Origin of the sequence: Halorientalis persicus, from assembly GCF_900110215.1 — an archaeon.
In the GTDB taxonomy this organism is placed as follows: domain Archaea; phylum Halobacteriota; class Halobacteria; order Halobacteriales; family Haloarculaceae; genus Halorientalis; species Halorientalis persica.
On sequence record NZ_FOCX01000011.1, the window covers coordinates 55,976 to 109,142 of the forward strand.

At 67.1% G+C, this 53,167-nt stretch carries 61 protein-coding genes, 1 tRNA gene and 1 other RNA gene (2 of these 63 cut by a window edge); 36 read left to right on the plus strand and 27 right to left on the minus strand.

Features of this window, described 5'->3' with window-relative positions; all coding sequences use genetic code 11:
- Positions 1 to 347, plus strand: the 3' portion of a protein-coding gene (locus BMX17_RS25175; RefSeq protein WP_139203509.1) for a hypothetical protein. The gene continues 103 nt to the left of window position 1, outside the view; only the last 347 of its 450 coding nucleotides appear in the window; its start codon lies beyond the left edge, outside the window; the stop codon is at positions 345 to 347.
- A gap of 215 nt (positions 348 to 562) precedes the next feature.
- Positions 563 to 991 carry a DUF5807 family protein gene (locus BMX17_RS12890; protein WP_092660680.1) on the plus strand — a complete coding sequence of 143 codons (429 nt, stop codon included), beginning with the start codon at positions 563 to 565 and terminating at the stop codon, positions 989 to 991.
- A gap of 304 nt (positions 992 to 1,295) precedes the next feature.
- Here the strand turns inward: BMX17_RS12890 and BMX17_RS12895 are convergent, their stop codons facing one another.
- Both BMX17_RS12895 and BMX17_RS12900 read right to left on the minus strand, forming a co-directional pair.
- Positions 1,296 to 2,396: a DHH family phosphoesterase gene (locus tag BMX17_RS12895; protein ID WP_092660682.1), complete on the minus strand. Its 1,101-nt coding sequence runs from the start codon at positions 2,394 to 2,396 to the stop codon at positions 1,296 to 1,298.
- 44 nt (positions 2,397 to 2,440) lie between these two features.
- Positions 2,441 to 2,896: a universal stress protein gene (locus BMX17_RS12900; protein WP_092660684.1), complete on the minus strand. Its 456-nt coding sequence runs from the start codon at positions 2,894 to 2,896 to the stop codon at positions 2,441 to 2,443.
- A gap of 95 nt (positions 2,897 to 2,991) precedes the next feature.
- Between BMX17_RS12900 and BMX17_RS12905 the strand changes: the two genes are divergently transcribed.
- The 4 genes from BMX17_RS12905 (at position 2,992) to BMX17_RS12920 (ending at position 9,256) form a co-directional block, all read left to right on the plus strand.
- Positions 2,992 to 3,441 carry a universal stress protein gene (locus tag BMX17_RS12905; RefSeq protein ID WP_092660686.1) on the plus strand — a complete coding sequence of 150 codons (450 nt, stop codon included), beginning with the start codon at positions 2,992 to 2,994 and terminating at the stop codon, positions 3,439 to 3,441.
- A 346-nt stretch (positions 3,442 to 3,787) separates the two neighbouring features.
- Complete coding sequence (locus BMX17_RS12910) at positions 3,788 to 4,321, plus strand: hypothetical protein (RefSeq protein ID WP_092660688.1); 534 nt, start codon at positions 3,788 to 3,790, stop codon at positions 4,319 to 4,321.
- Between the two features lie 138 nt (positions 4,322 to 4,459).
- Positions 4,460 to 5,941: a TrbL/VirB6 family protein gene (locus tag BMX17_RS12915; RefSeq protein ID WP_092660690.1), complete on the plus strand. Its 1,482-nt coding sequence runs from the start codon at positions 4,460 to 4,462 to the stop codon at positions 5,939 to 5,941.
- A 6-nt stretch (positions 5,942 to 5,947) separates the two neighbouring features.
- Positions 5,948 to 9,256 (plus strand): VirB4 family type IV secretion system protein, encoded by a 3,309-nt coding sequence (locus BMX17_RS12920; RefSeq protein ID WP_092660692.1) that lies wholly within the window; start codon positions 5,948 to 5,950, stop codon positions 9,254 to 9,256.
- Here the strand turns inward: BMX17_RS12920 and BMX17_RS12925 are convergent.
- Positions 9,248 to 9,772 (minus strand): GNAT family N-acetyltransferase, encoded by a 525-nt coding sequence (locus BMX17_RS12925; RefSeq protein ID WP_092660694.1) that lies wholly within the window; start codon positions 9,770 to 9,772, stop codon positions 9,248 to 9,250. The genes BMX17_RS12920 and BMX17_RS12925 overlap by 9 nt on opposite strands.
- Positions 9,769 to 10,137 (minus strand): universal stress protein, encoded by a 369-nt coding sequence (locus BMX17_RS12930; protein WP_092660696.1) that lies wholly within the window; start codon positions 10,135 to 10,137, stop codon positions 9,769 to 9,771. Before BMX17_RS12930 ends, BMX17_RS12925 begins: the two co-directional genes overlap by 4 nt.
- A gap of 321 nt (positions 10,138 to 10,458) precedes the next feature.
- Between BMX17_RS12930 and BMX17_RS12935 the strand changes: the two genes are divergently transcribed.
- Positions 10,459 to 11,073, plus strand: a complete 615-nt coding sequence (locus BMX17_RS12935; protein ID WP_449272159.1) for a DUF5806 family protein — start codon at positions 10,459 to 10,461, stop codon at positions 11,071 to 11,073.
- A gap of 52 nt (positions 11,074 to 11,125) precedes the next feature.
- Positions 11,126 to 11,644, plus strand: coding sequence for a hypothetical protein (locus BMX17_RS12940; protein WP_139203510.1), 519 nt, complete (start codon positions 11,126 to 11,128; stop codon positions 11,642 to 11,644).
- Here BMX17_RS12940 and BMX17_RS12945 read toward each other — a convergent pair.
- Positions 11,641 to 12,528, minus strand: a complete 888-nt coding sequence (locus tag BMX17_RS12945) for an AAC(3) family N-acetyltransferase (protein WP_092660702.1) — start codon at positions 12,526 to 12,528, stop codon at positions 11,641 to 11,643. The genes BMX17_RS12940 and BMX17_RS12945 overlap by 4 nt on opposite strands.
- A gap of 88 nt (positions 12,529 to 12,616) precedes the next feature.
- Positions 12,617 to 14,026 (minus strand): dihydroorotase, encoded by a 1,410-nt coding sequence (locus BMX17_RS12950; RefSeq protein ID WP_092660704.1) that lies wholly within the window; start codon positions 14,024 to 14,026, stop codon positions 12,617 to 12,619.
- Positions 14,027 to 14,187: 161 nt separating this feature from the next.
- On the opposite strand from BMX17_RS12950, the gene BMX17_RS12955 reads away from it, so the two are divergent.
- The gene (locus tag BMX17_RS12955) at positions 14,188 to 15,072 is read left to right on the plus strand and encodes a CPBP family intramembrane glutamic endopeptidase (RefSeq protein ID WP_092660706.1); all 885 of its coding nucleotides are present in this window, start codon (positions 14,188 to 14,190) and stop codon (positions 15,070 to 15,072) included.
- On the opposite strand, the gene BMX17_RS12960 is transcribed toward BMX17_RS12955, so the two are convergent.
- Positions 15,073 to 15,786: a lipoyl protein ligase domain-containing protein gene (locus tag BMX17_RS12960; protein WP_092660708.1), complete on the minus strand. Its 714-nt coding sequence runs from the start codon at positions 15,784 to 15,786 to the stop codon at positions 15,073 to 15,075.
- Positions 15,787 to 15,869: 83 nt separating this feature from the next.
- Between BMX17_RS12960 and BMX17_RS12965 the strand changes: the two genes are divergently transcribed.
- Both BMX17_RS12965 and BMX17_RS12970 read left to right on the plus strand, forming a co-directional pair.
- Positions 15,870 to 16,793, plus strand: a complete 924-nt coding sequence (locus BMX17_RS12965; protein ID WP_092660710.1) for a DUF8155 domain-containing protein — start codon at positions 15,870 to 15,872, stop codon at positions 16,791 to 16,793.
- A 68-nt stretch (positions 16,794 to 16,861) separates the two neighbouring features.
- Positions 16,862 to 17,305, plus strand: coding sequence for a PaaI family thioesterase (locus tag BMX17_RS12970; protein ID WP_092660712.1), 444 nt, complete (start codon positions 16,862 to 16,864; stop codon positions 17,303 to 17,305).
- On the opposite strand, the gene BMX17_RS12975 is transcribed toward BMX17_RS12970, so the two are convergent.
- Positions 17,302 to 17,874 (minus strand): cysteine hydrolase family protein, encoded by a 573-nt coding sequence (locus BMX17_RS12975; RefSeq protein ID WP_092660714.1) that lies wholly within the window; start codon positions 17,872 to 17,874, stop codon positions 17,302 to 17,304. The genes BMX17_RS12970 and BMX17_RS12975 overlap by 4 nt on opposite strands.
- 79 nt (positions 17,875 to 17,953) lie before the next feature.
- On the opposite strand from BMX17_RS12975, the gene BMX17_RS12980 reads away from it, so the two are divergent.
- From BMX17_RS12980 to BMX17_RS12990, 3 genes are read left to right on the plus strand one after another with little or no spacing between them, the layout of a single operon-like run.
- Positions 17,954 to 19,495 carry an Hvo_1808 family surface protein gene (locus BMX17_RS12980; protein ID WP_092660716.1) on the plus strand — a complete coding sequence of 514 codons (1,542 nt, stop codon included), beginning with the start codon at positions 17,954 to 17,956 and terminating at the stop codon, positions 19,493 to 19,495.
- Positions 19,492 to 20,808 (plus strand): Hvo_1808 family surface protein, encoded by a 1,317-nt coding sequence (locus BMX17_RS12985; RefSeq protein WP_092660718.1) that lies wholly within the window; start codon positions 19,492 to 19,494, stop codon positions 20,806 to 20,808. The genes BMX17_RS12980 and BMX17_RS12985 overlap by 4 nt, the downstream gene beginning before the upstream one ends.
- A gap of 31 nt (positions 20,809 to 20,839) precedes the next feature.
- Positions 20,840 to 21,988, plus strand: a complete 1,149-nt coding sequence (locus BMX17_RS12990) for a nicotinate phosphoribosyltransferase (RefSeq protein ID WP_092660720.1) — start codon at positions 20,840 to 20,842, stop codon at positions 21,986 to 21,988.
- Here the strand turns inward: BMX17_RS12990 and BMX17_RS12995 are convergent.
- Together BMX17_RS12995 and BMX17_RS13000 are read right to left on the minus strand one after the other, a co-directional pair.
- On the minus strand, positions 21,982 to 22,401 hold the full coding sequence (locus BMX17_RS12995; protein ID WP_092660722.1) for a CBS domain-containing protein: 420 nt from the start codon (positions 22,399 to 22,401) through the stop codon (positions 21,982 to 21,984). The genes BMX17_RS12990 and BMX17_RS12995 overlap by 7 nt on opposite strands.
- Positions 22,402 to 22,482: 81 nt before the next feature.
- Entirely contained in the window at positions 22,483 to 23,088 is a 606-nt protein-coding gene (locus tag BMX17_RS13000) for a TIGR00296 family protein (RefSeq protein ID WP_092660724.1), read from the minus strand.
- Between the two features lie 123 nt (positions 23,089 to 23,211).
- Between BMX17_RS13000 and rnpB the strand changes: the two genes are divergently transcribed.
- Positions 23,212 to 23,642: RNase P RNA component (rnpB, locus tag BMX17_RS13005), an RNA gene on the plus strand.
- Positions 23,643 to 23,721: 79 nt separating this feature from the next.
- Entirely contained in the window at positions 23,722 to 24,711 is a 990-nt protein-coding gene (locus BMX17_RS13010; RefSeq protein WP_092660726.1) for a hypothetical protein, read from the plus strand.
- Here BMX17_RS13010 and BMX17_RS13015 read toward each other — a convergent pair.
- The 7 genes from BMX17_RS13015 to BMX17_RS13045 form a co-directional block, all read right to left on the minus strand.
- The gene (locus tag BMX17_RS13015; RefSeq protein ID WP_092660728.1) at positions 24,708 to 25,142 is read right to left on the minus strand and encodes a dCTP deaminase/dUTPase family protein; all 435 of its coding nucleotides are present in this window, start codon (positions 25,140 to 25,142) and stop codon (positions 24,708 to 24,710) included. The genes BMX17_RS13010 and BMX17_RS13015 overlap by 4 nt on opposite strands.
- 42 nt (positions 25,143 to 25,184) lie before the next feature.
- Positions 25,185 to 25,751 (minus strand): sensor histidine kinase, encoded by a 567-nt coding sequence (locus tag BMX17_RS13020; protein ID WP_092660731.1) that lies wholly within the window; start codon positions 25,749 to 25,751, stop codon positions 25,185 to 25,187.
- 108 nt (positions 25,752 to 25,859) lie between these two features.
- On the minus strand, positions 25,860 to 26,954 hold the full coding sequence (locus tag BMX17_RS13025; protein WP_092660733.1) for an aminopeptidase: 1,095 nt from the start codon (positions 26,952 to 26,954) through the stop codon (positions 25,860 to 25,862).
- Between the two features lie 48 nt (positions 26,955 to 27,002).
- Positions 27,003 to 27,524, minus strand: a complete 522-nt coding sequence (locus BMX17_RS13030) for a GNAT family N-acetyltransferase (RefSeq protein WP_092660735.1) — start codon at positions 27,522 to 27,524, stop codon at positions 27,003 to 27,005.
- A 57-nt stretch (positions 27,525 to 27,581) separates the two neighbouring features.
- The gene (locus tag BMX17_RS13035) at positions 27,582 to 30,224 is read right to left on the minus strand and encodes a valine--tRNA ligase (protein WP_092660737.1); all 2,643 of its coding nucleotides are present in this window, start codon (positions 30,222 to 30,224) and stop codon (positions 27,582 to 27,584) included.
- A gap of 137 nt (positions 30,225 to 30,361) precedes the next feature.
- Positions 30,362 to 30,853 carry a hypothetical protein gene (locus tag BMX17_RS13040; protein WP_092660739.1) on the minus strand — a complete coding sequence of 164 codons (492 nt, stop codon included), beginning with the start codon at positions 30,851 to 30,853 and terminating at the stop codon, positions 30,362 to 30,364.
- Complete coding sequence (locus BMX17_RS13045) at positions 30,853 to 31,326, minus strand: OB-like fold-containing membrane protein (protein ID WP_092660741.1); 474 nt, start codon at positions 31,324 to 31,326, stop codon at positions 30,853 to 30,855. The genes BMX17_RS13040 and BMX17_RS13045 overlap by 1 nt, the downstream gene beginning before the upstream one ends.
- A gap of 97 nt (positions 31,327 to 31,423) precedes the next feature.
- Here BMX17_RS13045 and gnd point away from each other — a divergent pair, with 97 nt between their 5' ends.
- From gnd to BMX17_RS13060, 3 genes are all read left to right on the plus strand, one after another.
- Complete coding sequence (gnd, locus tag BMX17_RS13050; protein ID WP_092660743.1) at positions 31,424 to 32,335, plus strand: phosphogluconate dehydrogenase (NAD(+)-dependent, decarboxylating); 912 nt, start codon at positions 31,424 to 31,426, stop codon at positions 32,333 to 32,335.
- Between the two features lie 83 nt (positions 32,336 to 32,418).
- Positions 32,419 to 33,000 (plus strand): 2Fe-2S iron-sulfur cluster-binding protein, encoded by a 582-nt coding sequence (locus BMX17_RS13055; protein ID WP_092660745.1) that lies wholly within the window; start codon positions 32,419 to 32,421, stop codon positions 32,998 to 33,000.
- 50 nt (positions 33,001 to 33,050) lie between these two features.
- Positions 33,051 to 33,123 (plus strand) — tRNA-Arg (locus BMX17_RS13060).
- A 315-nt stretch (positions 33,124 to 33,438) separates the two neighbouring features.
- Here the strand turns inward: BMX17_RS13060 and BMX17_RS13065 are convergent.
- Positions 33,439 to 34,710 carry a saccharopine dehydrogenase family protein gene (locus tag BMX17_RS13065; protein WP_092660747.1) on the minus strand — a complete coding sequence of 424 codons (1,272 nt, stop codon included), beginning with the start codon at positions 34,708 to 34,710 and terminating at the stop codon, positions 33,439 to 33,441.
- Between the two features lie 213 nt (positions 34,711 to 34,923).
- On the opposite strand from BMX17_RS13065, the gene BMX17_RS13070 reads away from it, so the two are divergent.
- Positions 34,924 to 35,262 (plus strand): hypothetical protein, encoded by a 339-nt coding sequence (locus BMX17_RS13070; RefSeq protein ID WP_092660749.1) that lies wholly within the window; start codon positions 34,924 to 34,926, stop codon positions 35,260 to 35,262.
- A gap of 126 nt (positions 35,263 to 35,388) precedes the next feature.
- Positions 35,389 to 35,685 (plus strand): hypothetical protein, encoded by a 297-nt coding sequence (locus tag BMX17_RS13075; RefSeq protein ID WP_092660751.1) that lies wholly within the window; start codon positions 35,389 to 35,391, stop codon positions 35,683 to 35,685.
- Here the strand turns inward: BMX17_RS13075 and BMX17_RS13080 are convergent.
- Complete coding sequence (locus BMX17_RS13080; protein WP_092660753.1) at positions 35,682 to 36,005, minus strand: rhodanese-like domain-containing protein; 324 nt, start codon at positions 36,003 to 36,005, stop codon at positions 35,682 to 35,684. The two genes, BMX17_RS13075 and BMX17_RS13080, sit on opposite strands and share 4 nt — an antisense overlap.
- Positions 36,006 to 36,110: 105 nt before the next feature.
- Here BMX17_RS13080 and BMX17_RS13085 point away from each other — a divergent pair, with 105 nt between their 5' ends.
- Entirely contained in the window at positions 36,111 to 36,290 is a 180-nt protein-coding gene (locus tag BMX17_RS13085) for an HVO_0416 family zinc finger protein (protein WP_092660755.1), read from the plus strand.
- Between the two features lie 129 nt (positions 36,291 to 36,419).
- On the opposite strand, the gene BMX17_RS13090 is transcribed toward BMX17_RS13085, so the two are convergent.
- Positions 36,420 to 36,893: a helix-turn-helix domain-containing protein gene (locus BMX17_RS13090; RefSeq protein ID WP_211611335.1), complete on the minus strand. Its 474-nt coding sequence runs from the start codon at positions 36,891 to 36,893 to the stop codon at positions 36,420 to 36,422.
- 232 nt (positions 36,894 to 37,125) lie between these two features.
- On the opposite strand from BMX17_RS13090, the gene BMX17_RS13095 reads away from it, so the two are divergent.
- The 3 genes from BMX17_RS13095 to BMX17_RS13105 all read left to right on the plus strand — a co-directional run bounded on the left by BMX17_RS13095 (position 37,126) and on the right by BMX17_RS13105 (position 39,804).
- Positions 37,126 to 37,479, plus strand: a complete 354-nt coding sequence (locus BMX17_RS13095; RefSeq protein ID WP_092660760.1) for an ArsR/SmtB family transcription factor — start codon at positions 37,126 to 37,128, stop codon at positions 37,477 to 37,479.
- Positions 37,480 to 37,574: 95 nt separating this feature from the next.
- Complete coding sequence (locus BMX17_RS13100; RefSeq protein ID WP_092660762.1) at positions 37,575 to 37,877, plus strand: DUF7521 family protein; 303 nt, start codon at positions 37,575 to 37,577, stop codon at positions 37,875 to 37,877.
- Positions 37,878 to 37,962: 85 nt separating this feature from the next.
- Positions 37,963 to 39,804 (plus strand): UvrD-helicase domain-containing protein, encoded by a 1,842-nt coding sequence (locus BMX17_RS13105; RefSeq protein ID WP_092660764.1) that lies wholly within the window; start codon positions 37,963 to 37,965, stop codon positions 39,802 to 39,804.
- On the opposite strand, the gene BMX17_RS13110 is transcribed toward BMX17_RS13105, so the two are convergent.
- Positions 39,805 to 40,050 carry a DUF7533 family protein gene (locus BMX17_RS13110; protein WP_092660766.1) on the minus strand — a complete coding sequence of 82 codons (246 nt, stop codon included), beginning with the start codon at positions 40,048 to 40,050 and terminating at the stop codon, positions 39,805 to 39,807. It lies immediately after the preceding gene.
- Between the two features lie 89 nt (positions 40,051 to 40,139).
- Between BMX17_RS13110 and BMX17_RS13115 the strand changes: the two genes are divergently transcribed.
- Positions 40,140 to 40,523, plus strand: a complete 384-nt coding sequence (locus tag BMX17_RS13115) for a hypothetical protein (RefSeq protein ID WP_092660768.1) — start codon at positions 40,140 to 40,142, stop codon at positions 40,521 to 40,523.
- Positions 40,524 to 40,557: 34 nt separating this feature from the next.
- Positions 40,558 to 41,190 (plus strand): riboflavin synthase, encoded by a 633-nt coding sequence (locus tag BMX17_RS13120; protein ID WP_092660770.1) that lies wholly within the window; start codon positions 40,558 to 40,560, stop codon positions 41,188 to 41,190.
- On the opposite strand, the gene BMX17_RS13125 is transcribed toward BMX17_RS13120, so the two are convergent.
- The 4 genes from BMX17_RS13125 to BMX17_RS13140 form a co-directional block, all read right to left on the minus strand.
- Positions 41,187 to 42,200 carry a PrsW family intramembrane metalloprotease gene (locus BMX17_RS13125; RefSeq protein WP_092660772.1) on the minus strand — a complete coding sequence of 338 codons (1,014 nt, stop codon included), beginning with the start codon at positions 42,198 to 42,200 and terminating at the stop codon, positions 41,187 to 41,189. The two genes, BMX17_RS13120 and BMX17_RS13125, sit on opposite strands and share 4 nt — an antisense overlap.
- Positions 42,201 to 42,243: 43 nt before the next feature.
- A complete protein-coding gene (locus tag BMX17_RS13130; protein WP_092660774.1) occupies positions 42,244 to 43,146 on the minus strand; it encodes an ABC transporter permease in 903 nt (300 codons plus the stop codon).
- Positions 43,143 to 44,186, minus strand: coding sequence for an ABC transporter ATP-binding protein (locus BMX17_RS13135; RefSeq protein ID WP_092660776.1), 1,044 nt, complete (start codon positions 44,184 to 44,186; stop codon positions 43,143 to 43,145). Before BMX17_RS13135 ends, BMX17_RS13130 begins: the two co-directional genes overlap by 4 nt.
- Positions 44,187 to 44,253: 67 nt before the next feature.
- Positions 44,254 to 44,940, minus strand: a complete 687-nt coding sequence (locus BMX17_RS13140) for a helix-turn-helix domain-containing protein (RefSeq protein WP_092660884.1) — start codon at positions 44,938 to 44,940, stop codon at positions 44,254 to 44,256.
- A gap of 143 nt (positions 44,941 to 45,083) precedes the next feature.
- Between BMX17_RS13140 and BMX17_RS27305 the strand changes: the two genes are divergently transcribed.
- The 4 genes from BMX17_RS27305 (at position 45,084) to hisE (ending at position 46,812) form a co-directional block, all read left to right on the plus strand.
- Complete coding sequence (locus BMX17_RS27305) at positions 45,084 to 45,209, plus strand: hypothetical protein (RefSeq protein ID WP_280141396.1); 126 nt, start codon at positions 45,084 to 45,086, stop codon at positions 45,207 to 45,209.
- 191 nt (positions 45,210 to 45,400) lie between these two features.
- Positions 45,401 to 45,985 (plus strand): pyridoxal 5'-phosphate synthase glutaminase subunit PdxT, encoded by a 585-nt coding sequence (gene pdxT / locus BMX17_RS13145; protein WP_092660778.1) that lies wholly within the window; start codon positions 45,401 to 45,403, stop codon positions 45,983 to 45,985.
- A 64-nt stretch (positions 45,986 to 46,049) separates the two neighbouring features.
- Positions 46,050 to 46,496 (plus strand): bifunctional nuclease family protein, encoded by a 447-nt coding sequence (locus BMX17_RS13150; RefSeq protein WP_092660780.1) that lies wholly within the window; start codon positions 46,050 to 46,052, stop codon positions 46,494 to 46,496.
- A gap of 22 nt (positions 46,497 to 46,518) precedes the next feature.
- Positions 46,519 to 46,812: a phosphoribosyl-ATP diphosphatase gene (gene hisE, locus BMX17_RS13155; RefSeq protein ID WP_092660782.1), complete on the plus strand. Its 294-nt coding sequence runs from the start codon at positions 46,519 to 46,521 to the stop codon at positions 46,810 to 46,812.
- 44 nt (positions 46,813 to 46,856) lie between these two features.
- Here hisE and BMX17_RS13160 read toward each other — a convergent pair whose 3' ends face one another.
- The gene (locus BMX17_RS13160; RefSeq protein ID WP_092660784.1) at positions 46,857 to 48,278 is read right to left on the minus strand and encodes a hybrid sensor histidine kinase/response regulator; all 1,422 of its coding nucleotides are present in this window, start codon (positions 48,276 to 48,278) and stop codon (positions 46,857 to 46,859) included.
- Between the two features lie 181 nt (positions 48,279 to 48,459).
- On the opposite strand from BMX17_RS13160, the gene BMX17_RS13165 reads away from it, so the two are divergent.
- Positions 48,460 to 49,422, plus strand: a complete 963-nt coding sequence (locus tag BMX17_RS13165; protein ID WP_092660786.1) for an NOG1 family protein — start codon at positions 48,460 to 48,462, stop codon at positions 49,420 to 49,422.
- Between the two features lies 1 nt (position 49,423).
- Here the strand turns inward: BMX17_RS13165 and BMX17_RS13170 are convergent, their stop codons facing one another.
- A complete protein-coding gene (locus tag BMX17_RS13170; protein ID WP_092660788.1) occupies positions 49,424 to 50,719 on the minus strand; it encodes a TIGR00341 family protein in 1,296 nt (431 codons plus the stop codon).
- A 110-nt stretch (positions 50,720 to 50,829) separates the two neighbouring features.
- On the opposite strand from BMX17_RS13170, the gene engB reads away from it, so the two are divergent.
- From engB to BMX17_RS13190, 4 genes are all read left to right on the plus strand, one after another.
- Complete coding sequence (gene engB / locus BMX17_RS13175) at positions 50,830 to 51,447, plus strand: GTP-binding protein EngB (RefSeq protein WP_092660790.1); 618 nt, start codon at positions 50,830 to 50,832, stop codon at positions 51,445 to 51,447.
- A gap of 336 nt (positions 51,448 to 51,783) precedes the next feature.
- Positions 51,784 to 52,257 carry a ribosomal protein S18-alanine N-acetyltransferase gene (rimI, locus tag BMX17_RS13180; protein ID WP_092660792.1) on the plus strand — a complete coding sequence of 158 codons (474 nt, stop codon included), beginning with the start codon at positions 51,784 to 51,786 and terminating at the stop codon, positions 52,255 to 52,257.
- A gap of 31 nt (positions 52,258 to 52,288) precedes the next feature.
- Entirely contained in the window at positions 52,289 to 52,801 is a 513-nt protein-coding gene (locus BMX17_RS13185) for a DUF5810 domain-containing protein (protein ID WP_092660794.1), read from the plus strand.
- A gap of 24 nt (positions 52,802 to 52,825) precedes the next feature.
- Positions 52,826 to 53,167: the 5' portion of a DUF5809 family protein gene (locus BMX17_RS13190; RefSeq protein ID WP_092660796.1), read on the plus strand. 84 nt of this gene lie beyond the right edge of the window; the window shows 342 of its 426 coding nt (coding positions 1-342); its start codon is at positions 52,826 to 52,828; its stop codon lies off the right edge, out of view.

A 53,167-nucleotide genomic window follows, 5' to 3' on the forward strand; every position in this document is an offset into this window, starting at 1 on the left:
GGAGCATAGACTTTCCCGATGGACCGAAAGAGCGCCCGGAGCGTCCTTCACCAGTCTCCGAAACGGCTGCCCGAGAGTACGTGAAACGCCACGAGTATCGCTACGTCTATAATTCACTGTGGATGGGCAAGCATACTGATGTGGTCGTCGACTGTCGTGTCGATAGTGTCGAACAACGACAGTGGGGGTACGAGGCCGTCGTCACGTGTACAGGATACGCGGAATCCCGAGCGAATGGGACGGTGACGCCTGCCCATGCTGACTGGTTCACACAGTCGTACCGGTACAGGGTAAGCGAGAACACGACACAGCGGCTGGACGCAGAGAACCGAGATCCCGTTCCCTGACTATTACCTGCCCTGCTGGTTGTTCCAACAGCTGACTCACGGGACTGCGGGACACGGAACGTCCTCGTGAAGGGTTCTATGGGGTTCCATTCATCACACAATCCGGTCTTTCCCGGCCGATTCGCTCGTGAGTACGAAGCGGGCGATTGAACAACATCGTGAAATTACCTGCCTCCCTTCGCGTTGCTTTAGTGTCCACGCGCGCGAGGGCGGGCATGGACGAGAAACGCGAGCAGTTCCTCGCGGGCGAGCGCCCCGACGACGTACTGCTGTACTTCGACGAGCGTGCCGTCGAGGGGATGGATCGCCTCGCGAAGGTCGGCGAGAGCGTCGATGGCGGTGTGGTGCTGGTGCTTCCGGGCGAGGAGGGTCGCTCGGCTTTCCAGCGTGCGGTCGGCGTCGATCCGATGACGCTGGCCCAGTCGGCGATGGGATCGGAGAGCGAGATCGACCGCGGTTGTACCGGCGGTGTCTGTCCCGACAGCGAGCAGGATGGCGACCACTTCGCCCGTTTCGTCTTCGCCTTCGCCGAGGAACAGAACGAGGACGTGGGCGGCCTCTACGCCGAGGGCGACGTGATCCACGCCTACGCGCGGTGTGACTGCGACACGACCTACTCCGAGAAGTGGGTCGCCGAGGACTGATTACTCGTCAGGTTCCTCGTGGGCCAGGCCGACGTAGACCCGGCGACTACGAACATCGCGACCACCAGCCCCGTCAGGGTGGCACCGCTGTCGGGAACTGTCTCCTGAGCCGCGAGTCTCGCTGCACTACAGACGCCGACGACCGCGATCAGTGTCAAGAATAGCTTCGGGTGCTTCGATGCGACACGGGTCATCGAGGGGAAAGCCATGCCTACTCTGTCGACCAGCGGGTACAGTCGGTTTCGGGACCGAAATCGCGTGAGTGGAGGCCGATACAGTTCGGTAACCGGCCCGCAACTATCGACTACTGCTCGGTCTCGACGCCTTCCTCGTCTTCCGCCGCCTCCCGTTTCACGTCGTGGAAGGCCTCGACGATGACCTGCCGGGCGACCGCTCCCCGTGTGGTCCAGTGGTTGGCGTAGTCCAGCATATCGTCGTAGATGTCGGGCTTACAGCCCGCGGCCTTGGGGTGGCCGCCGCCGTTGACTTTCGCGGCGACCTCGTGGGCGCGCTCGAAGTCGTCGGTGCCGCGGATGCTGGCGCTCCCGGCGGGTTTGACGATGACGGCGGCGTCGGTCCCCTCCTGGCGGAGGGCCTCGGCGACCTCGTTCTGGGAACAGCGGCCGTAAGTGACGCCGACAGTCCAGTCGCCGATCTCGTGGATCTCCGCGCGGTCGACGGCCCGCTCGATCAGGGCCTCCTTCTCGACGCGCTGTTCGGCGAGAAAGTCCTCGACGTCTTCGGGGAGGTCAGCGCCGTGTTCGCGGACGGTCTCGATGTACTCCTCGGGGTCGGCCCAGTAGGCGTAGTCCGCGAGGTCGTCGCTTCGGGGGTCCTCGCGGAGCCAGAGGTCGTGGTCGCGGGTGACGACGGCGAGTTCGGCGAGGTACTCGGGCACGTCGGCGTCGAGCGAGCGGGCGACTACGTCGGCCGAACACTCCTCGTCGGACTCGCCGACGACCCGGCGGGTGACGAGTTCGTCCACGCGCGCGCCCAGGTCGTCGTCCCACTGGTGGTGGTCGAACCAGTGGACCTCGCTGGCGCGGTCGGCGACGAGTTCGAGGTGATCCAGATCCGACTCGCTGTCGGGACAGAGGTCACAGACGAACACCGGAATCCCGGGTTCGGCGTACTCGGCGACGTACTCCAGTGCGGTCGCGATGTCCCGCGGGCCGGCCGGGATCAGTGCGGCCTCGGCGACCAGTTCCCGGAGCAGGGCCACGCAGGCCAGTCCGTCCGCGTCGGGGTCGGCGACGACTACGGCGGGGGCGTCGGCGAGCGCTTCCCGTGCCTCGCGTTCCTGTTCGGCCTCGGCGACCGAGTCCGGGTGGAAGAATCCCTCGCCGGGGAGCAGTGATTTCCGGGTGAGAGAGAGCCGGTCGTCGTCGATGAGCCAGTCGTCCATACCACCCCCAGCGTGGCGGGCGTCAAGAAGGGCACGGTCGCCCCTCAGGCTGGGGTCTCGGCCGTGGGCTCCTCGTCGGCGTCGAGCTGGCGGACGGTCAAAACCGGGGTGGGGCACCGGCGGACGACGCCCTCGGCGACGCTGCCGAGCAAGAAGGAGTGTTCACCGTGGCGGCCGCGGGTCCCCATCGCGATCACGTCCGCGTCGAAGTCCTCGACGTACCGGCAGATCTCGGAGACCGGTTTCCCCTCCCGGACGGCGGTGTTGACCTCGCGGTCGGCGTGGTCGACGATGGTTTCGAGTGCCTCCTCGCCCGCGTCTTCGAGGGCGTCACGCAGTTCCGCCCGCACCTGTTCGGGCGAGCCCTCCACGTCGCTGCCGTCGATCACGTACAGCGCGTGGACCTCGGCGTCGAACTTCGCCGCCAGGTCCAGCGCCACGGTGACGGCCCGCTCGACGCTCTCGGAGCCGTCCGTCGCGATCACCACGGTGTCGAACATTACCGGGCGCTACCGCTCGCGCCGGCATAAAAGACCCGGCGTGTCCGACTCGTTCGCTCGGTGCCTTTTTGCCCCTGCCGGGCGGACGGATGCCCATGGCAGCCGTCGAGTTCGACCAGGTCCTCGCCCCGCTTGACGGGAGCGAGGAGTCACTGGAAGCCGCCGAGTACGCCGTCGCCGTGGCCGAGCGGTACGGCGCGGACGTCCACGCACTGTACGTTCTCGAAGAATCGGTCGTCCGCAGTCTGGAGTCCGGGAACCTCGACGGCGATACCGTGGCCACAGACACCGAGGAGTTCATGGAGACCGTCGACCAGCTCGCGGCCGACAACGACATCTCGATGGGCCACTCGATGGCGCTGGGGTTCGTCACGACCCAGCTCACCCACCACCCGGGAAGCGTCATCCTCGACACCGCCGACGCCGTCGACGCCGACTTCCTCGTGGTCCCGCGCGAACCCGTCTCCGGCGACCCCGACGAAGTCCTCGGCAAAGCCGCCGAGTACGTCCTCCAGTATGCCAGCCAGCCCGTCCTCTCCGTGTGACTATCTGTCGTAGTACGGTCCGATCACTCGACCTGTAGGAAAAACAACCGTCTTGGCTCCGTTTCTACACCTGTATATCGAGTTCCCACCTCGGATCGGCGGGTGGACCGAACCGACAGGGGGCGGGCGGTTTCGTGAGCGCCATAGAGGTGGCTTATAATTGGGTTCGGGGAACCACCACAACGTTTATCATACTCCTCAGTAAGAATATAATATATACCGGATATCGATCCGGATATGCTAAGGGGGGTTTAGCATATGGGGAAGCAAGCAACGCAACACGTAGCACAGGCCGTAGTCAGTACTGAGTGGAAAGCACACACGGGCGCTCTGGGGGGTGCCTGAGATGGTCGCCGACAGCGTGCGGGCTCGGCTCGGCGAGCCGGTCGCGGCCCTCTGGCTGAAGTTCGACCGCCAGCTGTTCGCGCTCTCGCCCCGAGCGAGTCGTCTGCTGGCGCTTCTCGTGATCGCCGCGTCGGCGCTCGCGGGCGTGGTGATGCTCCGGGTCGCAGCCGCGACGCTCGCCATGCCGGTGGCCGCACAGGCACAGTCACAGGTCCGGGAGGTCGTCTGTGAGAGTGGGGTTCCGATCGACACGTTGATCGCGTTCGCGGTCGCCGCGATCTCGTTGTTCCTCCTGGTCAAGGCAGTGATCCAGGGAACGGTCGCGTTCAACAAGCTCGGGTCGTCACGGGCACAACAGCAGTTCGAGGGCAAGCAGGCGCTCGCAGGTGCTGGGAAGACGGCGGCGGGCGCGTTCGTCCCACCGCTGTTCGTCGGCGTCCTCGGAACCGTGCTCGGGTTCGATCTCGGGGGGTGCCTCCTCGGCTCGCTCGATGCCGGCGCGATCCTCACGACCGCGGCAAGCCTGCCGCTCTGAGGACGGTCGAGGAGTGCTCTCCGCCCCGACCGGGGACCTGCGACGGTTCCCGGCGAGCCGGTGTCACGCACTCGGGGGGTCGTCCCCGGACAGTCGAACAGTCACATCACCGACCGCGGTTTCAGGAGCGTCGCATCCATGAAACGCCACATCTTGCTCGCGCTGGTACTCTGTACGATGCTTGCGGGGCCTGCGTCGGCCGCGACCGGCGCGCTGTCCGATTCGGCTTCGGCGGACAGGACCGCCACACCGCAAACCGTCGGCAGTGATCTCACCCTGCAGACCGACGACAGCACCCAGAACGGCACGAACAGCACCCAGGACGGCACGGACGGGACACAGAACGGGACGAACGGCGACAGCGGGGACGGTGACCTGACCGAGGAGGACGTCCGGGACGCCGTTCTCGGGGCGATTTTCGGCTCGAACTCGGATTCGGGATCGGGCGGGGGTTCCGGATCGGATTCAGGTGGCGATTCGGGGCCGGATTCGGGTCCCTTCAGATCGATCGCACAGGACGCCATCGAGGGGGCGATCCTCAGCCTGCTCGACGGGCTCGGTGACGACGCGTCGGCGGTGGCCCAGGACTTTCAGGAGAAAGGAATCATCTTCCGCGTCCCGGCACCTGGCGCGATGGACCAGCCGGCGACCTGGGTCCAGCCCGACACGTGGACTGGGGATCACGCCGAGGAGTGGACCCAGACCTACAAGTACTTCTGGGTGATCGGGTTCCTCGGGTTCGCCGGACTGCTCCCCGCGCTGATGCTCGCGATGGGGAAGGGGAACCGATCCCCCGACCGCGGGACGCTCCAGCGGTTCGTCCGCGGGTTCCTCCTGATCGTCGCGGGCTGGGTCGTCGTCGCGTTCCTCTATCACTCGGCGGACGCGGTGACGCAACTGATCGCCCCGGCGCCACTGGGCGGTGACGGTCCGGGTGGCGCGCCCGGGTACATGGACGTGCTGGAAACCTCGAAAAACAGCAATCTGGCGGTTCTCGGACCGTTCCTCAGTGGGACCAAGGGCACGCTCCTGATGACGTCGTTCGGCGTGCTCTACATCCAGTTCGTCCTGACGTTCGTCTGTGCCGCGCTGTGGCCCGCGATGTGGGTGCTGAACGCCTACCGCTCGACGATGGCCCGCTCGGCCGGGAAGATCGGGCTGACGTTCATGGGTGCTCTGCTGATCATGAAGATTATGCAGGCCGTGATCTTCCGGTTCCTCGTCGGACTGGATCTGACGGGGACGACCGGCGAACTCGCGGCGACGGTCGGGATCGCCGTCGCGTTCGTCCTCCTGCCCTACACCGTGCTGGCGAAGATGATTCCGCGGACGCTGCTGATCTTCGGCCTGCACGAACTCCGGGAGAAAGGTCGGGAGGACAGACGCTACCAGGAGCGACTGGGGAACGTCCGCCGGAAATTCAACCAGTCGCTCCGCCGCAGTCCGGACGGCGGCGTCGAACGGGTCGGCCCGGCCAACCGCGGCTCGAAGGGGCTGCCGAACCGACGGGCCGGTCAGCTGGAATCGGGCCGTGCCGACGGCGGGCGCGGACTTCCGCGGGGCTCTGAGGGCCGTCCCGACCGGCGAGCGGACGGCGGCGATACGGAGGACAGGAGGTAAGCACCGATGTCGAACGATCTTCCACGACCGAACGACGAGAGACGCGAACAACGGAGTACGCGGGATCCGAGTCAGTTGATCCCGCCGTACATCGACACCTCGATCGAGATCATCGGCCCGCTGACGACCGCCGATCTCCTCCTGTACCTGCCGGCCGGGGTCGGGGCGCTGGTCGCGCTGTTCGCGCTGCTGTCGGAGTCGTGGCTCTTTTTCCCGGCGCTGATCGCCGCTGGCGTCCTCACCTTCGTCGCGACGGCGGCCAAGATCACGACCGACTGGTACTCCTCGCCGCGCGGGCGCGTCGAGGGATGGCTCAACTCGCTGTGGCGCTCGCGGACGCTCCCCTGGGACCACGAGGACGTCGTCGGCCGGTCGATCCCCGGCGTTCGCGGGTTCCAGCCCGAGGGGACCGCCAAGATGGACGATGGCCGCTACGTCGGGGTCGTCCGTGTCGATCCGACCAACGCCGCGCTGGGTTCGGATCGTGAACTCGACGGCCTCGCGGCACAGCTGTCGGGCGTCATCGACGAACAGATCAAGGACTTCGATTTCAAGCTGTTCGCGACGACCGGCGAGTACGACGCCGAGGAGATCGTCGGGCAGTACGAACAACGTGCTGGAAGCGCCAACACACTCGACGAGGACTTCCAGACCGCGATGTACAAGCGGGAACTGCTGGAGGACGTGGCCGACTGGTACCGCGAGACCGACCGCCCCCAGTGGGCCGCCAACGACTGGCGCTACTACGTCGTCGTCGAGGTCACGCCCGGTGACGTGCAGTCTCCGGGCGACGTGAGCGTCTGGGAGATGCTCAACCCGCTAACGAGTGTCGACCCGGCCGAGGCGGACAAGCGCCAGTACGCCACCCTGCTCGACCGGCTCTCGACGGTCGAGGGGGCCATCGACGGCATCACGGGCCTGAACGCGGCCCGGATCGGGGTGCGGGAACACATCGAACTCTTGAGCGAGTACTGGACCGGGCAGGACGCCGTGCCCAGCGAGAACCTGATCCGGGCCATCGAGGAGGAGGAACTCTCGGAAGCCCAGCAGGCTCGCATGGACGAACTGTTCGCGCCCGACGAACTCGACGTGCACGGGGACTACGTCGAGGTGGGCGACGAGTTTTGCCGGACCTTCTGGATCGCCGAGTGGCCCGTCGAGCCCCAGTCACTGTTCCTCCGAGACCTGTTCACCCTGCGGGGCGTCGACGTGGACGTGTGTTTCCACGTCGGGGCCAGCGACAAGCGGATGAAGGTCGCGGAACTCGAACAGGTCATCGCCGACATCGAGTCCGAGGGCCACGAGCGCCGCGAGAGCTCCGACGTGTCGGCGGCGGACATCGACCGTGACGTGGACGCCTACGTGACGTACCGGGAACTCCTGCGGACGACCCGGACCCAGCCCTGGGACTTTGCCGGCTACGTCACCGTCCGGGCCGACACCGAGGCCGCGCTCAGGCGCGCCGAGTCGGCCATCGAGGAGTTCGACGACGTGGCCTTCGCCAAGCGCTCGGTCCTCGACGACGACGGCGAGATGATCCGCGACACGCTCGAATCCTCGCCCGCGGACTGTTTCACCGTCGTCCCGACCAGCCGGCAACTCGAAGCGTTCCAGTCCGGTGCGCCGACCGGGCGTGACGCCTTCACCGAGGCCTCGAAGATCGACAAGACCACCTCGGTCCCCGGCGGGGCCATCGGCGCGACCTTCCCGTTCTGCGGGACCGACGTGCGCGAACCGACCGGGATGGACTGGGGGCGCAACAAACAGAACGGCGCGATGCTCAAGGCCGACCCCTTCGAGCGCGAGAGCGCCCCGCACGTCCTGACCATCGGGAAGTCCCGGAGCGGGAAGACCTACGCCTCGACGAAGGCCGCGGCCCGGTGGTACCTCCAGAGTGAGGACCACACGCTGATCCTCTGTGACACCCAGAGCGGGTTCGACGGCATCACGAAACTGCTGGGCGGCGAGCACATCGTCGTCGACGGCACCCAGACGATCAACCCGCTGGACATCCAGCCCTTGCCCGATCACGTCCGGGAGTCCGCGGGTGGCCGCGTCGACCCCTACCGCATGAAAATCGAGGAGGCCACGCAGTTTTTCGCCGGCATCCTCCGCTCACAGGGGATCGACCCCGGCAACTACGTCGCCACCATCGAGGAGGGACTCGAAGGCACCTACAACCGCGCGGGCATCTACCAGGACGACCTCGACAGCCACGCCCGCGAGAGTCCGACCATCGAGGACTTCATCGACACGCTCGGGGATATGCTGGAGAACCCCGAGTCCTATACCCACACGGAACACGCCGCCGAGATCGAGCAGAAAGTCGAGCGGGTCAGCGACCTGCTGGACAAGCTCTCGGGGTTCAAGGAGGGCGGAAAGTACCACCACCTCGAAACCGGCGCGGGGATCATGAACCCCGACGTGGGCATGGCCTACCTGGACCTCCAGCAACTCCGAGACGCCAGCGACGCCGAGAAGTCGATCATGCTCCAGCTCATGCTCGGGCAGGTCGCACAGAAGGCCAAGCGCACCCGGGGCAAGCTCGTGTTCATGATCGACGAGGCCCACGTCCTCTTCCACTCCGAGGAGATGACCCGCTGGCTCCAGAAGGCCGCCCGGGAGTGGGCCCGCTACGACGCCGCGCTGTGGTTCATCAGCCAGTCGCCACGGGAGTTCATCCAGCAGTCCGCAGACCGGGACGTGGGCCAGGAGAACGAACGCCGGACGATCATCGATCAGTGTTCGACGATCAACTTCTTCCGAACCCCGCGAGTCTCCCCGGAGACGCTCGCCGAATTCGGACTCAACCGCCAGCAGATCGACTGGATCCGGGAGGAGGCCACGCCCGGGAAGGCCGGGCGGGGGTACTCGGAGGCGCTGACCTACTTCGAGGACTACGAGGGGTGGTTCCCGACGTACGTGGAAGCCTCGCCGTTCGAGGATCTCGTCTACAACTACACGCCACGGGAACACGGGAACTTCCACGAGTACGTCCAGCGCCACTGGGGGACCGTCGAGGAGGGAATCATCGTCGACGGCGAGATTACCGTCGATCCCAGCGTCCCGCTGACCGGTTCACAGCCCGCCGAGGCGGAACCGATCACGGACGGGAAAGGACAGGAACCTGACGAGTCCACGCTGGAACCGCCCGAACCCGAGCCCGAGGAGATCGAGGCCGAGACCGGCGATCCGATCGATCCCGGCCTCGACGACGCGTCCACGACGGAGGCCGCGACCGATCCCAACGGGACGCCGCCGTGGCTCGACGAGTCCGAAGAGGAACCCGATCCGGACGACGTGGACCTATTCTAATCTGATGGCCATCTCCAGCTCGAAGCTCTCGGTGCTGATCATGTCGAAGCCGACCTTCTTGTAGACCGCGATTGCGGGGTCGTTCCAGCGTTCGACGGTGAGCCAGACGCGCTCGACGCCCTCGTCCTGTGCGTACCCGAGCAGGTGTTCGAGCAGTTCGGTGCCGATACCCGCGCCCTGGTAGGGCCGGACGACGAAGATCGCCAGTTCGTAGCTCCCGTCCTCGTCGGGGACGAGCGTCGCGTGCCCGACCGGGTCGCCGTCGTGCAGTGCCACGACGTTCAGGCAGTCGTCGGAGAGCAACACGTCGAGCCAGTCGCGGATCGGGTCTTCACGGACCGGGGGGATCCCCTGGGCGCGATCTTCGGCCTCGAAGTCGAGGTACATCTCGACGAGCGCTTCGGTGTCGTCGTCGCTGCCGGAGCGGTACCGGATCTCGCGCCCGTCGCCGTCGGTGACGGTGTCGGGCGGACTCGGGAACTCGCCGGCGGGTTCGTCGGGGTATTCCCGGGTCATCTGACGAGGGTCACCGTCGTTTCGGCGTTCAACAGGACGAACTCGAGCGTCTCGTCGAAGTTGATCTTCCCGAGCGGGCTGCGCTCGCCCCCGGCGACGACCAGCCGGTCGAACTGTTCTTGCTCTGCGAGTTCGACCAGCCGACTGCCGGGGTGGCCCGAGAGGTGGCGGATCTCGGGATCCATTCCGGTCTCGGCCAGCCGCTCGCGGACTTCGGTCTCGATCTCCTCGGGCGTGCGGGCGATGTCCTCGCGGTCGACGATGGCGACCGTCACCGCGTCGCCGGCTTCCTCGGCCCGCGTGACCGTGTCGGCGAGCGCCTCGAACGATCCGTCGCTGCCGCCGATGCCCAGCAACACTTTCATATCCGTGCCCTCGCACCGACGGGTCAAAAACCCTCAACACGTTTCCGCCGCCACACACCGCGCCGCCCGCGTCTGACGCACGGCCGACACCGCCGATACGCTTTTTCGCCCGGGGCACGGACACCTGCTATGCCCGATTCTCCCGTGTCCGACGCCGACGATGCGCCCGGCGACGACCACGACGCCCGGGAGTCCCCGCCCGAGGACCAGCCCACAGACGAGGCCGCCGACGGAACCCCACCCGAGGACGGCGACGCCACCGACCAGTCGGCCGACCCGGCTACCGCCGACGAGGGTGACGAGTCCGCGAGCACGTCTCCGATGCCATCGGTACCCGATGACGGTGCCGAATCGTCCGATTCGGCGGCCCGTGAGGCCGTGCCTGACGACGTGCAGAAGTACGACCGCTTCAAGAAGATCGAGGGCGGCACCTACGACCGCGCCAACGAGTTCCTCCGGGACCGGACCTACATCACCGCCCGCGAGTGGGCCATCGCCCGCCTGTGTGCGGACTTCCGGACCGAGACCGGCGTCGAGATGACCAAGATCGGCGAGAACCTGCCGGAACTGGTCCCGTTCATGACCGACACGTACACGCCCCAGGCGGTCAACCAGGCCCGCGCCGCCTTCGAGGAGAAGGTCCGCAAGGCCGGCGCGACCTTCCTCTACGGCGCGATGTGTGACTTCTTCACCGCCGAGGAACTCGACGACGTGATGTACGAGGCCACCGAGGTCGCGAAGTTCCTGCTGGAAGTCGAGGGCGTCGAACTCTCGGTCGAGGAGGAACTGGAGGCCGAAGACCGCATCTCCGAGGTCATGCGGGACGTGCGCGAACACTCCGCCGCCCTGCGCCACGACGAGTGTCCCCACTGCGGCGGCGACCTCGACGGCGGCGAGAGCGGCGGGAGCGACACGACGGCCGAGGCTGACGACTAACCACCTTTTTACTGCAGGGGGTGCGCCGACGGCGCACCCCCCTTGCAAAAACGTGGGCGAAAAACCGCTCGTCGCGGAGCACTGCTCCGCGACGAGGGAACCGCGCGCCGAAGGCGCGCGGATGCTGGATGCCTTCCGCCCCGCAACACTGAAATTAAACCGTGACGACGAACTGAACGTGACGCCCGAACGAAAGGTACTGCTGATAGACGGATTGGTGGGCGCTGGAGCGCTCCTGAACGGTGCTCTGTCCTTCTCGTTGTCCGTCCAGCGGTGGGTCGTTTTCGTGCTCGTCGGGGCAGCCCTCTGGATCACAGGGATCTATTATTGGGTGGACCGGACGGCGATCGAGGAGAGTCTCCGTAACGTGCTCGTGGGAAGTTTCGGAATTGCCGGTCCATTTCTGGTCGGTCTCACGATGGCATTATTGGACTATCCACTGGCCCCCACGGTCGTGGCCGGTGTCATGACCGGGTACGGATTGGGCATCCTTGGCTATCGCGTCGTCTACGGCCTTGTCCGGCCGATTCCCGATTGTCGGCTCGAACGGATGCGTGGGCGGGCGGTCTAGCGGACCATGTAGTACGGGTCCTCGGCGATCCGCGGTTCCAGCGCCTCGCGCAGGTCCCGGGCCGACACGGAGATGACGCGCAGGCCGTTGAGGTCGTGGTGGTCGAGGACGCCGTCGTCGATCAGGTCCCGCTGGATGCCCAGGCGGTCCCAGAAGTAGAGGTAGTTGTTCTTGTCGTAGTTCCGCTGGGTGACTCGTTCTACGCGGCCGCCGGGGTAGCGAACGGTTCCCTCGACCTCGACCGTCTCGCTGTAGGGTACGTCGGTGACCCGCTCGATGTAGTGCAGTTGCGTGCTGACGAGCCAGCGGGTCCCGATGTCGAGGATGCGCACGTCGTCGCGTTCCAGCTGGGCGTAACAGCCCTCCGGGGCGAAGGTGTCCCTGACGGTACAGCCCTCGAAGCGGTAGTCGCCGCGCACCTGGATCGAGTGGAGGGGATCGGCGGTTCGGTAATCGGCCTCCTCGAAGAACAGGGCGGCAAAGGCACCGAGTTCGGGTTCGGTGTCCGTACGGTGGAACTGCCCGGTCCGGCGGAACGACTGGGTGAACGCGGGGGTGAGGATGGAGTCGAACCGGGCGTCGAGGTGGTCGCGGACGAACTCGTAGGGGTTGCCGTCGAACGCGGCGTTCACGTCGCTGAGGCCGACGTGGACGAACACCGCGTCTTCGTCGTAGCCGTCCAGAATCTCGGCGAAGACGGCCTCGTCGACGGGGCCGGTCGGTTCCTCGCGCTGGCGGACGGCGTAGTGTTTCGCGCTACTCCAGAGCGTCTCCGCGAGCGTCGCGGGTGGGGGGACGTGCGTCGACGGCGTCACCGGGAGCGACCCGCTCACCAGGCCGTCGAAACGGCGTTTCGACCGTAGCTCCGGGAGGTGGCGCACCATCCCGCGGAACTGCCCGCTCCACGCGGTTAGTTATGGACTGCCCCAACCGGGTGACCGCCAGTAAGCGGTGGTTAGCCGGTCACCCCGGTCAGGCGCGGTCGTCGCCACCGTCGTCGCCGTCCTCGCCGTCGGTGTCGGTCGCCGTCGCGTCCGGGTCCGGCGAGCGCTCGATGGAACGGACGTTGACGCCGACCGCGTCGCCGAACCGCTCGTTGGCCGTCTCGCCTGCCTCGGCGGCCTCGATGGCCGAGTCCGGGCCGAACCGCTCGTAGACGACCTCGCCGCGAACCAGCGTGAGCTCGGGGAAGACCCCCTGTTTCCCCTCGAACGGCGTCCACTCACACTTCGAGTGGAGGTCCTCGCCGCGAATCTCGCGGCTGTCCGACGGGTCGACGAGGACGAGGTCGGCGTCCATGCCCGCCTCGATCCGGCCTTTCGTCGGGAGGTCGAACACGTCGGCGACGTTCGCGGCCGTGAGGTCTCGGACGCGCTCGTAGGAGATCTCGTCGTTGCGGGCGGCTTCCAGCAGGAGTGGGAGCGCGGTCTCGACGCCGGGCACGCCCGAGGGGGCGTCCCAGATGCTGGCGTCTTTCTCCTCTCGGGTGTGGGGCGCGTGGTCGGTGGCGACGATGTCGACGGTGCCGTCGACGACGCGCTCCCAGACCTTGCTCCGGAGGCGTTCGCGACGCAGTGGCGGGTTCATCCGGCCGAACGTGTCCAGATCGCCCAGATCACGGCGGGAGAGGAACATGTGGTGGGGCGTGACCTCGCAGGTCATGCCGTGGTCTTTGGCCACGTCGATGCCCTCGGGCGTGGAGGTGTGGGCGACGTGGAGGTGGGCGTCGAAGCGGTCGCCGACTTCGGCGGCGGCCCGGACGGCGGCGGCCTCGGCGCGGGCGGTGCGGTAGGCGCTCCAGGCGTCGGCGTCGTCGCGTTCCTTCGCACCCGGCTCGAACTCCGTGGCGTCCTCGGCGTGGACGGTGACCACGGCGTCCTGTCGGGCGGCGGTCTTGACCGCGCTGGCGAACAGTTCCACGTCGATTCCCATGTCGCCGGTCGAATCCGCGAGGAAGACTTCCCCGAGCGCGAACATCGGCCGCTGGAGCAGGGCGCTTGGCACCCACTGCTCGGTGACGCCGCCGTTGATGCCGAAGTCGACGAGTGAGGCCTCGCTTGCCAGTTTTTCTTTCTCGTCGAAGGCGGCCCCGTCGATGGTCGGTGGGTCGGTGTTGGGCTGGTCGACGACGCAGGTCACCCCGCCCGCCGCCGCGGATCGACTGCCGGTCTCCCAGGTCTCCTTGTGGGAGAAACCGGGTTCCCGGAAGTGGACGTGGGCGTCGATCATCCCCGGCAGGAGTCGCTTGCCGCTGGCGTCCACGAACCGTTCGTCGGCCGACTCGGGCATCGGCAGGTCCTCGCCGACGGCCGCGATGGTCTCCCCCTCGAGTAGCACGTCGCGCTCCCGACCGTCCGGGAGCGTCGCGTTCCGAATGAGCATACCCACCTTCGGAGCGGGTGGGTCCTAAAACTCGCGGACGGGTTGGCCCGAGAAACGCTTATGAGCGCGAGCGCCGACGCCCTATATATGTCAGCCCTCCACCACGTCACGGTTGATCTGGATATCGAACGGCACACGCTCCGGGCGGGGGTGTCGAACGGATGACGGCGCTCGACCGGGCACGGCTTGGACTGTTCGTCGGCGTCCTGGCCGCGGCCGCGGCGGTGCTGGTCGCGGTCTCGACGCTCGCGGACGTGAGTCCCATCGTGCTCGCGCCGGCGTATATGTTCTCTCCGCTGGTCGCGGGGCTCGCGGTCACGCTCACCAGCGCCGACCTGTCGCTGTCGACGGTTGGATTGCGCGTCGGTCGCCCCCGGTGGCTCGCGGCGGCGGTCGTGAGCGCACTCGCGCTAGTCGGCCTGACGCTGGCGCTGGCGCTCGCGGTGCCCGGTATCGGCCTCGAAACCGGCGTCGATCCGATCCCCGGCCTCGAACTGCCCGGTGGCCTCGTCGGCGTGGCGGCGGCCCTCGCGCTCGCCGTCGCGCTCGGGGCGACCGTCAACGCGGTCTTCGCCTTCGGCGAGGAGTTCGGCTGGCGGGGTTACCTGCTGTGGGAACTCGCGCCACTTGGCTTCTGGAAGGCCTCGCTCGCCATCGGGGCGCTGTGGGGGCTCTGGCACGCGCCGGTGATCGCGGCCGGCTACAACTACCCCGCTTTCCCGATCGTAGGGGTCGGCCTCATGACCGCGGCCTGTATCGCGTTCTCGCCAGTGTACACCTATCTGGTCGTCCGGGCGGAGTCGGTACTCGCGGCCGCCCTGCTCCACGGCGTGTTCAACGGCTCGGCGGGACTGGTCGTCGCGTACGCGGCCGCGGACGGCGTCGCGCTCGCCCAGCTGGTCGCCAACCCGGTCGGTGCGGCCGGCATTGTCGCGTTCGGTCTCGCGGCGCTGGCCATCGCCGCGGCCGGATCGCCCGCACTGACCGAGACGTTCCCCGATCGCGGCGGGTCGCCCCTGGGCGGTGTGACGCCGGGCGACGACTGACTACTCCCCGGCCCACTCCACGGTCGGCAGGTCGTCGACCCACTCGACGCTGCCGAGGTGGTCGCCGACCAGCGCGTCCTCGATGCGCATGATGATCGCGACGGGATCGACCTCGCCACCGGCCCGCTCGATGCTCCCGACGGTGTCGGGGTCGAAGGGCACGTCGAGGGCGTCGTAGACGGGTTCGAGGACCGACCCGATCTCGTCGTGGCCGTCGACCACGACGACCCCGGCGACCAGCGCCGCGTCGCCGGTGACCCGCTGGGCGATGCCACAGACCTTGCCGCCGGCGGCCTGCAGCGAGTAACTCCCCGGGCAGAAAGCGTTCTCGGGCTCGCCGCGTTCGGCGTCGACGCCGATCTCGCGGAGCGCGTCGCGCACGTCGACGCGGACGGCCGCGTAGCGCTCGTCGACCCCCTGGCGCTCGTCGTCCTCGACGGGTTCGATCCGCGCGAAGGCGATGGTGTCGCCGGTGTAGGCGACCGGGCGGCCGCCGACCCGGCGCTCGCAGACGGGAAACTCCCGCTCGCGGGCGGCGGCGACGGCTGCCTCGTACCCCTCGCTGTTGGTGTCCCGGGGGCCGAAGGCGACCTGTCGGTGGGGCCGCCAGACCCGGACCGCGGGCTCGTCGGCGGTGCCCGCGTGTTCGATGAGGAACTGGGTGACTGCCCGGTCGGCCTCGGCGTCCTCGCCCCGTCCCCGGACCACTCGCATATCTCGGACAGGGGGACCGCCGAATAAGGACCTGACGGCTCGTTCCCGACGGGTTGACGTGTGCCCCGCCCGTCCCTCCGGTGATGGCCGTCACGCTCGACGCCGCACTGCTGGATCGGTACCCCCGCTTTTCCCTGTACAACTCGCCGTACGCCGCCCACGATGCGGGCGCGGCCGTCGACCTCTATCCCGAGGTGGCGATCGGCGGCGACGACGACCGGGACCCAGCGGACGGCGGCCCCGCTCCCTCGCCGGTCGCCGGCGAGGTGCTGGATACCCGAACCGTCGACGCGCCGTCGAAACCCTACGCCGTCGAGCACGACCACCTGCTCCTCGTGGACACGGGCGAGCACGTCGCTCGCCTCCTCCACGTCGACCCCGCCGTCGCGGCCGGCGACCGGATCGCAGTCGGTGACTCGCTCGGCCGACTGATCCGCTCTGGATTCTTCGCCCCCTGGGTCGACGACCACGTTCATCTGGGATTTCGCTCGCCCGACGCCAACCACTACCGTGCGTCGGGGTCGCTCCCGCTGGACCTGGGGGTCGACGTGGCCCCGGTCCGCTGGGACGGGACCGGGACCGTCGTCGAGACCGGCGAGAGCTACGCCGTGCTGGACGCGCCGGACCATCCCAATCCAGGGGCGGCGTTCGCCGGTGTGGCCGCGACCGTCGACGGAAGCGAGCGCGTGCTCGACGGTGGGCTCCCTCACTACGACGGTGGTGGCGTCCTCGGCGGTGGGTTGGGGCCGGTCACGGTCCTCGGCCAGCGAGTCGGCACGAGCGACGGGCGGACTGTCGCGTGGGCGGACGTGACCGTGCGGGCGGACGTTCCCGCGAGCGAAGCGAGTGGGAACTCGGAAGACGGGCACGGCCCGTCTTCCGGTGGGGGGCCGATCACGGGGTTGTCGCTGTTCTGCGGTCGCGACGCACTGGGTGTCAAACTCGTCTGTCCGGACCGGGAGTTCGCGGTCGGGGACGAGGTGGTCGTCGATGTGGCCACTGAGTGAGATTCGGGGCTTCACGCGTCGAAAGAACCGGTGAGTAAAAGATGGGTGGGTGTACACGTATTGCACACATGGCCAACGACCTTCCGGAAGGCGCACCGGTGATGCTCCGGATGTCAGTCGAACGGGAGAACGGGTACCTCTCCTGGCTTGGGGTACAGATGGGGGACATCGAGTTCGGCGAGGCGAATCTGACGATTCCGTTCGACGAGCGGTTCACCGACAACGAGGCCGAGCCGCCGACCGTCCACGACGGCATCGTGACGACGCTGGTCGAACAGACCACGGAACTGGCGATCCGCACCACGATGCCCGACCCCGTCAACGACCGGGTCGACCTCCTGAGCACGACGGTGAACTTCCTCGACGAGGCGGCTCACGATCTGGAAGCCACCGCCAGCGTCGTCGACAGCGGCGACGGGTCGGCGGTCGCCGAGGCGTCCGTCGAGAGCCGCGATCCACAGGGCACGCCGGTGACCGTCGCCGCCGGCCAGGGCGTCTTCCGGACCGACTAGTCGAAGGCCACCGACGCCAGGGTCGTGACTTCGCCGAACAGCCAGTCGGCGTGGTCGATGGCGTACTCGTGGTGTTCCTCCTCGATGTATCCGATGGCATCTTCGACCAGTACCGGCCGGTAGTCCCGGAGCCCGGCACTGCCCGCGGTGTGGAGGACACAGACGTTGGCCAGCGTCCCGCAAAAGAGCAGGTCGTCGATCCCACGCGCCGAGAGCCAGCCGTCGAGTTCCGTCTCGTGGAACGCGTCGTAGGTGTGTTTTTCGACGACGTGGTCGTCGGATCGAACGGGCAGGTCCTCGACGATCTCGGCCTCCCAGGACCCCTCGAGGACGTGTTCGCCCCACTGCTCGAACTCGTCGTAGTAGTGGGCGTCTTCGAACTGCTCGGGCGGGTGCACGTCCCGGGTGTAGATCACCTGGAGGCCGGCCTCGCGGGCCCGATCGATCAGGTCGCCGATGGGATCGATCACGGCCTCGCTCTCGGGCGCGTAGAGGCTTCCGTCGGGGTGACAGAAGCCGTTCTGCATATCCACCACTACCACTGCCGTCGAGTCGCTGTCGAAGTCCATGTGCGGGCGTACGGCTGTGCCGGAAAAACCCCTTTCCCCGGTCGGTTCACTTTTCCCCCGCCGAGTCCAGGGTCCGGGTATGCGTGCCGCGCACGGACTGATACTGGCCGCCCTCCTCGTCCTCGCCGGCTGTAGCGGGGTGCCGGGCACTGGAACCGACGCGCCCGGAGCCACCGTCGCCGACACGGCGACCGACGGCGAGGCCGCCGAAGCGACTGCCGACACGGACGACGGATCGAACGGCACCGGAACGCGGACTGGCACGGACGAGTCGGCCGACCCCGACGATGGGTCGACGACGCCAGCCGATCCGGCCACCGACCGAATCGGCTGGGAGGACGGCTACTGGGCCAACGAGTCGCTGTCGGTGACCAACGGCGACGGCCTGAACGAGAGCGAACTCGACGCCGTGGTCGCCCGCTCGATGGCCCGTGTCGAGGTCATCCGGGATCGGGAGTTCCGCGAGTCGGTCCCCGTCGAGATTATCTCCCGGGCCGAGTTCAGATCGGAGAGCCGGCCCGATCTGACGCCCTCACTGCGAACGTTCGACAACGCGAAGTTCGAGGCGCTGTTTTTCGTCGGGGAGGACCGCTCCTCGATCCGGGTCCAGCGGGCCAACCAGGGCGAGAACGTGTTGGGGTACTTCGATCCCCGCAACGACACGATCAAACTGATCGCCGAGAGCGGCCAGCCCCAACTGCGCGACGAACGCACCCTGGGCCACGAACTCGTCCACGCGATGCAGGATCAGTACCACAATCTCTCAGCCATCACCGGCGAGACCCGGGACGAGAACAACGCGCAGTCGTCGCTGATCGAGGGCGAGGCCCGGACGGTCGGGCTAGAGTATCGGGGGCGCTGTGGCGGTGAGTGGGACTGTGTCTCTGCGCCCGGTAGCCAGCCGTCGCTGTCGGACATCCACACCGGCATCTACCTGCTGAACTTCTTCCCGTATGCCGACGGGCCCGGGCTGATCAGCCACCTCCGCGAACAGGGCGGCTGGGACGCCGTCGACGCGGCGTTCGGCGACCCGCCCGAGAGCGCCGAACAGGCCATCTACCCCAACAAGTACACGCCACCCCGTGACTCGCCCGACCAGGTTTCGCTGAACGACACGGCGACCGACGGCTGGACGCGGGTCCGACCGGAGTCGCCGGTCGGCGGAATCGACCGCGCCGACTACGGTCGGCTGGGCCAGTCCGGGCTGAGTGCGATGTTCGCGTACACGGTACTCGACGGAACCGCCGACGCGCTCCTCCCGCCGCGTTCGGTGACTTCGCCCGATCCGTCCGATCCGCTGAACTACGACTTTACCGTCACCGACGGCTGGGCGGGCGACCGGCTCCACGTCTACGAGAACGCCGAGGCCGGCACGAACGAGACCGCCTACGTCTGGCGACTGGGCTGGGACTCGGCCACCCACGCCCGGGAGTTCGCCGACGGCTACCGCGAACTGCTGGCGTACAACGGCGCGACCCCTGCCGACGGCCGCGAGACCGTCTGGACCATCCCCCAGAACGATACCTTCGGTGACGCCTTCCGGGTGACCCGCGAGGACGACACCGTGACGATCGTGAACGCGCCGACGGTCGGCGAGTTGAACGCGGTGCACGGGTCGTGAAGCGGACGCTCGCCGCGCTGGCCCTGCTCGCACTCGTCGCGCTGGCGGGCTGTAACGCGCCAATCGACGACGGTGGCCGGCCGGATCCGGTCTTCGACCGGCTCGGCTGGGAGGCCGGTCACTGGTACGACGACCCGGTCTCCGTCACCGCCGAGGACGGGCTGAACGGGAGCGAACGCGAGGTCGTCGTCGCCCGCGCGATGGCCCGGATCGAACACCTCCGGGGCAAGGAGTTCACCGAGTCGGTGCCCGTCGAGGTCATCTCTCGACAGGAGTACCGTGACCGCTACGGCGGTGGCGGCGGCCGCGACCGATTCGGCGACCAGCTCTACGAGGCGCTCTTGCTCGTGGGTGAGAACACCTCGACCGCCGACGACCGCGGACAGGCGCTGGACGCCTCCGTCCAGGGCTTCTACTCGAGTCGTACCGGCGAGATCGTCCTCGTCAGCGACTCGGCGACGCCTACCGTCGACCGGTCGACGCTGGTCCACGAACTCGTCCACGCGATGCAGGACCAGCAACTCTCGCTGGGCACCGCGACCGAGACCCAGGACGCCCGCCGGGCGCAGTCGAGCGTGATCGAGGGCGAGGCCAACACCCTCCAGCGGATGTACGCCGACCGCTGTGGTGAGGACTGGGACTGTCTCGACCGTCCGACTCGACAGGGAAGCGGCGGCGGTGGGAGCGACGACCTCAACGTCGGCCTGTTCCTGACGATCTACGCCCCCTACGCGACCGGGCCGGAGTTCGTCGCGGCGATCCGCGACCGGGGCGGCTGGGCGGCCGTCGACGAACTCTACGAACAGTTCCCGATGAGTACGGAGCAGGTGATCCACCCCGAGGCCTACCCCGACGAGCGTCCGAACGCGGTGACCGTCGCCGACCGCTCGAACGACGAGTGGCGACGGTACGATCGGGACCCGGCCGGCGATACGGCGGGCGAAGCGGCGATCTACGCGATGCTGTGGGCCAACGGCGCTATCGACGTACAGGGTCGCGCGATCTACGACTACGAGAGCCGTTACTCCGCGGGCTGGGCGGGCGACCGGATCGTCCCCTACCGCAACGGCGACCGCGGTGGGTACGTCTGGGCGAGCGAGTGGGACACCACCGCCGACGCCCGGGAGTTCGTCCGGGCCTACCGGGCGATACTGTCCTCGCGGGCGAGCGAGCGGCCGGCACAGAACGTCTACGTCCTGCCCGAATCGGACCCGTTCGGTGACGCCTTCCGCGTGAGCAGGGACGGGCGTCGCGTCCGGATCGTCAACGGGCCGACCGTCGGCGCGCTCCCGGCCATCGGCGGCGACGAGTAGGTTTTTCGTCCGGGCGACAGTATCTCCGGCAATGCGTTCCTTCGACATCGTCGCACCCGAGGCCATCGCCGCGGGCCGCGCGACCGACGCCTACTTCGACCGGACCGTCGAGGCCCTCGACCACGCCGGGCGCAATCCCCACGTCGTCGCCGAGGTCACCGCAGACCAGTTCCCTACCGGCGAGTTCGAGGCGCTGGCCGGGGTCAAAGACACCGCCCACCTGCTCGAAGGCCTGCCCGTCGACGTGTACGCGCTCCGGGAAGGCCAACTGTTCGACGGCGGGCCGGTCTGTCGGATCGAAGGGTCCTATCGCGACTTCGCCGTCTACGAGACCGCGCTCCTGGGTTTTCTCTCCCACGCCTCGGCGGCCGCGACCAGCGCTCTGCGGGCAAAGCGGGCCGCCCCGGATTCGCAGGTCCTCAGCTTCGGGACCCGGCACGTCCATCCCTCGATCGCGGCGATGATCGAGCGCAGCGCCCTGATCGGCGGGATGGACGGCATCTCCAACGTGGCCGGGGGCGACGTGATCGGCCGCGAGGCCGGCGGCACGATTCCCCACGCACTGATGATCGCCTTCGGCAAGGGCAACCAGGAGGACGCCTGGCGGGCCTTCGACGAAGGGGTCGCGCCCGAGGTCCCACGGATCGCGCTCTGTGACACCTACAGCGACGAGACCGACGAAGCCGTCCGGGCCGCCGAGACCATCCCGGATCTGGACGGCGTGCGGATCGACACGACCGGCTCCCGCCGGGGCGATTTCCGGCACATCCTCCGGGAAGTCCGCTGGGAATTGGACGCCCGCGGCCACGAGGACGTGGACGTGTTCGCCAGCGGCGGGATCACGCCCGAGACGATCCGCGAACTCCGGGACGTGGTCGACGGCTTCGGCGTGGGCAGTTACGTCAGCAACGCCGACCCCGTCGACTTCGCGCTGGACATCGTCGCGGTCGAAGGCGAACCCGCGGCCAAGCGGGGGAAACTCTCCGGCACGAAGCAGGTCTACCGGACGCCCGACGGCGGCCACCACGTCGGGCTGGCCGACCGCGAGGGGCCCGAGGACGGCGAGCCCTTGCTGGAGCCGTTGCTCGCGGACGGCGAGATCGTTCGCGAGTTCGACGTGGACGCGGCGGCCTCGCGGGCGCTCGACGACGCCGAGCGGGTCGCGCTCGGCGCTCAGTAAGTGGGCGACTCGGCCTCGACGACGCGGCTGAGATTCCCCAGTTCGGCGACGAGCAACACGATCAGGTCGTCCATCGTGACGATGCCGACCAGCTTGTCGTCGTCGACGACCGGGAGCCGTCGCACGGCGTGTTCGGCCATCGCGTTCGTCGCGGTCAGGATACCTTCGTCGGCCTCGACGGTCACCGGTGTCTCGGTCATGATCTCGGCCGCCGTCACCTCGTCGGGCGCGTGACCCGCCGCCAGCACCTTCACGGCGAGGTCGCGGTCGGTGACGATCCCGACCGGTTCCATGTCCGTCTCGACGACGATGCTCCCGACGCCGACTTCCTCCATGCGCAGGGCCAGCGCCTCCGCTGTGGTGTCCGGTCCGGCCGTTTCGATCCCCGTGGTCGCGATATCGCGGACTGTCATATCGATCCCTCTATCTAGAACGAGAACTGCCAGCGGGCTAACTACGGCGGACGTTCCCAGTTCGCGGGAACGACGCCGGGGTCAGAACGTCAGTTCCTCCACCGAGCCTTCGGGCTCGCGCTCGCGGAAGACCCGGCCCTCGAAGAGGGTGACCATCGTGTCGTCGTCTTCCCAGGCACCCGGGGCGAACCCGGAGGTCCGACAGGCCCGGTCGAGGTACTCGGCGGCGCTCCAGCCGTTCTCCATGGGGACCGTGGGGTAGAGCCAGCCGCTCTCGGCTCCGCGCTCGACGGCGACGCCGTGGCGGCCCAGTTCGATGTCCGCGAGCGGGTCGTCGGTCAGGACGACGTTCCCGACGATACAGACCGACACCGAGATCGAGGAGAGTTCAGCGGTGTCGACGCCCGACCCACAGGAGTCCTCGCTGGCGGCGTCGATGGCCGCGTCGACCAGGGCCTCTCCGAGGTGGTCGTTCCAGTCGTAACTGCCGGCACAGCCCCGCAGCCGGCCCCGACCGTGGGTGTTTTCGAGTCGGACGAACGCCCCGGTCCGCAGGTAGAAGGCGTCGCGCATACTCCCGAGTTGTTCGCGTGTGCCGTTCTCCACGAACGACTCGACGGCGCTCCGGGCCAGCTCGACGGCTCGGACTCCGTCAGTTTGCGTGAGATTGCCCGCTGCCTCTGACATTGTCTTCCTTATGGGCACCGGCTCCTTGAAGATTCCTAAATTATCGTCCCTCCGAGATTCACCGTTAGAAGGGGTCCCGAGTCGACCGAACGCCTTAATCCCGGGCGTCGTTTACGGTTCGATGGCAGAGGGAGTCCGGCCACCGTGCCCCGGCCCGCATCCGCGCAAGGGGCATGAGGAAAGTCCCCCCACCGTTCGGGCAGGTGACCGGGCGCAAGCCCGGAGCGGGAGACCGCTGGCTCTGGAACAGAAACGACACCGCTCCGCGCGAGCGATGAGGCGTGCGAACCCCGACCGTAAGGGAGGGGGAGTTGACCCGCCGAGCGTAGCGGGGTTCGCGAGAACCCCGAATGGCAAACGGGCACCTCGTGCCCGCTCGCGAAAACGTGGTGGCGCTGCCACCACGCTGACCGCGGAGAACGGATGGAACGGCGAATCCCCACCGGTGCAAGCCCGCGTCGTCAGGTAGCCCGGACACCGCCGGATTCGGCGACCTGGCGCGGGCGCGCAGCCGAATGCCGGATCGAACAGAAGGGGGCTTACTCCCCTCAGCCACTCGATTCCGTGAGCGACCGCCATCGAGAGTCGTGTTACCCACAATTGACTTGACGGTCGCACTCTACGGATCGATCGATGAGGTTAGCCGTCGCCGTCGTCGCCGTCCTCGCCGCCGTCCTGCTGGCCGGGTGTTCGCTGCCCAGTGATACGCTCGGGTCGGATACGGAGCCGTGGTCCGAGACCGAGTTCGTCGTCGCCGTCGACGCGGGACCGCGGGATTCGACAGCCAACTACACCGCGGACACCCGCGCAGCCATCGACTTCTGGGAGACCAACGCTCAGCAGTACCTCGGTCACCCCGTCGAGTTCACCCTGCAACCCGACGCCACCGACCCGGACGTGGTCGTCCGCGTCGTCGCGGAAGTGACCGACTGCGGGACCGAGGACCACGCCGCCGGCTGTGCGCCGCTGGCCGAGGACCTCCGGGAACAGCCGACGCCCGTCACGGTGCGGGTCAGACGCGGGTTCGACCGCGAGTCGACCCGGCAGGTCCTCAAACACGAGTTCGGGCACATCCTCGGGCGGGGCCACGACGACCGGCCGGCCGACGTGATGCGGGCCGAGAGTACGCTCGCGACCGAACCCCGGCCGGACGCGACCGACCGCCCCGTCCCCTGGAGTAATTCCGAACTGGCGGTCTACGTGGACACCGGCAACGTCTCGGCCGACGACCGCGCACAGGTCCGCGAGCAGGTAGACCACGCGCTCGACTACTACGCCGACGGCGCGGCGGGGACGGTCCCGGCAAACGTCTCCTTCCGCCGGGTCGAGGACCGCGCGGCCGCGGACGTGGTTGTCGCCTTCCCCGATCGGCTCCCCTGTGAGGGGATCGATCGGTCCCAGGGGTCCTGTCGCCAACTCACCGGAATCGACCCCGACAGCGACGGCACGAGCGAGCGCTACACCCGCGCCGAGATCTACCTGACGGGGCTCGCGCCCGACGCGGTCGGCTGGCACGTCGGCCGCTGGCTCGGCGACGCCTTCGGTGCCGCCGACGTGACCGACCTCGCGCCGCCGTTCCGTGACGCCTCCTACGAGGACCGTCGCAGTGACTGGTGGCGCTAGTCGAGCCCGACGATCGTCGACACGCGCGCGTTCTCCTTCAGCCTGAGTCCGGCACCGCCGACCGACAGCGGCACGCGGTCCAGTTCGGTCACCCGGAGCGTCGGATGGAAGGCCCCGCGGGCCAGCAGTTCGTCGCGCGTCTGGATCACGAATCGGCGGTCCGCCGGCGCGTCAGCCGCCACTGACTCGTTGTATTCGAGCAGGTACTGGCCGGTGTCGAGGTGCCACCACTCGTAGTCGTCATCGGCGTCGCGTTTCTGGCTCGGGTGGGGCTCGGTCTCGGCGGGGGCGAGTTCGCCGCCGCCGAAGTCCACTCGGCCAGGGGCGGTCACTTCGTACACGTCGGCGACCGTCAGGTCGAGGCCGCCGTCCCCGGTCTGGGTCGGTTCGTGGACGATTCCCTCGACGAAGCGCGCTGGATCGGCCTGCATAGCCACGAATCGTCGTGCCCGACGGAAAAAATCTCACCAGGTTCAGGCGCTCGCGTCCGCCCTCGTCACGGTTTCGTCGCCGTCGGTCTCCCACGTGGAGTAGAAGCGGACGTCGGAGACGACGAACCGGGCCCCGCCGTCTTCTCCCTCGCCGGCCTCGACCGCCCAGCCGTAGGCGTGACAGAGCGTTCGGACCATCCCGAGGCCGAGCCCCTGGCAGTCGGCGCGGGTACTGTAGCCCAACTCGAACACTCGTTCCCGCTCGTCCTTGGGGATACCGGGGCCGTCGTCCTCGACGGCGAACCCGTCGCGGGCCCGGACGAGACGGACTCGTACGTCCCGACCGCCGTATTCGACCGAATTCTCGAACAGGGCCTCGAACAGGCCTCTCAGTTTCTCCGGGTCGGCCGCCACCGCGAGATCCGTATCGATCTCGACCGTCAACGTCGCCGACGGTGGTGCAGTCGCCTCCCACGCGTCGGTCGCGGTGTCAGCCAGCGACACCTGCGTCCGCTGGGAGCGGCCCCACAGCCACAGCCCGCAGGCCCCGAGGACGGCGACGATGCCGCTGCCCAGCAGCGCCCCCTTCAGTACGGTGTCCGCGACCATCGTACAGACGTTCGGCGGTCACGGTAAAAAGTCTCATACCCGGATTTTTCGATTCGATAGTCGGGGTATGGAAAAAGGAAGCCGAGACTCTCCCTGCGGTCGACCCTCCTACTCCCACCGAAAGACCCCATCCGCCTGCACCACGTCGCCGTCGATCACCAGTCGCGACCCCTCGTCCATCCGCCGGATCAGGTCGACGTGGACCGCCGACTCGTTGCGCTCGTCGGCGTGTCCCTCGGAGAAGTTCGAGGCGTAGGCCCGGCCGAGCGCCATGTGGACGGTCCCGCCCATCTTCTCGTCGAAGAGGATCGTGTCCGTCGGGCGGTCGATCCCGCGATTCATCCCGATCCCGAGTTCGCCCAGCCGTTTCGCCCCGGCGTCGGTCTCCAGCGTCTCGGCGATGGCGTCTTCCCCCTGCGCGGCGGCGAAGTCGACGACCTCGCCGCCCTCGAAGGTCAGTTCCACGTCCCGGACCCGTCGGTCCGAGATGGTCATGGGCACGTCGAACGTGACGGTGCCCGCGACGGACTCGACGACGGGCGCGGTGAACACCTCCCCGCTGGGCAGGTTGTGCGAGTCGTAGGCCACCGAGGCGGCGCTGTTGACCGCGATCCGGTTCTCGACGGACATGGTGAGGTCGGTCCCCGCGCCGACGATGCGGACCTCGCTCCCCGCATCCAGCAGGTCCTTCAGCTGGCCCATCTCCGCGGCCAGTGACTCCCAGTCCCGGAGGACGGCGTCGTAGACGAAGTCCTGATACTCCGCGTAGGCCATCCCGGCCTGCTGGGCGAGCGAGCGCGTGGGATGGATCGTCGATACCCAGTCGGTGTCGAGGCGGGCCTCGCGGATCCCTTCGCGGGCGCGGGCCGCGGCCTGCCGGCGGTCGCTGGGCACGTCCGCCAGCGCCGTGGTGTTGCGCCCGCCCCCCAGCGAGAGGACGCTATCGGCGCGTTCGTACATCGCCAGTTCGTACTCGGGGTCGTCCTCGAAGTCGCCGTCGTGGCCCCGGAGGTACGCCCGCGAGATCTCGTCGGAACTGTAGACGGTCAGCAGGTTCGCGCCGCGCTCGCCCAGTTTCTCGGCGACGGCGACCGCGAGGTCGTGGGCTCCCTCCGACACCCGGAGGACCACGTCGTCGCCGGCCTCGATGCGTGCGCTCCAGTCCACCAGCGTCTCCGCGTGGTCGTGAACGCGCTGGTCCATGCCGACGGAGAGGGGCGGGACCGTCAAAACGGCGGTGATCGGCCGCGCTCAGTCGGCCCATTCCCCGGCGAGCAGGCCGAACAGGAGTGTGTCCCGGTGGGCTCCCCGAACGTAGTCCTGTTCGCGGAGCCGTCCCTCTCGCTGGAAGCCCAACGTTTCCAGAACCGCCGTCGAGGCGTCGTTGTGCTCGAACACGCGGGCCAGAACCTTGTGGAGGCCCCGATCCGCGAAGGCATGGTCGAGACAGAGTTCGGTGGCCTCGGTCGCGTACCCCTCGCCCTGCTGGTCGGAAGCGATCCAGCAGCCGATCTCGGCGTGGTCCCGGTGGGGCTCGATATCGAACAGGAACACAAAGCCCACCGGTTCGCCGTTCCGGCAGGGGAGAAACTGGACGGACGACTCGTCGTCCTCGACGAAGGCAGCGAGGTCGTCACGGGAGATGGGTGTCGGTGCCGGCGCTCCCTCCCTGATCGCCGGGTCGTTGCCGTGTTCCAGCAGGAACGCGTAGTCGTCGCGTGTGACGGTCCGGAGGGTCAGCCGGTCACCGCGGAGGAACGGAGCGCCTGACATACCGGCCCGTCACGACAGCTGACAAAAAACGTTCCCCACGTGTGTCGCCGACCGGTGCTACTCCGGATAAATGAGGATCGTCGCCAGGTCGGTCTCGACGACTTCGACTTCTTCACCGGACTCGGCGCGGTGTTCCTCGTGGATTTCGACGGCGTCACCCGGAATCACGGCGACCTCCTCGCCGAGATCCAGTTCGATCTCGCCGTCGAGTTGTTGCTGCTGTTTCACGTCTTCGGGGTCGGCCTCCTCCAGCGCGGCGACGATCTGGCCGGTCCGCTCGCCGAACTCGGGGCCGATGACGCTGTGGTCGGGGTCGACCTCGACGGGGACGAGTTCGATGGCAGGGACGCCCTCCCGGACGTGGACCGGGGCGTTGACGGCCTCGCTGAGGTCGTAGGTGTCGACGGCGCGCTCGGGGGTCTCCTCGGGGTAGACCTCGATCTTGTCGAGTTCGGCGTTCAGCGCGATGCCGGCGTCGGACTTCCAGCTTCGAACCGTGGCGGCGACCTCGGCGATGAGTTCACCGGCGAGTTCGGCCTCCTCGTCGTGCATATCGATATCGGGCCAGTCGGCCGCGTGGACGCTGCCCTCGGTGTGGGGCAGGCCGTCGTAGGCCTCCTCGGTCAGGAAGGGGGCAAACGGCGAGAGCATCCGCAGGGAAGCCGACAGCGCAGTCGCCAGCGCCTGCTTGGCGGCGTTTGCCTCGCCGGGACGGCCCTCGTAGAGGCGACCTTTGATGAGTTCGAGGTAGTCGTCGGCGAGGTCGTGCCAGACGAACTCCCGGAGTTCACGCAGGGCGGCGTCGAAGCGGTACTCGTCCATGTGGGCGGCCACCGAGTCGGCGACCTCCGAGGTCCGCGAGAGGATCCACTTGTCGGCGTCGCGGTAGGCCGGGTCCGGCCGGTCGAGGTGCTCGGTGTCGAGGTGCCCGGAAGCGAACTTCGTGATGTTCCAGATCTTGGTGCCGAACTTCGAGGCCGACTTGACCTCCTTCCACTGGAACTGGATGTCGGAGCCGGGCTGGCCGCCCAGCGCCATCGCCTGCCGGAAGGCGTCGGCGGAGTACTCCTCGACGGCTTCCTCGGGCTGGACGAAGTTGCCACGCGATTTGGACATCTTGTTGCCGTCCTCGCCGAAGACCATGCCGTTGATGAGCGCTTCCTCCCACGGGATGTCGTCGGCGATCTCGCCGGTCCGGAGGAGCGTGTAGAACGCCCACGTGCGGATGATGTCGTGGCCCTGCTCGCGGAGGGCCGTGGGCTCGAACTCTTCTTCGGGCCACCCTCTCACATAGAGCGGCGTGATCGAGGAGTCCATCCACGTGTCCATCACGTCGGTCTCGCCGGTCCACTCGTCGTTGCCACACTCGGGACACTCGTCGACGGCGGGCCCCTCTTCGGTCGGGTTCGCCGGCAACTCCTCGGGGCCGGCGACGTGGATGTGGTCACAGTCCTCGGTCTCGCAGAACCAGGCGGGGATCGGGGTCGCGAACACGCGCTGGCGGGAGATGACCCAGTCCCACTCCATCCCGGTGGTCCAGTCCTCCAGCCGGTCGTACATGTGCTCGGGGATCCAGTCGACCTGCTGGGCGCGTTCGAGGATGGCGTCCTGATCGACCTCCACGAACCACTGCTCCTTCGAGAGGATCTCGATGGGCGTGTCACACCGCCAGCACTGCCCGACGGCCTGCTCGGTCGGTTCGGTATCTTCGAGGTAGCCTTCGTCGTCGAGGTCCGCGGCGATGGCCTCCTTGGCCTCGTCGATCTCCAGGCCGGCGTACTCGCCGGCGTCGTCGTTCAGGCGGCCGTCCTCGGTGAACACCATCCGCAGGTCCAGGTCGTGTTCGGCCCACCACTCGACGTCCTGTTTGTCCCCGAAGGTACAGATCATCACCGCGCCGGTCCCGAAGTCGGGGTCCGATTCCTCGTCGGCGATGAGTTCGACCTCCTGCCCGAACAGGGGGACCTCGAAGCGGTCGCCGATCCGGTCCGCGTAGCGCTCGTCGTCGGGGTGGACGGCCATCGAGACACACGCGGCCAGCAGTTCCGGGCGGGTCGTGGCGATCTCGATGTCCTCCGTTTCGTCGTCAGCTCCCTCGAAGGTGACGTAGTAGAGGGTCCCGTCGACGCCTTCTTCAGTTTCGACCTCGGCGTCGGCGATGGCGGTCTCACACCGGGGACACCAGTTGACGGGGTGTTCGTCCCGGTAGACCAGATCGTCGTCGGCCATCTCGACGAACGACCGCTGGGTCGTGCCCCAGTACTCGGGGTCCATCGTCCGGAACTCGTGGGTCCAGTCCTGGGAGAACCCCAGGGTCCCCATCGTCTCTTTCATCGCGTCGATCTGGTCCTCGGTGTGCTCGATGCACATCTGGCGGAACTCGTCACGGGGCACGTCCGTCCGGTGGATTCCCTGGTTCTCCTCGACTTTCACCTCGGTCGGGAGGCCGTGACAGTCCCACCCCTGCGGGAAGAGCACGTCGTCGCCCACGAGCCGGTGGTACCGGGCGGCGAAGTCCATGTAACACCAGCCCAGCGCGTTCCCGATGTGGAGGTTGCCGGTCGGGTACGGCGGGGGTGTGTCGACGACGTAGTCCGTATCCGAATCGCCGTCGTACTCGTAGACGTCCATGTCTTGCCACTCGTCACGCCACTTCGGCTCCACCTGGTCCGGGTCGTAGTTGTCGGGTAACTCACTCATATTTTAGAATGCGCTGATGGGTCGGTAGCCTCGCACAGAATACGTGTGACTGCTCCCCTCGCTAACGTACTACCGACGACATCAGGCCCATACATCCCGGTTGTTCCGGTCGACTGTATAACTTTTCGCTTCGGTCGTCACTGGGCCGTTCCGAACACGTACCTGTCCAGCAGGAACACGCAGGCACCCGCGAGGACCGCGACGACCGTCACGCGCGGATCCGAGGTCACGTAGAGGTTCGGCGTCGGCGGCCGCCACCAGAGCGGATACAGCCAGAACCCGGCGTGTCCGTCGGCGTACATCCGCAGTCCGTCGAGGACGAGCGAACTCACGCCACCGGCGACCAGCAGGCCGAACACGCGCCGCCGGGACTCGGTGAAACACAGCGTGAGTCCGCCCGCGACGACGAGCACGCCACCGAGCGAACTGATCGGCGCGTACGAAAAGGGCACCCCGAGCAGGCCTTCGAGTATCCGCTCGTCGACGAGGCGTTCGACTTTGAGCAGGTCCGGGATCGCCGCTCCGGCCATCCCGATCGGGACCCAGCGGTCCGTGATCGCGTCGATCCGCCAGCCGGCGACCGTCAACAGGACGTACACCAGCAGGACGTGTGTCAGTAGCTCCGCCATTATCGCACCTCGAACCCGAGTCCATCGGTGTCGAATCGCCAGCGTCTGAAAAACAGGACGACCACGAGGAGCGCGCCCACGAGCGAGACGCCGTATTTGAAGACGAGGGAACTCCCGGCCGGGTTGACCACGACGACACGGTCCGCTGCGAGGTGGTGGTCGGGTTCGACCGTGCCGTACACCTGCACCGCGCCACCGGGCTCGACGGACTGCTCCACGCCACCGACCGTCAGCGGGAGCGGTCCCCGGCCGGTCTCGACCAGTATCTCGACTGTCGCGTTCTCGCGGTCGACTGCCTGGACGGTCCCGAACAGGAACGTCCGGTCGCCGACGTGTGACTCGTAGTCCGTTTCGAGCGCGTCCCCGGTCGGATACGGCCAGTTGGTCTCGTAGTTCGCGTCGTAGTGGACCCCCATGCCGAGCACGAGTAGACCCACCAGCACGATGCCGAACAGTCGCAGACTGGGACGCATTGGTTTGCGTTGTCGGTGTCTCTCGCCGCCGGGTAAAGAGCGGTTCGGGTTCGCGGTGAACCACAACCCATACCTCGCCAGCGCGGAGAGGGCGGGTATGGAAATCGGTGTTATCGGACTCGGGCGGATGGGCCGGATCGTCGTCGACCGCGTGCTGGACGCGGGCCACGACGTGACTGCCTTCGACATCGACGAGGAAGCCGTCGCGGACGTGGCCGATGCGGGCGCGACGCCGGCGGACTCGATCCCCGACCTCGCACAGCGACTGGGCGAGGACAAGCGCATCTGGCTGATGGTTCCCGCGGGCGACCCCGTCGACGCCGCGCTGGAGGAACTCGCCCCGCACCTCGACGGCGACGACGTGGTGGTCGACGGCGGGAACTCCCACTTCGAGGACTCGGTGCGCCGCGCGGAGGACACCGACGCGGCCTATCTCGACTGTGGCACGTCGGGCGGCCCCGCGGGCGCGGAACTGGGCTTTTCCCTGATGGTCGGCGGCCCGGGGTGGGCCTACGAGGAACTCGCGCCGGTCTTCGACGCCGTGGCGACCGGGCCCGAGGGCCACGACCGGATGGGTGCGGCGGGCTCCGGTCACTACGTGAAGATGGTCCACAACGGCGTCGAGTACGCGCTGATGCAGGCCTACGGCGAGGGGTTCGAGTTGCTGGCCAACGGGCGGTACGATCTCGATCTGGAAACTGTCGCGCGCACGTGGAACAACGGTGCGGTGATCCGCTCGTGGCTGCTGGAACTCTGCGAGGAGGCGTTCCGCGAGGAGGGCTCCGATCTGGGAACGGTCGCGGACCACGTCGCGGGCGGCTCCACCGGCACGTGGACGGTTCAGGAGGCACTGGAACAGGAGGTGTCGGTGCCGCTGATCTATCAGGCACTCGCCGAGCGGTTCGACTCGCGCGCGACCGACGAGAAGCCGGGCCGGTTCTCGCGGCGGTTGGCCAACCGTCTGCGGTACGGGTTCGGGCGACACGAGGTCGCACGCCGGGAGGAGTGACTGCGCGACCCGGGGGCACGCCGGTCGTTTCCGACGATCTGCAGTCCGTCACTTAGATAAACCCGTATTCCGTAGCTCGCGGTATGGTAGATGCAGGAATCCTGACCGGGGCGTTTCTGACGCTCGTGGCGGTCGCCCTTCACTACTCGAAGGGGACCGGCTGGGAGGCCAACGAGGATATCTCTCAGGAGGTCCTGGAAAAGCGGGCCGAGTCGGTCCCGGAGACGGAGTTCCCGGAGCCGATGAACCGCTCGATCGGTGGCGGCGGCGTCGCGGCCGGCGCGGTCGCCGGCGGATCCGAGGGCGAACTCGCTGAGGGCGGCGAGGACGAGGAAGACGAGGGCTTCGACCCCGACGCGATCGCCGACGACGAGGTCGAGACCTACGAGATCGAGTTCGCCAAGGAGGGCGAGACCATCGAGATCGCGAACAACGAGAACATCCTCGACATCGGCGAGGACAAAGGCTGGGACCTGCCCTACGCCTGCCGCGAGGGCTCGTGTCTCTCCTGTGCCGGCCACATCGAGGAAGGACCGGCCGACGAGTACATCCGGCACTCCAACAACGACACGCTCAACGAGGAGGAGATGGACAACGGGTACTGCCTGACCTGTACGGCCTACCCGACGGACTCGTTCACACTCGAAACCGGCGAGCAACCCTGAGCTCTGCGGTTCAAAACGGTTATACCGACGCCTCCTGTAGCACTGGTCGAGGGCGGCTAGTTCAGCGGACAGAACGCCTGGTTCCGGACCAGATGGTCGGGGGTTCAAATCCCTCGCCGCCCGTTGCTGTCGCGAACGATTCGTGAGCGACAGCAATCGGCACGAGGATTTGAAGTAGACCAAGAGGGAGCGAAGCGACCGAAGTGGGTGTGGTTCAAATCCCTCGCCGCCCGTCCACCTTTTTCTCCTCGGGTGACTCGCTACGCTCGTCACCACTCTCACCAGAACACGGAGTGTTCTGGTTGGCTCACGAGAGCTGTGCTCTCGTGAACGTCGAAAAACGTGGGCGAAAAACGGGACCGCACATTCGTTCGGTCCCGGGAACCGCGCTCGCTTCGCTCGCGCGGATGCTCGTGGTTCGAATCCCTCGTCGCTCCGTTAGGAGTCCACGTCCTCGCTCACCACGCTCGCGCTCGCGGTGAAGCCGACGGCCCGCAGTCGCTCGGCGAGCGGTTTTCCGATGGCCGACGCGGGCGTCAGGACGCCGCCGGACAGCGGGGAGTCGGTGTCGTCTTCGACCAGGCACATCGCGGACTCGCCGAGCATCCGTGCGGTCCCGCCGTAGCCCGGGTCGCGGTCGGCACCGATCACGGCGTCGACGGTGAAGGGGCCGTCCTCGTTGGTCCCCTGTCCGCGCACGCGAACCCGGAAGTGGCCCTGTTCCATCTGTTCCTCGCTCGGCCCGTCGCCGGGGTCGGGGAACACGAAGCGCTCGAGCGCAGAGCGCGTCGGGCCGATGGACATGGCGAGCGTGAACAGCCCGAGCCCGCCGGAAATCAGGCCCGCGGTCGCCGCACCGCCGAGCCCGGGGCCAGTGGGGATGACCTCGGTACAGCGGAAGCCCCGCCCCCAGGGGTACTCCAGCAGTGCGTTACTGCGGCGAACCACGCGCTCGTTCACTGGGGCCATCGGCGACGGGGCCGTCCACGACGACCGCAACGGGTCTTTTCGGGGGAGGCGCTGCTCGCCCGGATCGACGCCCTCGCGCTCTCCCGGTGGGGCCAGCGAGTACGGGTTCCCGAGCACCCGTCTGACCTCGGGGTCGTTCGACGCGGCCTCGAACAGTTCGGCTGCACTGGCCAGCGTACCACCACTCACACCGCCGCTCCCGGATTCCACGTAGATCCGGACCTGGCTACAGGGGGCCCCGAACTCCGCCCTGGCGAACGACTGGGCGAGCAGGGTGCCCAGATCGGCGGGGACGGAGTCGAAGCCACAGCTGTGGACGATCCGTGTGTCGGCGTCCACCGCCGCGTCGTGGTACTCGTCGACGATCTCCCGGGTCCAGTTCACCTCGCCGGTCAGGTCGCAGTACTCGGTCCCGGCCTCGACACACGCCTCGACCAGCGGGGTCCCGTACGTCGTGTACGGGCCGACGGTCGTACAGACGACACGGGTCTCACGGGCCAGTTCCCGGAGAGTCTCCGGGACCGTCGCGTCGCCGAGCACGATGGGGACCGACTCCCACTCGTCGCTCCCGTCGACGAGGTCGGACTCGACGGCTTGCAGCCGGGTTTCGTTTCGACCCCCGAGGGCCAGCGACAGGGTGTCGGGTGTGTACTGTTCGGTGAGGTACTCGGCGACGAGGCGGCCAGCCACGCCGGTTGCACCCCACACGACCAGATCGTATCGTCGGTCAGTGTTCGACACGGGTATCTACTCCCGGTTGTGGGGCCACGGGCTCAAGGGTTGCCATTGCGTGTGACTCTCTGGCGTGTGTGTTCGTTCCTCGCATCCAAACATTCATAATTGCGTAAAACACTCGTAGGAACCAGACTGGGGGAACGACGATGCAAGAACACGCCTACAGTGAGAGTCGGACAGACGGGGGCGACACGGGCGGTGAGCGACGAGGTGAGGCGGATGGTTAGGAGTGCGATCGCCCGCGTGCTGTTGGACGCGGCTATCGTGGCGCTGATCCTGGCGTCGATCGTGGAGGTAATCATCGACGTTCGGGGAATCGACACGCCGGAGTTCCTCCCATCGACACTGGCTGGACTGTCGCCGTCGGAGCCGGCGACGGCACTCGGCGTCGGTGGTATCGCCGTGCTCGTTCTCGGGATCGTCGTCGAGATGGCGCTCGTCGGCCCGCTACCCGGTGGCCGGTTCCTGGTCGGGACCATCGCGGTGCTCGCGTTCCTGCTCACCGGCGGGTTCCTCATCGGTGAGGAAGAGGAAGACAGTAGCGGCTACGGCGGGTGACCCGTCGCCCGGGGTGTCCATATACGCACCCCGGACGCCGATAGAGCCGCTACACTCGTGCGACGCGGCTCGTTCTCGACGGCCCGGAGCGGCACGGTTTTGCCTGTCGCGGTCCCAGCGCGGGGCATGGAGTCCATCGACGACGTCGAAACGTTTCGGGCGGAGCTGACAGAACTGCTCGCGGCCGCCGAGGACGGAGGTGTCTCCTCGGACGCCGTGGTGGGGCTGTTGACCGCGCAACTCGCGGGGATGCGCGGCGACGTACGCCTCCCGCTGTCGATGCCACCGGAGAGGGCTCGGGAGTTCACCGATGAGGCGAGCGACCACGTCGGTGAACGGATGGAAGTTGATCTACTCGTCTCCGAGGACGTGATTCAGGATCTAGAACTGCAGTTACAGGTCTTCGAGCGGCGACGCGACTAATCCTCGGTTTCGAGGTCGAACTCCCAGGCGTCGTAGCCGCCGGCGAGGCTGGTGACGGTGGCGTCGTCGTCGATGCCTTCGTAGGATTCGAGTAGCCGACCGGCCTGGACCGAGCTGACCCCTTCCTGACAGACCATGACGACCTCGTCGCCCCAGTCGATCTCGTCGATCCGGCCGGCCAGCTGGCCGTAGGGGACGTTCGTCGCGCCGGGGATGTGGCCGGCCGCGTACTGCCGGGGCGGACGGGTGTCGACGACCTGTACGTCCGCGCCGTCTTCGAGTTTTGACTGTAACCGCGACGGGGAAAGCTCCTCGACCATCGCCCGCCCGTAGACACGGCGCGGGCTAAAGCCCATCGTCCCGATCCGGTGAGACTTGTGTCCGACCAATAGAGCTAAATAGTGGTGTGGTATACCATATCATGTATGGCGTCAGCACCGAGCGACGACGAGATCTTCGATCAGTTCCTCACGGAGCGCGGGCACGAGACGGAGCAGGTCGGCTGGGACCGGAGCTACAACAAAAAGCAGTGCCCGGAGTGCGGTGGCCTCCACGACACCGCGGCGACAGAGTGCTCGGTGTGTGGCTGGGGACCGGGCAACTGACGGCCACGCGCGGCGCGCGGAGATTTTTCTCGGCGATTCGATGCATCAAGAGCCGCTGAAGCCTTCGAAAGAGAGCGTCCGACAGGAGTGAGGAGTCCTGCGCGGGTCGATGGGTGAACGGGCGGTCGGCTACAGCTCGTCCAGCGAGTCGTGCAGGAACAGGCCCAGTGCCAGATGGTGGTACATCGCCTGCTCGATCTGCGACCGGGCGGCGTCCTCGTCTGCGACGGAGTACTCTTTGGTCCGCACCAGCTCGTGCATCGACAACACGTCGTCGCCTTCGATATCGTGGAGCCGTGGGTACACCGTTCCCGGGCTCAGTTGGGCGTCGAACAGCCGCGACAGGTCGTCGATCAGCGCCTTCCCGTGAGTGCCATCCCGCAACGCGATCAGCGCGATGAGGATCTCGTCCAGGTTCTGTTTGACGATCTCGTCGTCGAACTCGAACGACTCCTCGACTGCCAGTCGTTCCATGACCGAAGACAACACCTGCTCCGGGTCGTCTTCTTGACCGGTGCCTGGGGCATCGGGTGACGCCGCCTCCAGATCGTCACCGGCCGAAAGTTCTTGTATCAGCGTATTCACCAGCGGACTCGTGCTCACGTTATCTCCGGACATTGGCAATCACTTGGACTCGATCCACACTCATCTCTCTCTACCACGGATATATAATGCCTCTCCCCCGGTTTCCGAGAATGAAAATGGGTATATAAAGGCATTTTCACGCGCTGAAAGAACCCCCACAGGACCGGGCACGATCGCTGGCCGACTGGACTTTCTCATCGGTGATACTCCCCGCAATATCTTTTTACACTGGTGGACTCTACACGGCATAGTGGCAGAGGAACGTAGTATCGAGGAGGTCCTCGACACGATCGGGGACGAGAACGCGCGGGAGATACTCGCGGCGATCAGTATCGAGCCGCGCTCGGCCAAGGAACTGGCCGAAGAGTGTGACCTGTCGCTTCCCACCGTGTATCGACGCATCGAGATCCTCGAGGAACACGACCTCGTCAAGGATCGGACGCTGGTGGCCGACGACGGCAACCACTACAAGATCTACGAGTCCAACTTCGACAGCACCGTCATCTCACTGGAGGAGCAAGGAGAGTACCGGGTGCGGATCTACCGCGAGGAGAACCTTCCCGACCGGTTCAGTCAGCTCTGGGACGAATTGAATCCGGAGTAAGTCACGCGCCGTCCCGCGGTCGTTCGGGACGGGCACCCGGCGCACGGCGAACTGTCCGACGTACTTTTATATTCAGTGGGTGAGCAGAGGGTGCCATGGTCGAGACGGTGGCGATCGCGCGCGGGGTCCTCGTCCTGATGCGACTCGTCACGTTCGGGTTGACGCTGGGGATCACGCTGATCAGCTTTCAGGCGTACCGGAAGAAACAGTCGGAGAAACTCCAGTCGGCGTTCATCGGCTTCGCCTTCATCAGCATGGGTGTCGCCATCACCAACGTCATCACGCAACTGGGTGCCGGCGGCGGGACCTCCTCGCTCCAGTTCATCTTCCTCCAGATGACCGAGACGATCCCCTTCATCATCGGTTTCGCCATGCTCTATCTCTCGCTGTACCGCTAACTACCGACGAGGGAAAAATTCGCGTATGGCCGGTTCGGAATCGAAGCCACGTTGCTTATGAGTGAGTAGCACCATTAGTGGTCTAATGACCGACACGACGCCCGAAGTGGTTCGCCTGTTCGGGGGGCCGGGGAGCGGGAAGACCACGGCCCTGCTGGACCGGGTCGAACAGTTACAGAAAGAGGGGGCAGACGTCCGTGATATCCTCGTCGTCTCGTACACACGCGCGGCGGCCGCGGAGATCCGCGAACGCCTTGCAGAGCGACTGGACATGACCCCGCGAGCCCTCCGGGGGAACGTCTCGACGATGCACGCGAAGGCGTACGAACTCCTCAATCTCTCGCGTGGCGACGTGGTGAGTGAATCTGACAAAGAGGAGTTCTGCGAGGAGTACGGCATCGAGTACGAGGACGAGAACAAGGGGGCACGCCGCCGCAGTGCCCGTTCGACGACCATCGGCAACAAGGTCATCGCGACCAGCCAGTGGCTCCAGCGCACCCGCCGTGACGTGGCCGACTGGTACGACGTGCCATTCAAGTGGAACGTCGAGAAAGTTCGCCTCCCCCCGGAAGAAGACCCCAACTCCCAGACCGGCAACAAGTACACGCCGACCTGGCCCTCCGACGACGACCGGATCGACGTACCCGAGGCCGTCCGCGCCTGGCGTGCCTACAAAGGCGAGAACGGTCTCGTCGGCTTCGCGGATATGCTCGAACGCGTCAAACAGCGCTCGCTCCTCCCCAACGTCGAGTACCTGGTGATCGACGAGTTTCAGGACATCACCACCCTCCAGTACGACGTGTACGAGGAGTGGAAGCCCCACATGAAGCGGGTCCTGATCGCGGGCGACGACGACCAGGTCGTCTACGCCTGGCAGGGTGCCGACCCCGACCTCCTGCTGGACGAGGACGTGACCGAGGACGAGGTGCTCCCGAACTCCTACCGGCTTCCCTCGAAGATCCTCAACGTCGTCAACAAGGAGATCAGCCACATCGAGAAACGGCAGGAGAAAGACCTCGAACCGCGCAAGGAGGGCGGTCGCGTCGAGGCCCCGCCCCGCCCTTCGATGCTCGATCTGGTCCGGAACGTTCGGGCCACGCTCGAAGAGGACGAGGACAGCACGTCGATGATTCTGTTCCGGGCGCGCTACCAGATGTTCCAGTTCATCGACGAGTTCATCGGTGAGGGGATTCCCTTCCAGTGTCTGACCGACCAGCGGATGTGGACCGACCGGCTGACCCAGTACGTCCGGGCCGTCGAGGCGCTGGCCGAGGACGAACCCGTCACGGCCCTGCAGGCTCGGCGGCTGGCGGATATGCTCGCCGACTCGGCCTTCGGCACCGGCGAGCGTGACGAACTGTTCGACGCCATCGACGAGGTCCAGGAAGAGGCCGACACCGACGACCTCGCGGAGATCACGGTCGAGCCCGAGTTCGTCCGCGATCACGCGCCGTTCATGCCCGATCCGCGGTCGGCGGCCGATATGCTCCGGAAGGTCACCAACTTCCAGGAGCGGTCGGTCGACGCCTACTTCTCGGGCGAGTATCAGGGGCTGGCCACCGACGCGGTGCGGGTCGGGACGATCCACTCCGCGAAGGGTCGCGAGGCCGACCACGTGTTCCTCGCGACCGACCTCACCGAGAAGGTGGTCGAGCAGATGGCCGCGACCGTCGAACAGGAGGGTCGGGACGTCCCGGGTGTCGAGGAGTTCACCAAACACACCGATCCGGTGCCGACCCTGACCGACAACGAGCGCCGCGTGTTCTACGTCGGGATGTCCCGTGCCCGCGAACGGCTAGTCCTGCTTGAGAATCTGGTCGACGGCGCGCCGACGCTGCCTATCGACGTGTTGCTGGAGAACGAGCCCTCCGAGAAGACCGTCGACCAGTTGCTCGACGAAGCGAAAAACGCCGTCGCGGTCCAGTAATCACTCGTCGTCGTCCTCGGGCGTCTCGACGACGGAACTGGCTACGTCCTGTGCGGCGTCGGCCGCCACGTCGGTTGGCTTGGTGACGTACTCCTCCGCGGCGATCATCAGGGCGGCGACGAGGATGAACGCGCCGCCGACGAGCCGACTGCCACTGAGGAATTTGTCGAGGCCGAACAGCGCGACCGGTGCGGCCAGTATCACCGCGCCCATCAGGCCGAACGTATCGAGGATGCCCAGGCCCATCTCGCCTGCGCCTTGGGAGCCACCGGACAAAAGCGGTGGGTGTTCGGCCTCGCGACACGTTTTTGCGCCTGGTCCGTCTGGGTTCGCGTATGGTCTCCCGCGAAAGTCGCGTCGCCCTCGCCGCCCTCTCGGTCGCCGCCCTCGTCGTCGCCGTGAGTCTCGCTTTGAACCTCGAAGCGATGCTCCCGTACGGAAGCACGATTCTCTATCTGGTCGCGTTCCCCGGTCTCGCCCTGCTCGTCCCGCAACTGTATCTGGCCCGGACGACCGACGACCCCGGAATGTGCAAGTGGCACCGCCGTGCCGGACTCGGACTCGCCGGGCTGATGACGCTGGCCGGCGCGGGCGTCGATCCGTCGGGTCGGACGGCGATGCAGGTGATCGGCGTGGGACTACTGATCGCGCTCTTGGTCTTCGAAGCCGTGCAGGGCTACTACGAGTCGTCGCTGTTCGAGGGCGCCAGCGCCGAATGAAAACGGGTTTCGGCCCGCCCCGCCTAGGGGGGGTATGTTCACCGGCATCGTCGAGCGGACGGGCGAGATCACCGACGTAACCGACGACGAAGGGGGCCGCCGGCTGACGGTCGCGGCCGACCTCGACGACCTGCATCACGGCCAGAGCATCGCCATCAGCGGCGCGTGCCTGACCGTCGAGGAGTTCGGCTCGGACTGGTTCTCCCTCTTTCTCTCCGAGGAGACACTCGACCGGACGTATCTCGGCGAGTTGACCGAGGGCGACCTCGTGAACGTCGAGCGGGCACTGCCCGCCGACGGGCGCTTCGACGGTCACGTCGTGCAGGGTCACGTCGATGGCACCGCCGAGGTGACTGCTGTGGAGCGAATCGGGGATGATTGGGCGTTCCGGTTTTCCATTCCAGAGGACATGGAGCGCTATCTGGTCGAGAAAGGATCGGTGACGGTCGACGGGATCAGTCTCACCGTCGCCACCCTCTCCGAGGCGGACTTCGGCGTCGCGGTCATCCCGGCGACCTACGACATCACGACGCTTTCCGAGAAGTCGGTTGGCGATCCGGTCCACCTGGAGGTGGACGTGGTGGCCAAGTACGTCGAACGACTGCTGGCGGCCGACGCCGATCTGACGGCGAGCCAGACACCCTACGCCGAACGATTCGAGGACTAGCCCAGATCGGGGCTGTCCGCCGGGTCGTCACTCCGATTGGCCCGTCGGTAGGCGTCGTTGTACTTCGAGAGCTTCCGGAGCAACAGGTAGACGAACAGGCCGTCGTAGAGGACGACGAAGCTCAGGAAGACGAGGAACGTATCGACGGCAGTCGCTCCGGCGACGATGGGGACCAGGACGGTGGCGCTGGTGTTGTAGGTGGCGTGGACGAGCGTGGCGATGAGGAGTCCCTTCACGACGATGGGCCCGGCGTCCTCGGGGTTGAACTTGGCGAGGCCGAGGTAGTAGCCCGCGAAGGCCGAGTAGATGACGTGGCCTGGCCCGGCCAGCGCCCGGATCGTCGCGATGTCCGAGCCGGCCTGGATCAGGTTCACGCCCGGGGCGACCGTCTGCAGGGAGTTGGTGATGTAGAGCGCGTTCTCGATGGTGGCGAAGCCGAGTCCGGCGACCGCACCGTACACCGCGCCGTCGATCACCGCGTCGAACGCCGGCGTGCGGTAGGCGTACATCCGGACGGCGAGCAGTTTCACGGCCTCCTCGACGGGACCGACGACGAGGAAGTAGAGTGCGAGCACTCCCAGAATCGGGACGAGGCCGAATCCCGAGCCGATCACCTGGACTGTGGTGCCGACGGTGTCGTTGAGAATCCCCGCGAAGTTCGCGAACAGGATGCCCAGCAGGAAGGTGACGACGAGGATTTCGAGGGGTTCGGATGTCGTCACGTCGGCCCGCCAGAGGTACGCCGCGAGGACGAACGCCGGCACGATAGAGAGCGCGACGAAGGTGCCGACCCGGGGGTCGACCAGCAGTCCGAACCCGCCGAGCAACAACTGGAGTCCGAGGATGAGGACCGCGGCGACGATGACGGTCCAGCGCAATCCGACGATAGCGGCGTGGTAGAGTTGTTGAGCGACCCGGTCGAGCCCGGACCGGGTCTCCCACTCCGAGATCTCGTAGAGGTCCATCGACCCGTCGTCCATCGACTGGACCGGGTCTCGATCCTCGTCCATATCCGTGGGTCGGGTGACTCGCACCTAACGTTTTGGCTCTCTCTCAGTGGACCTCGGCTTTCGCGGCGTCGCCGAGCAGGCGCAGGGCGGCCGCGCCGAGAACGAGGTTGCAGGCCAGGAGGACGGCGGCGGCGGGGACCACGGTGTTCCAGAGTCCGCCGAAGGCGGTCACGTCGAACACGCTCAGCACGTCCCGGCCGAGCATGAGCGCTCGGATGCCGTCGACGCCGTAGGTGATCGGGTTGACGACCGCGACCGCTCGAATCCAGCCGGGCAGGACCGACAGCGGGAGGAAGGCACTGGAGACGAACAACAGCGGGAATGTAAGCAGGTTCGCGATCATGATCGTCGCCTCCCGGTCGCGGGTCACCAGCGCGACGACGTTCGAGTACGCCATGAACACGCCGCCGAAAAGCACCGTGACGCCGACGATGCCGATCAGGCCCGGCAGGCCGGTCCGGAGATACCCCGCGGTCGTCGCGTCCGACGTGAGCGCCAGCATGCCATAGCCCAGTGCGAGGATGATCAGCGTCTGGACGGCGATGCGGACGACTTCCGAGCAGACCTTGCCGAGGAACATCGCGCCCCGGTGCATCGGGGAGACGAGCGTCTTCTCGAACATCCCGGTCTCCATGTCGTCGACCAGCCCGATCCCGGAGACGGCGGCCGCGGCCAGCGCCGACTGGATCACGATGGCCGGCGTGAGATAGGTGACGTAGTGTACGTCGCCGACGGTCGCGGCGAGCGCCGGACCGGCGACCGCACCCAGCACCTCGGCCATCAACACGAAGAAGATGACCGGCTGGACCAGCGAACTGAACGTGACGTAGGGGTTCCGGGAGGTCTTGCGGAGCCAGCGCGTCAGGCTGATCCGCATATCCGTGAGGGGACCGTTCCCGTCGGCCCGCCGGGCGGTGTCGCTCCCGGCGTCGTCGGCGTGACTCATCGGGCCACCTCTAGCTTCCGGACCGCGTCGTCCTCGTCGGTCGACTCCCGTTCCTCGCCGGTGAGGCTGAGGAACACGTCGTCGAGCGTGGGCGACCGCGCGTCGAAGCCAGTGATGGCGACCCCTGCTTCGTCGAGCGCGCGGAACAGATCGCCGATCCCGTCTCTGGCGTTCTCGGCGGTGATCGTGAGCCCGCTGTCCGTGGGTTCGACGGTCGGGTCCTCGAAGGCGTCCGACCGATACACGGCTCGTGTCGCCCGCTCGGTGTCCGCGGCGTCGACGAGGGTCACCTCGAGTACGTCGCCGCCGACGGCCGACTTCAACGCGGCCGGCGTGTCGGTGGTGACGACCTCGCCGTCCTGGAGCAGGGCGAGCCGATCACAGAGTCGGTCCACCTCTTCGAGGTACTGGGTCGTCAGGAACACTGTCGTCCCGCGGTCGTTGATCGACTGCAGGTACTCCCAGAACCGGAGCCGGGCCTCGGGGTCGAGGCCGGTCGTGGGTTCGTCGAGGAAGACGACCGGGGGCCGGTGGACGAGGACGGTCGCGGCGTCCAGTCGTTTCTGCATCCCGCCGGAGAACGTCTCCGCACGCTGGTCGGCAACGTCGTCGAGTCCCACGAGATCGAGCAACTCGGCGATGCGGTCGTCGCGCTCTCCCGTCGGGACGCCATAGACCTCGCAGGTGTACCGCACGTTCTCGCGAGCGGTCAGTTCCTCGTCGACGCTGGTCTCCTGGGCCATGTAGCCGATGGACTCGCGGACGGCCCGTGGATCCGCGGTGGTGTCGTACCCGTTGATCCGGACCGAGCCCCGGGTCGGGTGCAACAGTGTCACGAGGGTCTTGATGGTGGTCGTCTTGCCGGCCCCGTTCGGGCCGAGAAAGCCGAAGAACTCCCCGGCACCGACGGCGAGGTCGACGCCGCGGACGGCCTCCGTCCCGTCGGCGTAGGTGACGTGGACGTTCTCGGCCTCGATGGCGAGGTCGTCCGTCGGTGGGTCGGCACTGTCCGTTTCGGTCGCTGATCGTGTCGGTTGCATCGCTGGACACAGTGATATCCCACCGACCGGGCTAACCCTGACTCTCAGCCGTGCGGCCGTTTAAGTGTCAGTCGGGCAGTGGCGGCCAGGTCGAGGCGACGGTCGTCTCGATGACGTGGGTCTGGGCGCGCCGGAGGCGTTCGGACAGCGACGAGGCGGTGATTCCCAGTTCCGACGCCACGGCCTCCAGCGAGGCCGTCCGCGGGATCTCGAAGTAGCCCATCTCGTAGGCGGTCCGGAGCGCTTCCTGCTGGCGGTCGGTCAGGCCCTCGCCCGGGGCCTCGGGTTCCCCGTCGCGGGTGAGCCGCCGGAGGGTAAAGCCCGCGTTCGCCTGCCAGAACTCGCGGAACGCGTCGAAGGCCTCGCGGTCGGCGAACCACCCGGCCTGGATCCACCCGGTCGGTGTGGCTTCGATCCGTTTGATCAGGGCGTCGGTCGTCGCCAGCGCGCGCAGGCCGTCGAGGTCGTCGATGGCGTCGCCGAGCGTCCCCGCCAGACTCGTGGCGGGGACGGTCTGGTACTGTCGAGTGTCGCCCGCCTGCCCGACGAGGGTGTAGTCGGCGACGAACGCCGCGGACTCGAAGGCCCGCTCGATCTCGTCGGGTCTCCCCCCGGTCACGTACGCGACGAACAGCGGCCAGTTCCCGTGATTGTACTGGATCTTCAGATCCAGTTGCGTCTCGGGGACCGCCTTCGCCACCGATACGAGCGGGAGCGCCTCGCAGTCGATCTCGAACTCGGCGACCAGTCCCATGCCCGAGGGATGCTCGGCCTGGCCCATGTGCGTGTCGGACCGCGACGATGCTTGCGGGTAATCCGCCCATCACCTGGGTGATTAAACAGTATAATCTCGTTTAAGGGACAGCGCTTTACGCGCGTATCGGTCACTGACTGGTAATGACACGCTACAGCGCCAGTCGGGGGATCATGTACTCGGCTCCGCCGACAGACGAGGACGAGGAGGATGCGGTCGAGGCGGCGACGGCCGCCGAGAGTGGGGAAGCGGCGACGGCGGACGACTGACGGGAGGTCGAGCGGAGCGAGACCTCCGGACGAGTGAGCGGGGAGAAACGACCCGCGAACGGCTCGAACGAAGTGAGAGCCGTTGTTCGTGCGAGCGGGGACCGACGTGACCCGCGAGCGGCGCGACCGAAGGGAGTGCCCTCGAACGTGCGAACGGAGACGTTTTTCCGCACAGGTCCTAACAGAGGGTAATGACTGTGACTGCAGGCGTCGTCGCCGTGCAGGGCGACGTGAGCGAACACGCCGCGGCTATCGAGCGGGCCGCCGCGTCCCACGGGCAGGACGCCGAGGTGCGGGAGATCAGGGAGTCGGGGGTCGTTCCCGACTGTGATCTCCTGTTGTTGCCCGGCGGCGAGTCGACGACGATCTCGCGGTTGCTCCACCGCGAGGGGATCGCTCCCGAGATCGTCGACCACGTCGGGGCGGGCAAGCCGGTGCTGGCGACGTGTGCCGGACTGATCGTCCTCTCGACGGACGCCAACGACGACCGCGTCGAGACGCTGGATCTGGTGGACGCCACTGTCGAACGGAACGCCTTCGGCCGGCAGAAAGACAGCTTCGAGGCTCCACTGGACGTGGCCGGACTCGACGACCCCTTCCACGCCGTGTTCATCCGTGCGCCGCTGATCGAATCGGTCGGCGAGGCCGAGGTGCTGGCCGAGTGGGACGGGCGGCCGGTCGCCGTGCGGGACGGCCCGGTCGTGGGGACCTCGTTCCACCCGGAACTGACCGACGACGCCCGGATTCACGATCTGGCCTTCTTCGCCGCGGACTGACCGCAGCGGTGTGGCTGCGGGTCGGTAGCCGGGATTTTTGCCCGCCGACGCCCTCGGGCAGGGTATGGACGCAGCTATCGATGCCGTGCGAGTCGCCGGCACACCGACGGGGCCGGTGCCGGTCGTCTTGCTCGCGGTCGAGGGCGAGTCGGATCTGCTGCCGATCTTCATCGGGTTCGACGAGGCCGCGAGCATCGCCCGCGGGCTCGACGCCGAGGACATCGGGCGGCCGCTGACTCACGACCTCACGCTGAATCTGGTCGAGGAACTGGGCGGGCGGATCGAGCGTGTCGTCGTCAGCGACGTGGACGACGGCACGTACATCGCGGACCTCCACCTGGCGACGCCGCGGGAATCGACGGTGATCGACGCGCGGCCGAGCGACTCGCTGGCCCTGGCCGCCCGGACGAACGCGCCGCTCGCGGTCGACGAAGATGTCTTCGAGGCGGGACGACGCGATCCCGACGAGTTCGATGACATGGACGACATCCGCGAAGTGATGGAAGTTTAGTCGCCCGGCGAGAAGGGCGGGCATGGACGACACCGACGCCGTCCTCGACGAGTTGTTCGCGGTTATCGAGGACCGCAAAGAGCAGTTGCCCGAGGACTCCTACACTGCCTCGCTGTTCACCCACGAGAAAGGCGAGAACGCGGTGTTAGAGAAGCTCGGTGAGGAGTCGACCGAACTCCTGCTGGCGGCCAAAGACGACGACCGCGAGGAGATCGCCCACGAGGCCGCCGACATCGTCTACCATCTGCTCGTCTTGCTTTCGCTGAAAGACATGGATGTAGAAGATTTGCGGGCAGAGTTGCGCGAGCGGCGGTGAAGGTCGGGTTCGCACCGCTCGGGACCGGTGGGTACGCCGTACCGTCACTCGCGGTTCGGGCACACGGTGACGCCGGTGAACTCGAAGCGGGTTCCGTCGGCCCCGTCGGCCAGTGATACCTCCCAGCCGTGGGCCTGGACGATCTCCCTGACGATCGCGAGGCCCATGCCCGTCCCGTCGCCGGTCGTGTAGCCGTAGTCGAACACGAGGTCTCGCTCGTCGATCGAGATGCCGGGGCCGTCGTCTTCGACGTAGAACCCGACGCGATCGTCGTCGCCGAGGACGCCGATTCGGACGGTCACGTCGGGACCGGCGTGGGTGACGGCGTTGGAGTAGAGGTTCTGGAGCAGTTCCACCAGTCGGTCGGCGTCGGCTTCGATAGCGCAGTCGGTTCGACACTCCAGCGTGGCATCGGGGGCGTTGATCCGGCCCCACGCGGCACGGGCACAGTCGTCGAGGGCCGTCTCTCCGAGGTCGCCGATGACCCGTCCGTCACGGGCCAGTGTGAGGACATCGTCGATCAACGTCTCCATGCGGTCGACGGCGTCCTCGATGTGGTCGTGGTGGGCGCTCTGGCTCTCGGCCCGGGCGGCCTCGACGCGAGCGCGGATCACCTGCAGTGGGTTCCGGAGGTCGTGGGAGACGACACTCGCAAACTTCTCTAGTCGTTCGTTCTGCCGTTCGAGTTCCCGCTGGTACTGCTGACGCTCGGTCACGTCCCGGGAGTTGACGACCACGCCGGCCAGCGCGGGGTCTTTGAGTCGGTTGTGTCCGACCGATTCCAGGGTCCGCCACTCGCCCTCGGCGGTTCGCATCCGGTAGATGACTTCCCTGGTCTCGCCGAGCCACTCCTTCGGGTCGGCGAAAAACGAAAGCACCCTGTCCTGGTCGTCGGGGTGGATGCGGTCGATTGGTTTCCGACCGACGAACTCCGATGGGGAGTAGCCCATGATGTCTTCGATGATCGGATTGACGTAGCGGACCGTCCCGTCCCGGCGGTGGATGGTGAGCAGGTCAGTCGAGAACTCGACGAGCTGTTCGAACCGCCCGGCCGCCTCCGCCTCGCCGGTCAGGTCCGGCCGGACGCGAGCGAGCGCGTCGGTCAACCGGTCGGCCAGAGCGTCCGCGTCCGGGTTCGATTCCACGGGGACGTACTCGGTCACGCCGACCGAGAGGGCGTCGCTGACGAGACGTTCGTCGCCGTCACGCGAGAACAGGACGAACGGGACCGTCGTCCGCTGCTGTCGCGCCCGCCGCAGGAGATCGACACCGTCCATGTCCGCGAGCTCCGCGGCGCTCAGCACGGCACCGACCGGTCCCTCCTCCAGCAACTCGAGGGCCGCCGCGCCCTGTTCGGCCGTCTCCACCGATGACACCTCGGCCGTCTCGGCCAACTCCTCGCTCAGCGTGTCCGGATCCGGCTCGGGTGTGACTAGCACCGTCGGCGGGCAACTCCCGTCGACCATTGCTCGCGTTATGCATTCCTCCTACTTATCAATTTATGGTTATTTCGTCCCGGACAGCAAAAAGGAGTGTTCCGTGTCTCGGACTGTTCGCGATGGCTCCCGACGTGGTGATCAGTTCGTGGCGCATCGAGTGCGCGCCAAAGGACGCGTTTTTATGCACGAACCGTCTACGGACGGCAACATGATTCTCGAGGACCTCCCGACGACGCCCACGTCGGAGGAGCTGATCGACCAGGCGTTCTCCCGGGCGGCCCGCGCGGGCCGAGCCAAATCCGGGTTCGAGGCCCAGCAGTCGATGCTCCAGACCGCCGCGAACGTCGTCTCGGACAACCTCGAGAACGTCGTCACCGCGTGGCCCGACATCGACGAACTCGACCCGTTCTACCGCGAGTTGATCGACGCGCTGGTGGGAGTCGACGACCTGCGCCAGCACCTCTCGGAGATCGGCTGGGCCAGCCGGAAGGCCAGCGACATCCGCGACGAGTACCAGGGCCGGTTCCGCGAGGTCGACGCCGACGGGGCCAAGAAGCTCCGCAAGCAGGCGTTCGCCCGCATCGCTGACGTTGTCGAGGAGGTCGAGGACGACCTGCTCGCGGTCAACGAGGCCCGCAACACGCTCCGTGACCTGCCGGACATCAGGCCCGACGAACCGACCATCGTCGTCGCCGGCTACCCCAACGTCGGGAAGTCCTCTTTCGTGAATACTGTCACCAACGCCCGTAACGAGACCGCGTCCTACCCGTTCACGACGACCGAGATCCGGGTGGGCCACATCGAGCGCGACCACATCCGCTATCAACTCGTGGACACGCCCGGCCTGCTCGACCGACCCCCGGAGGACCGCAACGAGATCGAATCACAGGCGGTGAGCGCGCTCGAGCACCTCGCCGACGCCGTCCTCGTGATGGTCGACGCCAGCGGGGAGTGCGGGTACCCCATCGAGGTGCAACTGGAACTTCGAGACGCCCTTGCCGAGCGGTTCGCGGATGTCCCCGTCCTGACGGTCTGTAACAAGAGCGACCGCTCGACCGACGTGGAGGCCGACCTGTACATGAGCGTCACCGAGGGCGAGAACGTACAGGAAACGCTCGACGCGGCGGTCGAGGCCGTCGGATACGAACCCGAACTGCCCTACGACGAGTAGGTCAGGCGTCCTCGATGGTGACGTAGCGGACCTGTACCTGTACGTCGTGGCCGGCCGCGCGGTCGACGGCGGTGTCGATCCGCTCGCTGAGGCCGCCCACCGACTCGCCGTTCCCGGGCGGGACGCCGACGGTCACGACGACACGGTTGGACCGGCTCAACAGGATGCCGTCGGTGAACTCGGTCTGTGTGTCAAGCAGCGTCGCGCGCTCGCTCTCGGCGACGACGCTCTCGACGCCTTTGCGGATGTCCGTCTCGGTCTCGGCGTTCTGAAAGGAGTTGTAGGTGACGCCGCCCAGAAAGATCGAGAGGACGGCGATGGCCACCGCGAGGATGGCGACGCGTTTCAGCACCGCGCTCCGCGCCTGGTCGAGCTGGAACCAGTTGTGGGGGCGGTAGCCGCTGTACCAGAGGACGGCGATGGCGGCGACGTTGATCGAGAGGCCGTTGACCAGCGCGAGGACGCCCGAGCCGACACTGACCATCGGAAGACCCCAGGCGATGCCGATGCCGACCGTGGCGGCCGGCGGGATCAGAGCGACGGCGATCATGACGCCGACGATGGCCGCCGAGACACCCGAGGACAGCGAGAGCGCACCGGCCACGCCGGCCCCGAGTGCGACCGCCAGCGAGAGGAAGTCGGGGGCCAGTCGCTCGCGGATTTCGGGGACCTGGGTAATCTCGATGCCAGGTGGGACGAGGCGCGCGTATCTGACGAAGACGGCGAAGGCCGCGGCGCTGACGACTGCCAGCAACATCCCGAGGACCTGGAGTTTGACGCCCCGGACGAACAGTTCGTCTTCGTCTAGCACCGTGCCGACGCTGGCGGCCATCGCCGGGCCGATCAGGGGCGCGATGACCATCGAGCCGACGACGACCGCCGGCGAGTCGAGCAACAGGCCGGCGGTCGCGATGATGGCGCTGATGACCGTCATCGTGGCGTAGGTCCGCAACGTCGGAGCGAGCTCTTTCGCTCGGCTCTGGAGTTCCTCGCGGGCGATACGGCCCTCGTCGACTTCCTCCTGCTCGGCGTACCGGTCCTCCAGTTCCTCGAACCGTCTGGAGACGACCGTGCTGGCCTCGACGACGACGGTGTAGGCTTCGTCGTCGATCCCTGCGTCCTGAAGTCGTTCGAGGACGGGTTCGACCGCGGGGTTGGGCAGCGGTGCGTAGACGATGGCCGTAAACTCACGGCCGCTGGTCTCGTCGGTGACGACGTAGTCGACACCCTCGTCGTCGAGGGCACCGAGGACCGTCTCGCGTTTCCCCGTCGGGATGGTCACCTGGAGGAGTCGCACACCGGACACTCCGAGGGGGTACGGGAAATACGTGGCGGGCCAGTCATCGCTCGATCCGTCTACGGCCGGAAACAGCGACCCTTATCCGCCCAAGTCGTCTAGGGGCTCCCATGTTCGATTCGCGGCCGGACCGGAGCGCGGAGGTCGTCCTCGTGGGGCGCTCGAACGTCGGCAAGTCGACGCTGATGCGTGAGCTGACAGGCCACACGTTCGACACGGGCCAGCGGCCGGGCGTCACCCGCCAGCCCAACCACTACGACTGGAACGCCGAGGACTTCGTCCTCACCGACCTCCCCGGGTTCGGGTTCATGAAGGGCGTCCCCGACGAGGTTCGTGAGGAGATCAAAGACGATATCGTCGCCTATCTGGAGACCTACGCCGAGCAGATCCTCGTCGCGGTGCTGGTGGTCGACGGCAAAGCCGTGATCGACATCATCGACCGCCACTCCGGCCCCGACGAGATTCCCCACGACGTGGAGATGTTCCACTTCCTGCGCGACATGGGGATCCCGGTCGTCGTCGCGGTCAACAAGATGGACAAGGTACCGGATCGGGACGAGCGCCTGAACGAACTCTGTGATCGACTCGGCCTGCTCCCGCCCTGGAAGCAGTGGCAGGAAACCATCGCGCCGATCACTGCCAAGCGCGGCTCGATCGACCCCCTGACCGAGGCGGTCCGCCACCACCTCCACGAACAGCAACGCGACGACCTCTTTACCTTTTTCTGAGGGGTTAATTCTAGGCAGTTATCGAGCGTGAAAAACGTCTGCGGATCGACTGGCTGGATCGACCGATTGCTCTCCGGCGGCCGAAACCGCCGCTTATCGGTGGGACAGCAGAAAACGGGGGGTAGAGGGGGATGTTGGGGGGTGGCACCCGAAAATTGGGTGCGCCTGAGCTTAGGAGCCTGATAATAATGAACCTTCCGACTGGCGATCTTCGTGACAGGGGACGAACACGGGCGCTGGTGGGATTTGGCGGTGCAGTCGGCGTCGTCGGCTCGTGTTAGCGCGCTCACTCGGAGCGGTGAAAGGGCTTAGTGGGCCCGCCGCCAAGTCACGGTCGTGACCACGCCCGCACCCGAATCCGATACGCCCGCGCCGACCGTCCGGGAGGCGGTCAAGGCGGACCTGCTCGCGGTGTATCGCATCGAGAAGGCCTCGTTCCCCCAGCCGTGGCCCTTCGCCGCGTTCCAGCGATACGTCGGGGAGCCGGGCTTTCTCGTCGCCGAGATCGGACCTGGCGTCGCGGGCTACATCGTCGCCGACTCGGTGCCCAACCACGGCCGGCCGCTGGGTCACGTCAAGGACCTGGCCGTGCATCCCGACCAGCGGGGCCAGGGTGTCGGGTCGACTCTCCTCCGGCGGGCCCTGGGCGTCATGCGCGCCCAGGGGGTCGCGGAGGTGAAACTCGAAGTCCGGGCGGGCAACGAGACGGCGCGAGATCTCTACGAGTCCTTCGGCTTCGACCACCGGCGGACGGTTCCTCGCTACTACGACGACGGGGAGAACGCGCTGGTGATGGTCGCCGACCTGTAAGGTCTATCCGTCCGCGCGCGTACTCTCGGACATGGGATACACCTGTCCGGTGTGTGCGGACCCACAGGCCGACGCCGAACACCTGGCCAACCACCTCGCCTTCACCGCCATGCTCGGCGACGACGACCACGAGGCCTGGCTGGCGGAACACGCGCCCGACTGGGACGAGGCCGACGCCGACGCCCTGGCCGCGACCGTTACCGAACTCGCCGAGGAGACCGACTACCCGCAGGTCTTCGAGGATACGACGCAGGGCCACGATCACGACCACGACCACAACCACGAACGTTCGGGCGCGCTGTTCGACGATGAGCGCCGGACCGTCGAGCGCGGCCGCGAGCGCGCCAGCCAGATGAGCGGCCTCGACGACGCCGACGAGGAGATTCTGGAAGCGGCCCGCGAGATGACCCGGCAGATGCGGGATGGGGAAGGCGAGCGGAGCGAGCCCTCGGATTCCGTGAGCGGGGAGGAACGACCCGCGAGCGAGGGGGGAGGCGACGGCGACGATGGCGACGAGAACGCGACCGACTCCGAAACCGAGTAACCACAGCGACCCCCAGAGCCGGATATGCACACCGAGGGAGTGTTCGCGCCGGAGACGGCGGCCGAGGCGAGCGAACTGTACGCGACCGTTGGTCCGGCCGCCCAGACCAGCGTTCGCGAAGTCGCGAAGGCCATGGACTTCGACAGCGAGGAGTACGAGGACCGGGTGACGAGTTCCGTCGTCGCGACCGCCCACGAGGCCATCTTCGCCTCCCTGCTCGAAGTCCGGGTCGGAAGCGACGCGGCGTTCGAAGACTGGTGTGGTGACCACCCCGACTACGAGCGCGAGGTGATCGGGAGCGAGAACGTCGACCGTGTCGTCTGGCACGCCGCTCCCTTCGCAGAGACGGTCGTCGCCGCGACGTTC

Excerpts from the sequence above, each read along its gene's own strand:
- BMX17_RS12890 (WP_092660680.1), top strand. The coding sequence starts at position 563 with ATGGACGAGAAACGCGAGCAGTTCCTCGCGGGCGAGCGCCCCGACGAC.
- BMX17_RS12895 (WP_092660682.1), bottom strand. The coding sequence starts at position 2,396 with ATGGACGACTGGCTCATCGACGACGACCGGCTCTCTCTCACCCGGAAA.
- BMX17_RS12900 (WP_092660684.1), bottom strand. The coding sequence starts at position 2,896 with ATGTTCGACACCGTGGTGATCGCGACGGACGGCTCCGAGAGCGTCGAG.
- BMX17_RS12905 (WP_092660686.1), top strand. The coding sequence starts at position 2,992 with ATGGCAGCCGTCGAGTTCGACCAGGTCCTCGCCCCGCTTGACGGGAGC.
- BMX17_RS12910 (WP_092660688.1), top strand. The coding sequence starts at position 3,788 with ATGGTCGCCGACAGCGTGCGGGCTCGGCTCGGCGAGCCGGTCGCGGCC.
- BMX17_RS12915 (WP_092660690.1), top strand. The coding sequence starts at position 4,460 with ATGAAACGCCACATCTTGCTCGCGCTGGTACTCTGTACGATGCTTGCG.
- BMX17_RS12920 (WP_092660692.1), top strand. The coding sequence starts at position 5,948 with ATGTCGAACGATCTTCCACGACCGAACGACGAGAGACGCGAACAACGG.
- BMX17_RS12925 (WP_092660694.1), bottom strand. The coding sequence starts at position 9,772 with ATGACCCGGGAATACCCCGACGAACCCGCCGGCGAGTTCCCGAGTCCG.
- BMX17_RS12930 (WP_092660696.1), bottom strand. The coding sequence starts at position 10,137 with ATGAAAGTGTTGCTGGGCATCGGCGGCAGCGACGGATCGTTCGAGGCG.
- BMX17_RS12935 (WP_449272159.1), top strand. The coding sequence starts at position 10,459 with ATGCCATCGGTACCCGATGACGGTGCCGAATCGTCCGATTCGGCGGCC.
- BMX17_RS12945 (WP_092660702.1), bottom strand. The coding sequence starts at position 12,528 with ATGGTGCGCCACCTCCCGGAGCTACGGTCGAAACGCCGTTTCGACGGC.
- BMX17_RS12950 (WP_092660704.1), bottom strand. The coding sequence starts at position 14,026 with ATGCTCATTCGGAACGCGACGCTCCCGGACGGTCGGGAGCGCGACGTG.
- BMX17_RS12955 (WP_092660706.1), top strand. The coding sequence starts at position 14,188 with ATGACGGCGCTCGACCGGGCACGGCTTGGACTGTTCGTCGGCGTCCTG.
- BMX17_RS12960 (WP_092660708.1), bottom strand. The coding sequence starts at position 15,786 with ATGCGAGTGGTCCGGGGACGGGGCGAGGACGCCGAGGCCGACCGGGCA.
- BMX17_RS12965 (WP_092660710.1), top strand. The coding sequence starts at position 15,870 with ATGGCCGTCACGCTCGACGCCGCACTGCTGGATCGGTACCCCCGCTTT.
- BMX17_RS12970 (WP_092660712.1), top strand. The coding sequence starts at position 16,862 with ATGGCCAACGACCTTCCGGAAGGCGCACCGGTGATGCTCCGGATGTCA.
- BMX17_RS12975 (WP_092660714.1), bottom strand. The coding sequence starts at position 17,874 with ATGGACTTCGACAGCGACTCGACGGCAGTGGTAGTGGTGGATATGCAG.
- BMX17_RS12980 (WP_092660716.1), top strand. The coding sequence starts at position 17,954 with ATGCGTGCCGCGCACGGACTGATACTGGCCGCCCTCCTCGTCCTCGCC.
- BMX17_RS12990 (WP_092660720.1), top strand. The coding sequence starts at position 20,840 with ATGCGTTCCTTCGACATCGTCGCACCCGAGGCCATCGCCGCGGGCCGC.
- BMX17_RS12995 (WP_092660722.1), bottom strand. The coding sequence starts at position 22,401 with ATGACAGTCCGCGATATCGCGACCACGGGGATCGAAACGGCCGGACCG.
- BMX17_RS13000 (WP_092660724.1), bottom strand. The coding sequence starts at position 23,088 with ATGTCAGAGGCAGCGGGCAATCTCACGCAAACTGACGGAGTCCGAGCC.
- BMX17_RS13010 (WP_092660726.1), top strand. The coding sequence starts at position 23,722 with ATGAGGTTAGCCGTCGCCGTCGTCGCCGTCCTCGCCGCCGTCCTGCTG.
- BMX17_RS13015 (WP_092660728.1), bottom strand. The coding sequence starts at position 25,142 with ATGCAGGCCGATCCAGCGCGCTTCGTCGAGGGAATCGTCCACGAACCG.
- BMX17_RS13020 (WP_092660731.1), bottom strand. The coding sequence starts at position 25,751 with ATGGTCGCGGACACCGTACTGAAGGGGGCGCTGCTGGGCAGCGGCATC.
- BMX17_RS13025 (WP_092660733.1), bottom strand. The coding sequence starts at position 26,954 with ATGGACCAGCGCGTTCACGACCACGCGGAGACGCTGGTGGACTGGAGC.
- BMX17_RS13030 (WP_092660735.1), bottom strand. The coding sequence starts at position 27,524 with ATGTCAGGCGCTCCGTTCCTCCGCGGTGACCGGCTGACCCTCCGGACC.
- BMX17_RS13035 (WP_092660737.1), bottom strand. The coding sequence starts at position 30,224 with ATGAGTGAGTTACCCGACAACTACGACCCGGACCAGGTGGAGCCGAAG.
- BMX17_RS13040 (WP_092660739.1), bottom strand. The coding sequence starts at position 30,853 with ATGGCGGAGCTACTGACACACGTCCTGCTGGTGTACGTCCTGTTGACG.
- BMX17_RS13045 (WP_092660741.1), bottom strand. The coding sequence starts at position 31,326 with ATGCGTCCCAGTCTGCGACTGTTCGGCATCGTGCTGGTGGGTCTACTC.
- gnd (WP_092660743.1), top strand. The coding sequence starts at position 31,424 with ATGGAAATCGGTGTTATCGGACTCGGGCGGATGGGCCGGATCGTCGTC.
- BMX17_RS13055 (WP_092660745.1), top strand. The coding sequence starts at position 32,419 with ATGGTAGATGCAGGAATCCTGACCGGGGCGTTTCTGACGCTCGTGGCG.
- BMX17_RS13070 (WP_092660749.1), top strand. The coding sequence starts at position 34,924 with ATGGTTAGGAGTGCGATCGCCCGCGTGCTGTTGGACGCGGCTATCGTG.
- BMX17_RS13075 (WP_092660751.1), top strand. The coding sequence starts at position 35,389 with ATGGAGTCCATCGACGACGTCGAAACGTTTCGGGCGGAGCTGACAGAA.
- BMX17_RS13080 (WP_092660753.1), bottom strand. The coding sequence starts at position 36,005 with ATGGTCGAGGAGCTTTCCCCGTCGCGGTTACAGTCAAAACTCGAAGAC.
- BMX17_RS13085 (WP_092660755.1), top strand. The coding sequence starts at position 36,111 with ATGGCGTCAGCACCGAGCGACGACGAGATCTTCGATCAGTTCCTCACG.
- BMX17_RS13100 (WP_092660762.1), top strand. The coding sequence starts at position 37,575 with ATGGTCGAGACGGTGGCGATCGCGCGCGGGGTCCTCGTCCTGATGCGA.
- BMX17_RS13105 (WP_092660764.1), top strand. The coding sequence starts at position 37,963 with ATGACCGACACGACGCCCGAAGTGGTTCGCCTGTTCGGGGGGCCGGGG.
- BMX17_RS13110 (WP_092660766.1), bottom strand. The coding sequence starts at position 40,050 with ATGGGCCTGGGCATCCTCGATACGTTCGGCCTGATGGGCGCGGTGATA.
- BMX17_RS13115 (WP_092660768.1), top strand. The coding sequence starts at position 40,140 with ATGGTCTCCCGCGAAAGTCGCGTCGCCCTCGCCGCCCTCTCGGTCGCC.
- BMX17_RS13120 (WP_092660770.1), top strand. The coding sequence starts at position 40,558 with ATGTTCACCGGCATCGTCGAGCGGACGGGCGAGATCACCGACGTAACC.
- BMX17_RS13125 (WP_092660772.1), bottom strand. The coding sequence starts at position 42,200 with ATGGACGAGGATCGAGACCCGGTCCAGTCGATGGACGACGGGTCGATG.
- BMX17_RS13130 (WP_092660774.1), bottom strand. The coding sequence starts at position 43,146 with ATGAGTCACGCCGACGACGCCGGGAGCGACACCGCCCGGCGGGCCGAC.
- BMX17_RS13135 (WP_092660776.1), bottom strand. The coding sequence starts at position 44,186 with ATGCAACCGACACGATCAGCGACCGAAACGGACAGTGCCGACCCACCG.
- BMX17_RS13140 (WP_092660884.1), bottom strand. The coding sequence starts at position 44,940 with ATGGGACTGGTCGCCGAGTTCGAGATCGACTGCGAGGCGCTCCCGCTC.
- BMX17_RS27305 (WP_280141396.1), top strand. The coding sequence starts at position 45,084 with ATGACACGCTACAGCGCCAGTCGGGGGATCATGTACTCGGCTCCGCCG.
- pdxT (WP_092660778.1), top strand. The coding sequence starts at position 45,401 with ATGACTGTGACTGCAGGCGTCGTCGCCGTGCAGGGCGACGTGAGCGAA.
- BMX17_RS13150 (WP_092660780.1), top strand. The coding sequence starts at position 46,050 with ATGGACGCAGCTATCGATGCCGTGCGAGTCGCCGGCACACCGACGGGG.
- hisE (WP_092660782.1), top strand. The coding sequence starts at position 46,519 with ATGGACGACACCGACGCCGTCCTCGACGAGTTGTTCGCGGTTATCGAG.
- BMX17_RS13160 (WP_092660784.1), bottom strand. The coding sequence starts at position 48,278 with ATGGTCGACGGGAGTTGCCCGCCGACGGTGCTAGTCACACCCGAGCCG.
- BMX17_RS13165 (WP_092660786.1), top strand. The coding sequence starts at position 48,460 with ATGATTCTCGAGGACCTCCCGACGACGCCCACGTCGGAGGAGCTGATC.
- engB (WP_092660790.1), top strand. The coding sequence starts at position 50,830 with ATGTTCGATTCGCGGCCGGACCGGAGCGCGGAGGTCGTCCTCGTGGGG.
- BMX17_RS13185 (WP_092660794.1), top strand. The coding sequence starts at position 52,289 with ATGGGATACACCTGTCCGGTGTGTGCGGACCCACAGGCCGACGCCGAA.